Raw genomic sequence first — 41500 nt, 5'->3', positions numbered from 1 at the left:
GACTTGAAGAAGGGGGAGGCCTCGCGGCCTCCCCCTTTTTTGCGTTTTATAGAGAGCTGTAATACAAGAACTCGCCTTCTTTTAGCTTGTCTTACTGTTTGGCTGTATTTTGAGTCCTTCTTTTGTATTTGCGCGATAATAACTCCCATTGGCGTTAGGGAGGACTTGATGTTTACCGTTTTTGTCTTGGGCAATATTGCTTCGGGTAAGTCGACTGCCTGCCGCTATCTCGAATCTCATGGCGCCATGCTCATCGATCTGGACGAACTTGCCAAATCGCTGTATGTGCCAGGCTCCGATATCGTCAATGCCCTCGCGGAAGAATTTGGCTGGGATATTTTGGACGAGGAGGGCGGCGTTCGCCGTAACATACTCGCTTCTCGAGCTTTTGTTTCTCCTGATGCGGTCGCGAGGCTCAATAGCATTGTGCACCCCGTTCTCATTGAGCAGCTGTCACTGAGGATTCTTGATCCGGTTTGCTGCACGGTTTCTTCCCCCCGTTATCCCTTTGCGGTGGTCGAGGTTTCTGCTCCGACTGGTTTTGAGGATGCATTTGGCTTGGCTGATGAAATTCTGGTCATCAGCGCCCCTTTGTCAGTTCGTCGCGAGCGTGCTATTCAGCGTGGCATGGAGCCATCTGATTTCGATGCCCGTTCTGCTTGCCAGCCCGATGAGTCTGCGCTGTGCAATCTCGCTACAACGGTGATTGATAATGCCGCAGGCGATAATTCGCTCTTTGAGCAGCTTGACTCATGGCTTGCATGCCATGGGTTTATAGACACTGCGAATAAGGAGGATGCCGATGCCTAAGACACGTTTCTTTGCGTGGTATCGCCTTATTCCGCTGGCTGCCGTTTTTGCCTTCGGCCTTATCTCATTCGTTTACTCGTGTGCTCCCGCGGCTTTCTTTAAGCCGCTGTATCCCATTGACCACGAGGCGTATGTAAAGCAATCGAGTATTTCGCATAATCTGGATCCGTATCTGGTGTGCGCTGTCATTAAGTCGGAATCGAATTGGGATCCCGAGGCTGAGTCGAATCAGGGTGCTCAGGGATTGATGCAGCTGATGCCTGTGACTGCTCAGGATATGATCACCAAGGGCCTTGTCGACGGTGACGAGTATTCGGTCGACAACCTTAACGATCCGGCTACCAATATCGAGTTTGGCTGCGCATACCTCTCGTATCTTCTGACCTATTTCAATGGGTCGACGGATAGTGCCATTGCCGCCTATAACGCTGGCATGGGCAATGTCGACGGTTGGGCGCAGCAGAGCACGTCGCTTCATAATGCAATCACCTTTCCCGAGACGCAGGCGTATCTGATTCGTGTCAATAATGCCTGGGTTCGCTATAAGACCCTCTATCCCGATCGGTTCGTATAGGACTATGCCTGCCGCCTGCGTATACTGCAGATATATGAGTTAGGAGTATCCATGGCGGAATTTGAAGTAGAACGCGTTGGCGGTGAACTTAAGCGCTTTGGCGTTGAGGGCGCTGAGGTGCCGTTTGAAGTCGTTTCTCCCTATGAGCCTGCAGGTTCTCAGCCTAAGGCCATTGAGTCGCTTGTGCAGGGTGTGAGGGATGGAGATCGCTATCAGGTTTTGCTGGGCGTGACTGGTTCGGGCAAGACCTTCACGATGGCTAAGACTATTGAGGCCCTGGGGAAGCCGACGCTGGTCATGGCTCCCAATAAAACGCTCGCCGCTCAGCTTGCGAGCGAGCTCAAAGAGTTCTTTCCCAACAACGCTGTGGTCTACTTTGTCTCGTACTACGACTACTATCAGCCCGAGGCGTATGTGCCGCAAAGCGATACATATATCGAGAAAGACTCCTCGATTAACGAAGAGGTCGAGATGCTGCGCCATCAGGCGACCGCCTCGTTGCTCTCTCGACGCGATGTAATCGTCGTTGCTTCGGTGTCCTGTATCTACGGTATCGGCTCTCCCGAGGACTATGCGGGGCTGGCGCCGAATGTCGACAAGAAAGTGCCGCTCGAGCGCGATGACTTTATCCATGCACTTATCGACATTCAATATGATCGCAATGACTATGACCTAGCGCGCGGCACGTTCCGCGTGCGCGGCGATGTTGTCGACGTGTATCCGCCTTATGCCGAGCATCCGTTGCGGTTTGAGTTCTTTGGCGACGAGGTTGAGCTTATTGCCGAGATCGATGAGGTTACCGGTGAGATGCTTCGTGAGTACGAGGCCATCCCCGTATGGCCGGCATCGCACTACGTGACCGAGAAGCCGAAGGTCAAGGCGGCTCTGAAATCAATCAGTGAAGAGTGCGAGAAGCGTGTGGCCGAGCTCAAGGCGACCGACAAGTTGCTCGAGGCACAGCGTCTGCAGCAGCGCACCGACTATGATCTCGAGATGCTCGAGACCATGGGTTTTTGTAACGGTATCGAGAACTACTCGCGTCATCTGGACGGTCGAAAACCGGGCGAGCCGCCGTTTACCCTGATCGATTACTTCCCTAAGGACATGCTCTGCATCATCGATGAGAGCCATGTGACGGTGCCGCAGATTCGCGGCATGCACGAAGGTGACCGCTCGCGTAAGGTGACGCTGGTGGAACACGGTTTTCGCCTTCCTTCGGCGCTCGATAACCGTCCGCTTCGCTTCGATGAGTTTGAGGCGAGGATACCCCAGTTTATCTATGTTTCGGCCACGCCGGGCGACTACGAGCTGCGGGTGAGCCAAAACGACGTGGAGCAGATTATTCGTCCGACCGGTCTGCTCGACCCCAAGATCGATGTGCGTCCGGTTCGTGGGCAGATTGACGATCTTGAGGACGAGATTCGCGAGCGCGTTGCCCGCAAGGAGCGCGTGCTGGTGACCACGCTCACCAAGCGCATGGCCGAGGACCTGACCGACCATCTGCTTGATGCCGGCATTAAGGTCAATTACATGCATTCTGATACGGCGACAATGGACCGTGTCGAGATCCTGCGAACGCTGCGCGAGGGCAAGATCGATGTTCTCGTTGGCATCAACCTGCTTCGCGAGGGCTTGGATCTTCCCGAGGTCTCACTGGTGGCAATTCTCGATGCCGATAAGGAAGGCTTCTTGCGCAACCGCCGTTCGCTGATTCAGACGATTGGCCGCGCGGCCCGTAACGCCGATGGCGAAGTCATCATGTACGCGGACGTCGTGACCGATTCGATGAGAGAGGCGATTGAGGAGACGCAGCGTCGACGCGAGATCCAGATGGCCTATAACGAAGAGCATGGCATTGTGCCCAAGACGGTGCGCAAGGCCATCAACGACATCTCAAGTTTTATTGCCGAGGCCGAAAAAACCGTGGGTTCCAAGGGGCGCTCGAAGGGCGACTCTCTTGGCCATGGCGCATTCTATACGCCCGATGAGTCGGGCGAGGGCGGCGTGCCGGAAACGGTGGCACCCGAGCAGACACTTGCGGAGCAGTTGGAAGAACTACCGCATGACGAGCTTGTGCGGATCGTCGAAACCATGGAAGAGGATATGCGCAACGCTTCTGCCGCCATGGACTTTGAGGAGGCGGCGCGCCTGCGTGATGCCGTCGTTCAGATTCGGGCGATGCTCGAGGGTGCGTCTGAGGACGAGACGATCGAGCGCTTACGTTCGCAGGCGCGCAAGGGTTCCACGTTCGCATCGGGCAGAAAACGCCAGGGTGCACGGTTTAAGAAATAGCGAACAGGCCCCGAGTTCCCTGTGGAGCTCGGGGTCTGTATCTTTTGCGCGCTGGAATTCGTGCGCTAGAGGTCTGCGATCAGGGCTTCGGCACAACGGATGCCGTCGGTGGCCGCGCTCATGATGCCGCCGGCATATCCAGCTCCCTCACCACAAGGGTAAAGGCCCGGGGTCGACACGGCATGGCATGCTCGGTCTCGGGTGACGGTGACCGGTGAGCTCGAACGAGTCTCCACGCCGGTAAGAACGGCGTCGGGGCGGTCGTAGCCGCGTAGCTTTTTTCCGAGTAGGGGAAGTCCCAGGCGGAGCGACTCGACGATATGCTGCGGCAGGGCTTCGTCAATTGCCGTCCAGGTCACACCGAGCGGATAGGTGGGCTTTACCTTTCCGGGCGCCTTGCTGGCACGTCCTGCGAGGAAATCTCCGACGAGCTGTGCCGGTGCGTTCCAGTTGGAACCGCCCAGGCGGTAGGCGGCCGCCTCGCAGGCACGCTGGAGCTCGATGCCGGCGAGCGGGTCATCGTTGGGAAGGTCCTTTGGCGTGACGTTAACGAGCAGGGCGGCATTTGCGTTGCGTCCGTCGCGGGCATTGAGACTGGCGCCGTTGACGCACAGGTGGCCCTGCTCGGAAGAGGCGGCGACAACCTGCCCGCCGGGGCACATGCAAAACGAGAACACGCTGCGGCCGTTGGGAAGATGGGCGACGAGCTTGTAAGGGGCTGCTCCGAGGGCAGGATGTCCCGCCGAGGCTCCGTATTGGACTCGGTCGATGTCGCGCTGCGGATGCTCGATGCGAACGCCCATGGCAAAGGTCTTTTGTGCGAGGGCCACGTTGTGGCCCTTAAGGAGCTCAAAAATATCGCGAGCAGAATGCCCGCAGGCGAGGATGAGGTGCTTTGTCTCGATTGGCTCGCAAGCGGCGTCTTGGGACGATTGGACATCAATACCGGTGATGGCGCCAGACGCGTCGATGCGAATGTCGACGAGCCTCGTTCGATAACGGACGACACCTCCGAGCTGCTCGATGCGCTGGGATATAGCGGTGACAACCGTGGGAAGGATGTCGGAGCCAATGTGCGGCTTGGCATCCCATAGAATATCGCGGGGCGCACCCGCCTCGACGAAGGTTTCGAGGATAAGGCGATGGGCGGGATTTTTGGTTCCCGTATTGAGCTTGCCGTCCGAGAAAGTCCCCGCGCCGCCCAGGCCAAACTGGATATTGCTCTCGGGGTCGAGGATGCGCTCCTTTAGAAAGAGGTCGATCGCCCGCGAGCGGCGAAATGCCGGGTCGCCGCGCTCGATGAGCAAGGGCTTAAGACCTGCTTCGGCGAGCGTAAGCGCAGCGAAAAGGCCGGCGCATCCGGCGCCGACAACGACAGGGCGTTCTTGAGGTGCGTCGGAGGCGGGGGAGGGGAATGAAGGCTCATCGTCTTCTATCGCGCGTACGCGCGAGCGGTCACGCTCGGCAACGCTGTCGACCGCTTCTCGCTCGAGGTGGGGACTAGTCAGCTCAACACGAAAGCTCAGGATAAAATGGACGTCTCGTTTTTTGCGAGCGTCGATTGACTTGCGGTGGAGCTCGATGGACTTGATCTCGGAGTCCTTGCAACGTAGGACGCGCTTGGCGACTCGCTTGCCAACAATGAGACAGGCATTTTCATCGTCGGCTTCATCGAGCGACGCGTTGACTTGGGTGATTTCGATCATCGAGGTCTCCTTAGAGGCAAGAAAGAGGCCGTCCGGTATCCCAGACGGCCCGAATGCGTTTTTGATTATAGACTGCGCGGCTACAGGCTGCTTGCAGCGCGAATGCCCGAGATCCAGGCCCACGCAAGGTTAAAGCCTCCGCAATCGGCGTCGATGTCGAGCGCTTCACCGCAGACGTAAAGCGGGGCGTCGACAACGCTGCGCGCGCGTAGGCTGGGTGTTGAGATGCTCTCGACAGATACGCCACCACGCGTGACCTGCGCTGAGCGCTCCTCGGCTGTTCCCTTGACGAGCAACTTAAAGTGCTTGAGGATCGAGACCAGGTGGATGACATCGTTGGAGCCTGGATGGCACTGCTCGAACGCTGTGCAGACGACGCGGGAGAGTTGCGGGGCGAGCATGCCGTCGAGCCAACGGGGATCGCGGGGCGAAAAGCCGCCGAGCAGCTCAACGCGCCGGTTGAGCATATCGAGCAGCTCGTCTTTGGAGAGGTCGGGGAAAACGTCGAGCAGGATCGTATCGCCGCGCTGGATACGACGAGAGAGGTTGAAGACAGCGACGCCCGAGATACCGAAGGTTCGAAACAGCACTTCACCGTCTTCGTGCCAGAGCTCATTATGATTGCGGGCGAGCGTCAAGCGGGCGCGGACGCGCAGGCCATCCAACGTCTTGAGCGCCGCCCGATCGCCAAAGACCGTTGCCGATACGGGGCAGAGGATGGGGCGCAGCGAAGTGAGGGGGAGGCGAAACGTATCGGCGATACCGGTGGGGTTGCCGCCCGTGGCGATAATTACGGCATGTGCCTGCAGGGCCACGTTCTTGCGAGGGACATCAGCGAGCGCTTTCCGAAGCGAGCGGAGCTCCGATTTTCGGTCGTCGTGCTTTTTTGCCTTGAGCGCCCGCGCTGGACGGTCTATTTGGAGTGCCCAGCCTTCGGAAGCTTTGTGCGCCGAGGCAACGTAGGCTCCGCAGATTAAGGTGATACCTAGGCGGTCGCAAACGTTGAGAAGCGCGTCGCGCACCGATTCGGCGCGAAGGGAGCGCGGGTACAGCCGGCCTTCCTCGGAGGTTGTCATGATACCCAGCGAGGAGAAGAAACCCATAAGCTCTTGTTCGGGCTGGGGGCCCATGACGGATGTGACGAATGCTGGGTGGTTATACCGCTGAGGATCGATCGATTCGTTGGAGAGGTTGCAGCGGCCGTTACCGGTCGCAAGGAGCTTAAGGCCGCAGGCGACATCGCGCTCAACGATGCAGACGCTTTTGCCAACGCGTGCGGCCGTAATGGCGGCGGCGAGGCCTGAAGCCCCGCCGCCGATTACCAGGACGTCATAGAAGGCGCTCGCGTTCACTTAGGCCTCGTCGGTCTCGTGCGGGGTAATAGCCTCGACGGCAGAGACTGCCTTGGGCAACATGCCATCGGGCAGCGCGGTCTCGACCTCGCCCTTATCGCAGGCCTCGGCGAGTGCCGGATTAATGGGAAGCTGGCCCAAGATGTCGAGGTTATAGCGCTCTGCGACCTCGGGGAGCTTGCTCTTGCCAAAGACCTCGATCTTCTTGCCGCAGTCGGGGCACTCAATATAGCTCATGTTCTCGACAATGCCCAGAATGGGGACGTTCATCTTCTCGGCCATGTTGACCGCCTTGGCGACGATCATCGAGACCAGATCCTGCGGGCTCGTGACGATGACGATGCCGTCGACCGGCAGCGACTGGAAGACGGTGAGCGCAACGTCGCCTGTTCCCGGAGGCATGTCGACCAGTAGGTAGTCGATGGGGCCCCACGAGGTCTCGCTCCAGAACTGCCTAATGGCGCCTGCGATGACCGGACCGCGCCAAAGGACGGGGTCGGTCTCGTTTTGGAGCAGCAGGTTGGAGCTCATGACCTTGACGCCGTGCTCGGAGATTTCGGGCAGCATAAGGTTGCCAAGGGCATGGACGTGGCGTCCACTCATACCGAACATCTTGGGGATAGAGGGACCGGTGATGTCGGCATCGAGGACGCCGACCTTGTGGCCGTGACGGGCAAGCTCGGTGGCGATGGCACCGGTGACAAATGACTTGCCGACACCGCCCTTGCCGGAAAGCACGGCGATGACGCGCTTGACCTCGGACAGCGTGTTCTCCTCAAATTGCGACGGCGACGTTTGTCCGCCGGCGGCCTGTGCGTGTTCGCAACCCATGTATGACTCCTTTGTATATGCTGGGGCCGGGGCCCCGCGATGTGACACGAGCGTCATTGTACCCTCGTTTGCGAGCGGGAGTCATTTGCGATGCGTTTGGGCCGAGCGTGCTTGCAATACGATGGGCCCAAGCGAATGGGCGGGCTTACTGAACTTTGCTGGCGAACTCGAGGTATTGCATGCGCTGCAGCTTGTCGATCGTCGAGGCGTAGGGGCTGTCTTTCGATTCCAAGTCGTAGCGCAGCCCGTCGGCACCGAGATAGCCGGCGACATTGATGGTGGGCACATCTGACCTTGTCGCAAGCAGGGCCTTTTGGTAATTGGTGAGCGGGGCGCCGATCTTATTAAGGGTAATGGCTGCAATCTCGTTTGCCCCGACGGTGTCGTAGACGTTGAGCTCGGTATTGCCGGCGATCTCATAGTTAGCCCAGACGAGATATGTCGACTGATAGATACGGAAAGCGTGGCTTGCCGTATCTTCCTGAGGGTACAGCTCGTCGTTGAGAGTCGTTGCGGCGCTCGGCTGATGGTCGCCAAAAAAGACAAGAACAACCGGTCTGCCGATGTTGCGGAGCTCGTTGATAAAGTACTCGAGGTCCCGGTCGGATGCGTTGATGCAGGTGAGATAGGTGTTGAGCGCGCTGTTGGCGCCTTCGCTGGCTCCCTCGACCCAATAGTTTGTCAGCTCTTCGGCGGGAACGGTGCCATAGTCGTAGCCGCCGTGATTTTGCATCGTGACGTCAAAGATGAACTGTGGCGCTTCGTCGGTTCTAAGCAGGTCGAGTATCTTGTCGTAGGTGGCGTAGTCGCATACGCCGGCATGGTAATAGGGCGCACCTTCGAAATCGCCGATTGAAAGAAAGTCTCCAAAGCCCAGCTGCTGATAGATTTTATCTCGATGGTAGTTGACGGGGTTTTGCGGGTGCATAGCGGTAGTGGTATACCCAAGCTCTTTAAGGTCCTTTGCCAGGCTGTTTACGCCATTCATCTGATACAGCTGATAGGGGATCTTGCCTAATCCGACAAAGGCCGTTGTCGCTCCGGTCAAAAATTCGAATTCGGAGTTCGCCGTTCCGCCACCGGCGACCGAAGCGAGCATGGTGCCGCGAACAAGTGTGTCGGGAAGCGAGTTGTAGAATGCGGGGCCGGAGTACCCGGCCGCCTGGAGCTGCTCAAAGCACGAAAGGTCGCTAAAACTCTCGTTCATGACGGCAACAATCGTCGGCTTGATTTCATTGAACTGGGCAACGGCCGCCGCGCGCTGTTCGCTCGAGCCATATGTGCTGTCGTAGACGGCGGCGAGCTCCTGCTCGATGCTCTGCGCCTCATCGGGCGTATAGTCTTCGGGCTTCTCAATGGGCAACTCGTTGACCATTTCGGTGAACGAAGTGATAAAACCCTGAGACGCATACGTGGTGATGGGCTGCCAACGGTCAAATCCAAAATCCAGCGCCTGCTCCAAGTCGATGTTGGAAAAGCCTGAGAGCCCCACAACGGTCACTAGCAGAAAAGCACAGAGGTTAGCGGCGATAGCGGGGAAGACATGGGTGGGCGTACGGAGCTTTCGCGGTCGGATGAGCGAAAGAAGCCCCAGGGAAATCTCCAGCAGGGCGAGAGAGGTTACGATTCCGGCGGTAAAGGTAAACTCGTATCCCTCGCTCACTTCCATTGCGGTGCCAAGGGCCAAGATATCGCTTGGCAGGATGGCTTCGCCTTTAAACGTTATGACGAAGTGCTCGGCAATGCCAAGGACGCAACAGACGACGGGCACGAGGACCATGACGCCTCCATGACGCTGTCCCAGCAAATAAAGGGAGAGCAGAACCGTCGCGAGCAACCCGACGGAAAACCCGAATGAGTTGGCGGGAATGCGATAGAACGTTTCGTTGCAGGCAATTTCGATTGAAACGAACGAGAGCGCTGAAACAGCGGCGATGACAAGGATGTTGCGGCAAATACAGGCAACCGTTCCCGTCGCAAGGTCGGTTTGGTCGATAAGTCCCGAAACCAAGGGCTCGACAAGAAGCATGACGGCGGCAGCACCGAGCGCCGAATAAGAAAGGACCCATAGGGAGCTGCCCTCATTTACGAGCGATTGATTCGTAATCCATGCAGCTACCACGCCGAGCGGGATGAGGAGCGTCGCGCACCAAAAGACGCGGGCAATGGGTGGCTTTTCGTTGCGTTTGATTGAAAAATACACGCGCACGACGACGGCGGCCACGATAAGGACGGCGATGAATATGGGCAGATTGGCCATGTCGCTCGAAGTGATTTCAAGGGGGATATCTTCGGTCATGGACGTTCCTCTGGTACAGCAAATTAAGTTCAGTATTAGATTACTGTAACCTTTCCACGGCATTTCGAGAAACAAAGCGCCCGATACGCAAAGCTAAAGGTCTGCGAATCTTGTATTACGAACATCTGTGCGCGTCGAGTGCGCTAAACTCATCGGCAGTATGATTCGATGCAATAGGAGGCAAGGAGCTTCCATGTCTGATTCCTCTATCGTTATTCGCGGCGCTCGTGAGCACAACCTCCGTGATATCGATGTTTCCATTCCGCGTGACCAACTCGTGGTCATTACCGGTCTTTCTGGCTCGGGCAAGAGTTCGCTGGCATTCGACACTATCTATGCCGAGGGCCAGCGTCGATACGTCGAGAGCCTTTCGAGTTATGCGCGCCAGTTCTTGGGCCAGATGGACAAACCCGACTTGGATTCAATCGACGGCCTTTCGCCGGCGGTGTCGATCGACCAAAAGACGACATCTAAAAACCCTCGCTCGACGGTTGGCACCGTAACCGAGATTTATGACTATCTGCGTCTGCTGTTCGCCCGTGTGGGCACTCCGCACTGTCCCGAATGCGGCCGCGTCATTGAGCGCCAGACGACCGACCAGGTCGCCGATAAGGTCCTGGCGGCGGGGGAGGGCCGCCGCGCGTTTGTGCTGGCACCGGTGGTGCGCGGGCGAAAAGGCGAGTACACCAAGCTGTTTGAGGACCTTCGCGCCGAGGGCTTTAGCCGCGTGCGTGTCGACGGCGAGGTTCGCTCGCTTGATGACCCTATCGATTTGGATAAGAAATTCAAGCACGATATCGAGGTCGTGGTCGACCGCATCGTGATTCGCGAGAACTCGCTGGGCCGTATTGCCGAGTCCGTTGAACAGGCGACTGCGCTGGCGCACGGCAATGTGAACGTATACTTGCTGCCCGACCGCGACGCTCCCGAGGGGACCGAAGGCGAGTTGCTGGAGTATTCGCTGGCGTTAGCGTGCCCGGAGCATGGACACTCCATCGATGACCTGCAGCCGCGTGATTTCTCGTTCAACGCGCCCTATGGCGCGTGCCCCGAGTGCGATGGCCTGGGCTTTAAGAAGACGGTCGATGCCGAGGCCCTAATCGAAGACCCCTCGAAGTCGATCGCCGACGGGGTCTTTGGCAGCCTGTTTGGCAACTCTAACTACTATCCGCAGATTTTCGCTGCGGTCTGCAAACACTTTAAGGTGAGCGTCGATACGCCGTGGGAGGATCTGCCTCCGCGGGTGTGTCGTGCGTTTTTAGACGGCATGGGCGACCAGAAGATTTCGGTCGACTATCAAAAGCTCGATGGGCGCCGCAGCCAGTGGGACACCAAGTTCTCGGGTGTGCGCAATATCCTGTACGAGCGCTATACCGAGACGACGAATGAGAACACCAAGGCGCGCTTGGAGAAGTACATCCGCGAGGAGCCGTGCTCGAGCTGCCACGGCGCTCGTTTGCGCCCCGAGATGCTCGCCGTCACCGTGGGCGGCAAGTCCATTTACGAGGTTTGTTGTCTGTCGTGCCGTGAGTCGCTCGAGTTTTTTGAGGGCCTGGAACTCACCGAGCGCCAACAGTTTATCGGCGGACGCATCGTCAAGGAAATCCTGGAGCGCCTGCGTTTTCTGGTCGATGTCGGACTCGACTATCTGACCCTCGATCGTGCCTCGGCGACGCTTTCCGGAGGCGAGGCCCAGCGCATTCGCCTGGCAACGCAGATCGGCGCCGGCCTCATGGGTGTCCTGTACATTTTGGACGAGCCATCGATTGGCCTCCATCAGCGCGATAACGAGCGCCTGATCAAGACGCTTGAGCGCCTACGCGATATCGGCAATACCGTCATCGTCGTCGAGCATGATGAGGATACGATTCGTGCTGCCGACTATGTGATCGACATGGGCCCCGGCGCGGGCGTGAACGGCGGACACGTAGTCGCGGCGGGAACGCCTGCCGATATCATGGCGTGTCCCGAGTCGATGACGGGCGCTTATCTGACCGGCAAACGAATGATCCGGGTTCCCGATGAGCGCCGCAAGCCCGGTCGCGGCTGCCTTAAGATCACGGGCGCCCGCGCCAACAACCTCAAAAACGTTACCGCCAAGATCGAGTTTGGTACGCTTACGGTCGTTACCGGCGTGTCGGGATCGGGTAAGAGCTCCCTGGTTACCGACACTATCGCACCTGCCCTTACGAATGCCATTCACCGTTCGACGCGCCCTGTGGGTCCGTATAAGAAAATCGAGGGCATCGAGTGTATCGATAAGGTTATCGATATCGACCAGTCGCCGATTGGCCGCACGCCGCGTTCCAACCCTGCTACGTACATTGGCCTGTGGGATGATCTTCGCGCGCTGTTTGCGAGTACGCCGGAGTCGAAGGCGCGCGGCTACTCGCCGGGACGTTTCTCCTTTAACGTGAGCGGCGGTCGCTGCGAAGCATGCAAGGGCGACGGACAAATTAAGATCGAGATGCACTTCCTTCCCGATATCTATGTCCCCTGTGAGGTCTGCGGCGGCAAACGCTATAACCGCGAGACGCTTGAGGTCACCTACCGTGGTAAGACCATCTCGGACGTGCTCGACATGAGCGTCACCGAGGCACTGGCCTTCTTTGGGAATATCCCGCAGATTAAGCGCAAGCTCCAGACGCTGTACGATGTAGGCTTGGGCTACGTGAGCCTGGGCCAGCCCGCTACGACGCTCTCGGGCGGCGAGGCGCAGCGTGTGAAGCTCGCCAAGGAGCTTCATCGACGCCAGACGGGCAAGACGTTCTATATTTTGGATGAGCCGACGACCGGCCTTCATTTTGAGGACGTCCGCCAGCTGCTCGATGTGCTGCAGCGCTTGGTCGATGCGGGCAACACGGTGCTGGTGATTGAACACAACCTTGATGTCATCAAGGTTGCCGACCGCCTGATCGATATGGGCCCCGAGGGCGGTAACGGCGGCGGAACCGTCGTGGTTTCGGGCACACCGGAGCAGGTCGCGGACTGTCCGCAAAGTTATACGGGCAAGTTTTTGGCGCCGTTGCTCAGGCGTGACCGGGAGCGTCAGGCTCAACTTGATGCTCAATAAATAGGCGATTCAGTTTATGGGCGCCATCGACTCCTTGTGATTCGATGGCGCTTGCTGTGTCGAAGTGACGTATGCAGCCGAATTGGACATATACTTAATCCTTACGTCCGAATGCGAGGGAAAGGATATGCCATGGCAAAGGCTGTAAAGACGCCAAAAACCAATGCGATGCGCGAGCTGGAAAGCGCCGGCATTTCCTATGTTCTACATACGTACGAAGACGATGGTGATGAGTCGGCGGGCCTGGGGGTCGCGATTTCGGAGCAGCTTGGCGAGGAGCCCGGACAAGGATTTAAGACCTTGGTCTGCGTGACGCCGTCCAACGACCATGTCGTGTGCTGCATCCCTGTTGCCGACGAGCTCGATCTAAAGTCCGCCGCGCGTGCCGCGGGGGAGAAGTCCTTGGCCATGATGCATGTGAAGGATTTGCTTGCGGCGACTGGCTACGTTCGCGGCGGCTGCAGTCCGGTCGGTATGAAAAAACGCTACCGGACGCTCATTGATGAGACATGTGTCCTTTGGGATACCATTTTTATTTCGGGAGGCAAGCGTGGTTATCAGCTTGAGCTTGCACCCGATGATTTAATTGCATTTTGCGGGGCGACGGTCGCCCCGATTACGAGAGAGGACTGAGCGATGCCGCAGGAAGAATTGAAGTGCGGAGCTCATTTTGCAAAAGAATCTGCGCCTCAGACACCCTCATCCGAAGCTTCTTCGTCGCGAGATGGCACTGATGATATGGGCTCGTCGGACTACTCCACGGTTGGTCGTTCCGCCGGGCTTATGACCATCCTGACCATCGTGTCTCGCGTCACCGGCTTTATCCGCACATGGGCAATGGCGGCCGCTATCGGCATGTCGCTGCTCTCGTCCTCCTATCAGGTCGCCAACAACCTGCCCAATATGCTCTACGAACTCGTGATGGGCGGCATGCTCGTGACGGCGTTTTTGCCCGTGTACATGGGCGTGAGGCGTGAGCAGGGTCGCGAGGCCTCGAACGAGTACGTGGGCAACCTGCTCGGTATTCTGCTATTGGTGCTGGGTGGCATTTCGTTGCTGGGGACCGTGTTCGCTCCGGGCTTTATTTGGACGCAATCGTTCCTTTCGGGTGGCGGCGGCAGCATGGATACCGCTGCGTTCATGTTCCGTTTCTTCGCCATCCAGATTCTGTTTTATGGTTTGGGCTCGGTGTTCTCGGGCGTTCTCAACGCACACCGCGACTACTTCTGGTCGACGTTTGCCCCGGTCCTCAACAATGTGATCGTCATTGCGAGCTTTATGGGCTTTGCGCCCGTGTCCGCACAGTTTGGCGAACGTGCCGGCATCATCTTGATTGCGGCCGGTACGACCCTCGGTGTCTTTGTTCAGATGGCTTGTCAGATCCCCGCGCTTGGCAAGCACGGCGTGCATCCCCATATCCATATCGACTTTAAGGACCCCGCACTGCGCCAGACGATTGCGCTCGGTATCCCGACGCTGCTCGCTACGGTGTGCATGTTTGTCTCGACTTCTATCACGAACGCTGCCGCGCTGGTGGTCCAGCCCGAGACCGGTCCTTCCGTCATCGCCTATGCGCGCCTGTGGTACACGCTGCCCTACGCGCTGATTGCCGCCTCGCTTTCGACGGCGCTCTATACCGAGCTCTCTCACGACGCACAGGAGAAGGATTACGACAGCGTTCGCACGGGCATTTCGCGTGGCGTCGCCCAGATGCTGTTCTTCCTGGTTCCGTTCGCGCTGTACCTGATTGTCTTCGCGCGTCCGCTCAACATGATCTACTGCGCTGGCAAGTTCGATGAGTCCGGCGTGGCGCTGGTGTCCGAGTTCCTTGTCTACCTGGCGTTCTCGCTGCCGCTCTACGGCGTGGTCGTGCTGATGCAGAAGAGCTTCTCTGCCTTGCTCGACATGAAGCCCTATAGCCGCTATTGCCTGTATTCCGCCATCGGCCAGGCCGGCTCGGTTCTGCTGTTTGGCGTTGTGCTGGGCTTCGGTATGCCGGCAATCGCGCTTTCGTATGTCGTCGACTACGTGATCTTGGTCGGCTGTTCGCTGTGGTGGCTGCGTCGCCGCCTGCGTGGTCTTCAGGTTAAATCCATCCTGCATGGCGGTTTCTTTGGCCTTTTGCTCGGTGGCCTGGGTGCTGCCGCAGGCGCCGGCGTCATGTGGGCGCTTGAACGCTTTGTCGGGGCACTTGGCGGCTCGATTCTGATTACTCTTGGCTACGTTTGCGTTGCGGGTGTCGTCTCGCTTGCTGTTACCTTTGGCCTTGCCGTCATCCTTAAGATGCCCGAGGTCTCGGCGCTGCTTCGTCGCAAGTAGGTGCGCGTGGCCGGTCACGACAACATTCCAACGCTTGCCGAGCAGGTTTCGCGCGTTCCCACGCAGCCCGGCTGCTACCTTTGGAAAGACGCCAAGGGCGATGTCATCTACGTGGGCAAGGCGAAAAACCTGCGCGCCCGTATGCGTCAGTACGTGACGCTGCAGGACGAGCGCCAGAAGATCCCGCTTATGATGCAGCTGGTGGCGAGCTTTGACTATATCGTGGTGGAGACCGAGCACGAGGCGTTGGTGCTCGAGCGCAATTTGATTGGTCAGTACCATCCGTACTTTAACGTCGACCTCAAGGATGACAAGAGCTACCCCTTTATCGCCATTACAAAGGGCGACCTGTATCCCGCTATCAAATACACGCGTGAGCGTCATAAGCCGGGAACGCGCTATTTTGGACCTTATACCGATAGCCGCGCGGCACGTGAGACGATAGATACGCTGCGCAAGGTTATCCCCATCTGCTCCGCATCCTGTGCGGAGTGGCGTCGTTGTCGCCGTATCGTCGAGTCCCACAAGGGCGAGGAAGACATCGTCAATATGATTTGCGCGCAAAACGGGCGCCCCTGCTTTGACTACCATGTCGGGCGCGGCCCGGGTGCGTGTGTCGGCGCGATTTCCCCGGCAGACTATGCCAAGAACGTCAAGCGCGTCGAGCGCTTTTTGTCGGGCCATCGCAAGGATGTCGTCGATGAGCTGACCTCCGAGATGACGGATGCCGCTGAGGCGCTCGACTTTGAGCGCGCGGCACGCGTCAAACGTCGTTTGGAGGTCATCAGGGGTCTGGACGATCGTCAGCAAGTCGTTTTTCCCTCCAGTGTCGATATAGATGTCATCGGTTTCTATCGCGAGGAGACCATCTCCGCCGCTTGCGTCTTCGTCGTTCGCGAGGGCCGAACAGTTCGCACCTGCGAGTTCATTCTCGACAAGGGTCTTGATGTTGACGAGGAAGAGCTCCAGTCGGGCTTTCTTAAGCGCTATTACGACGAGACGGCTGATATTCCAGCTGAGGTCAACCTTTCCGTCGAGCTTGAGGATGCGGAGGCGCTGGGGGAGTGGCTTGCGGGCAAGCGTGAGCGTTCCTGCCATCTCCATAGGCCGCAGCGTGGCGAAAAGCACCGTCTGCTCGATATGGCATCCAAAAATGCGCGCCATGCTCTCATGCGCTACATGATGCGAACGGGGTACGCTGACGACCGCACCAATCAAGCGCTCCTGGAGCTCGAAAGTGCGTTGGCGCTGCCATCGCCGCCGTTGCGTATCGAGTGCTTCGATATCTCTACACTGCATGGCACCTTTACGGTCGCCTCGATGGTGGTGTTTACCAACGGGCGCGCCGACAAGAGTCAGTATCGTCGTTTTAAAATTCAGGCCGAATTGGACGAGGCAAACGACTTCGTGTCGATGTCCGAGGTTTTGGGACGACGTTATGCTCCCGAGCGTATGGCCGACGAGCGCTTTGGCTCGCGCCCCGATTTGCTCGTTGTCGATGGCGGTAAGCCGCAATTGACCGCTGCGATCAAGCAACTTGAGGCTCTTGGGCTCGATATACCAGTTTGTGGCCTGGCAAAGGCCGATGAGGAGGTTTTCGTGCCTTGGGACGAGACTCCAGTCGTGCTGCCGACCGGGTCTGCGTCGCTCTATCTAATTAAACAGGTGCGCGATGAATCGCACCGTTTTGCCATCACGTTCCATCGCGAATTGCGCGATAAAGCCATGACGGTTTCGGTACTCGATGACGTTCCAGGCGTGGGACCCACCAGAAAACGTGCCCTTATGCGCCATTTTGGCTCGATGAAGCGTTTGCGCGCGGCGAGCGAGCAAGAGATCGCGGAAGTTCGAGGCGTTCCTGCCGATGTCGCCAAAGCGGTTCACGAGGCGCTCGTTGCATGGAATGCCGAGCGCGCCGAGGCGGCGGCAAAGCAATCCGAAAACTGAACACGCCTCTAAACAACTGATATACATGATTGCGTGATTTTCAATCATTTATTTCACGGCGATTACCAGCCGATTTCGGGTTTAATTAACGCTAAAACGTTTGACTAGCCATGGTGAACAACCCTGCTATCCAGCGGGTTGACGAAGACTGATATCTCACCTCGTCGATACATACTGTCTGGCGAATCGTTTGTCAATGAATTCGGTGAACGGTAGTAAATACCGTTCAAGCGTATGTATGTATCGGTCGCCGAGCGCGGCACCTCAGTTGGGTTCGTCGGTAGGTAAGGTATATATCGTCCGCAAGTTGCGCGGGGGCACGTCTAGGCGCTCCCGGGTAAGATTCTCTATTGATAGGAGAAGACATGGCCATCATCAACAAGGGTATGTCCAGGCGTTCGTTCCTCGGCCTCACCGGCAGCGTCGCTGCTGTCGCAGGGCTTGGTCTCACCGGCTGCGGTGGCAGCTCTAGCGACGAGGGTTCCGCTTCCGGTTCCGCCGATTCCGCCAACCGTGGCGGCGGCGTGATCACCGCTGGTTCCGCTTACGCTCCGTCCAGCTTCGACCCCGCCAGCACCGGCTCCGCTGTGGGCCTGGGTGCTAACTGGCACGTCGTCGAGGGCCTCTACGGCATCGATTACCACGACTACAGCACCTTCAACGAGCTCGCCACCGACGATCCCAAGTCTGTGGACGACACCACTTTCGAGGTCACCATCCGCAAGGGCGCCAAGTTCTCCGATGGCACCGAGGTCACCGCTGACGATGTCGTTGCCTCCTACACCGCTTGTGCCGCTTCCGCTACCTATGCTCCGTTCTTCCAGCCCTTCGAGTCCATCGAGGCCAAGGACGCCAGCACCGTGACGGTCAAGACCAAGGTCCCCAACTTCTCCCTGCTCAAGGATCGTCTGGCCATCGTCCGCGTTACCCCGGCCACCCAGACCGAGGAGGATCGCGCCAAGCAGCCGATCGGATCCGGCCCCTGGATGTACGACTCTATCTCCGATACCGAGATCACCCTGGTTCCCAACCCCGAGTACAACGGTGAGTATGCTGCCGAGGATAAGAAGATCCAGTACAGCATCCTGACCGACCCCACCGCTCGCGTTACCGCTCAGCAGGAGGGCTCCACGCTCGTTATGGAGCTTGTTACCGCTGACGCCGTCGACCAGCTCGAGAGCGCCGGCTGCAAGATCGATAACGTTCAGGGTTTCGGCACCCGCTTCATCATGTTCAACGTCGCCAAGGAGCCTTGGAACAACGTCAAGGTCCGTCAGGCTGTCATGTATGCGCTCGACACCGAGAAGATGGTCAGCAACACCTTCGCCGGCCTTGCCACCGCTGCCAGCTGCTACCTGCCCAAGAGCTTCACCAACTATCATGAGGCTTCCACGGTGTACAAGACCGACGCCAAGAAGGCTAAGAAGCTCATTGAGGAGTCTGGCATCACCCCGGGTGCCATCACCCTGCGCACCACCGACAACGAGCAGATCAAGGGCATGGCCGCCCAGGTCAAGAACGACCTCGACGCTCTCGGCTTCGATGTGACCATCCAGACCGATACCTCGCCGGCCACCTACGCTGCCATCGACGGCGGCGAGGCCTACGATATCCTCCTTGCCCCTGGCGATCCTTCCTGCTTCGGCGCCGACCCCGACCTGCTGCTCAACTGGTGGTACGGCGACAACGTCTGGATGCAGACCCGTTGCCCGTGGAAGGAGTCCGCTGAGTGGCAGAAGCTCCACGGTCTCATGGACGAGGCTCTTGCCGCCGAGGGCGACGAGCAGCAGAAGAAGTGGAACGAGTGCTTCGACATCATTGCCGACAACGCTGTTCTGTACCCCGTTGTCCACGTCAAGACCGTCTCCGCTTCCTGGGACGATCCGTCCACTGCGCCCAACGGCGAGGCCCTCGATGGCTTCAAGGGCATCGGCACGACGAGCATGTCCTTCAGGGGCGTTGCGACCGTCAAGGCGTAAGACTCGCTTGAGTCTGTATGCAGGATGTCGGTCGTTGGGACCGTATCCTCATAGTTGAAACAAAGACCCGGGCGACCTCGATGTCGCTCGGGTCTTGTAATGAGTATCCGTACTCATATACCAGTTGGTCCTACCGACAAAAGAAAGGGGAGAGAACGTGAACAACTTGCTACGTTTGATTGGAAGGCGTCTTGTGGCGCTGCCGATCATGGCATTGGGCGTCACCGTCCTGGTGTTCTTCCTTATGTCGTTCTCCAAGACCGACCCCGCCTACACGGCGTTGGGTGACGGTGCCTCGCCCGAGGCGGTTGCCGAGTACCATGAGAAGTATGGTCTGGACGACCCCTGGCCCGTGCGCTACGTGCGCTATATGGGCGATTTGATCCATGGCGACATGGGCACCTATGGTGCTGCTCGCAACTCCGTTGCCAAGCGCATCTCCACGGCCCTGCCCGTCACGATGCAGCTGACCTTCATCGGCCTTGCCATCGGTGCGGTCGTTTCGTTTTTGCTCGGCGTCATCGCGGCACTGTATCGCGACAAATGGCCGGACCAAGTGATCCGCGTCTTTTCCATCGCCGGCTTGGCAACCCCGTCGTTCTGGCTTGCCGTTCTGTTGATCCTGCTGTTCTCTTCCTACCTTAAGGTGCTCCCGGCATCGGGTGCTCTGCCTCACTTCACCACGAATCCGGCTGGTTATCTGGGCCGCATGATTATGCCCGCCATCGCCTTGGCATTTCCGCTGACGGGCCAGATGACTCGTATCGTGCGTACCGCCATGGTCGAGGAGCTCGACAAGGACTATGTCCGTATGGCTCGCGGTGCCGGCGTTCCCGAGAAGGTCGTCGTCGGTATCAACGTTCTTCGCAATGCGCTGATCACCCCGGTCACCACCCTCGGTCTTAAGATCGGTTACCTCATGGGCGGCGCCGTCGTCATCGAGGTTATCTTCAACCTCCCCGGCATGGGCACCGCGATTCTGCAGGGCGTTCAGGGCAACGAGGCGAACCTGGTTCAGGGCGTCGTTATCGTCGTTGCTCTTGCCTTCATCATCATCAACATCGTGGTTGACATGCTCTACCTGCTCATCAATCCGCGCATCAGGACGGTGTAGATTATGGTAAAGATTCGAGAGAAGCAAACCGAGCAGCTCGAGAAGGCTGCCTCCAAGGGGCTCAAGCTCGGTGGCTGGAAGAAGATGACGCTGTCTTCTAAGATTGCCGCCGTCGTGCTGGTGCTGGTCGCCCTGACTGCGATTCTGGCGCCCCTTCTTGCCCCCTATAGCCCGGTCGAGATCTTTACGGCTCGCCAGGCTCCCGGCAACGGATTTATCTTCGGTACCGACGATAAGGGTCGCGATATTCTGTCGCGTATGCTCTACGGTGGTCGTTACTCGCTGATTATCGGCTTTGGCGCCACTGCCATGGCTCTGGTCTGCGGCTCGGTCGTGGGCGCCCTTGCGGCGGTTTCGCGCAAGGCCGTTTCCGAGACGATCATGCGTATCCTGGACATCATCATGTCCATCCCGGGCATCGCCCTCGCGGCCGTCTTCGTCTCCATCCTGGGCAACTCCGTGCCGTCGATCATCTTCGCCATCGGCTTTATGTACACTCCGCAGATTGCCCGTATCGTGCGCGCCAACATCGTGTCCGAGTACGGCGAGGACTATGTCCGCGCGGTCATCGTTTCCGGCGCCAAGGCTCCGTGGATTTTGATCAAGCATGTTCTGCGTAACTGCATCGCCCCGATCATGGTCTTCACCGTTACCCTGGTCGCCGACGCCATCATCTTCGAGGCCTCGCTGACCTTCATCGGCGCTGGTATCCAGGAGCCCACCGCTACCTGGGGCAACATCCTCGCCGACGCCCGCGGCGGCGTGCTCGCCGGCCGTTGGTGGCAGGCGCTGTTCCCGGGCCTGGCCATCATGATCACCTGCCTGGCGCTCAACATCCTCTCCGAGGGCATTACCGACGCCATGGCCGCTGCTCCCTCCGCCGCCCTGGATCCGACCGATTCCTCCAAGCGTCGCGAGGCCGACCTGCTGGTCTCCGACCCCGTTCGCGCCTACAAGGAGCAGGCCCAGTCCCTCTCCGCTCGTCTTGGCGCCCTGCGCGATGTCGAGCTCAAGCGTGACGATCGCCATGTGCCCGACGAGTCTGTCGAACCGATTCTCTCGGTCCGTGACTTCTGCATTCAGTTTGAGCATCACGGTGATATTAACGTCGTCGACCATGTCAACTTTGACGTCCGTCCTGGTCAGACCATGGGCCTGGTGGGCGAGTCCGGTTGCGGTAAGTCCATCACCACGCTGGCCATCATGGGCCTGACCGATGAGGACGAGCACCTTTCCGGCGAGGTCCTCTGGGAGGGCCGTGACCTGCTCAAGATGAGTAAGAAGGAGTGGTTCGGCCTGCGCGGTACCGATATCGCTATGGTCTATCAGGACGCCCTGTCCTCGCTCAACCCCTCCATGCTCATCTCTGCCCAGATGAAGCAGCTCACTAAGCGCGGCGGAACCCGCAGCGCCGAGGAGCTTCTGGAGCTCGTCGGCCTCGATCCCAAGCGCACGCTCGAGAGCTATCCGCACGAGCTTTCCGGCGGCCAGCGTCAGCGTGTCCTGATCGCTATGGCCCTTACCCGCGACCCCAAGCTGGTCATCTGCGACGAGCCCACGACCGCTCTGGACGTTACCGTCCAGAAGCAGGTCATCAAGCTGCTCAACGATCTTCAGGCCAAACTCGGCTTTGCCATGATCTTCGTTTCGCACGACCTGGCGCTGGTCGCCGAGGTCGCCCACAACATCACGGTTATGTACGCTGGCCAGGTTATCGAGCAGGCGCCCACCAAGGAGCTGCTCACCAACCCGATTCACGAGTACACCCGCGGTCTTCTGGGTTCCGTTCTGTCCATCGAGAGCGGTTCGGGCCGCCTGCACCAGGTGCCTGGCGCCGTTCCGAGCCCGCGCGATTTCCCCAAGGGCGATCGCTTCGCGCCCCGCTCGAGCCATCCGCGTATTGGCCTGGACACCCGTCCGGTCTTCAAGCGCGTGCCCGGCACCGAGCACTTCTATTCCGAGCTCCCCGACGAGGTGCTCAAGGCAAATGGTTTGACCCCTCACGCGGAGGTGATGTAGATGAGCGAGACCGCAGTCAACGGCGTCGAGCCGATCATCTTCCTTGATGACGTCCACGTCACCTTTAGGACCCGTACCGGCTCGATTCTGCACCCCAACCTGGTTCACGCCGTCCAGGGTGTAACGATTAAGCTCATGCCCGGTCAGACGATCGGCATCGTCGGCGAGTCCGGTTGCGGTAAGTCCACCACCGCTAACGTCATGTGCGGCCTGCAGGCCCCCACGAGCGGCAAGGTCTACTTTAAGGGCAAGGACGTTACCAAGCGTACCGCCGAGGACCGTCGCCACATGGGTCGCGTCATCTCGGTCGTGTTCCAGAACCCGGCCACGGCGCTCAACCCCCGCATGGTCGTTCGCGAGCAGCTGCTCGACCCCATGCGCGTCCACAACCTGGGTACCGAGGCCGAGCAGGAGGAGCGCGTCAAGGAACTCTTGGAGCTCACCGGTCTGCCCAGCTCCGCTGCCGAGGTTCTTCCCGGCCAGCTTTCGGGCGGCCAGCGCCAGCGCGTCGCAATTGCCCGTGCCCTGTCGCTGAACCCCGATGCCATCATCGCCGACGAGCCCACCTCGGCTCTGGACGTTTCAGTCCGCGCGCAGATTCTGAACCTGCTGACCGACCTTAAGAAGGAGCTCGGCCTGGCCATGGTGTTCATCAGCCATGACATCCAGACGGTCCGCTATATCTCTGACGACATCATCGTTATGAATGGCGGCAAGATCGTCGAGCAGGGCGAGGCCAAGCAGGTCTTCCAGCACCCCCAGGACCCCTACACCAAGATGCTGCTCGGCGCTGCGCCGTCGTTGCTGCACCCCAAGCTCGGCGAGTAGGCTCGCTTTCCCTCCCGTGCGCCCGGTTCCCTTGCCGGGCGCACCTCCGTTGCGATTTCGAAAGGTTGGGTTCACGAGCCATGCCAAGTGCTCAGGAGCTACAACATCAATTTGGTGAATATCGAGGCGCCATGCCCCGTCCATCAGATTTCGATCTCTTTTGGAAGGATCGCATGGCCGAGGCCGACGCCGTCGGGCTTGACTATGCGATCGAGGCGGCATCGGTCACCGATGCCGCGACCTGCCAGCTTTTCGACCTCTGGTATAACGGCATGTGTGGCGCTCGCCTGCATGCCAAGTACCTTAAACCCGTCTCGGACGAGCCCGTGCCATTGGTACTTCAGTTCCATGGGTATCCGGGTGCAAGCCGCAGCTGGTTTGAGCAGGCGTCGTTTGCGGGCATGGGCATGGCACTCATCGCCCTCGACTGCCCCGGCCAAGGAGGTCCCTCCGAGGACATTGGTGGATTTGAGGGCACAACGGTTGCCGGTCATATCGTCGCCGGTATCGACGGCGACCCGGCCAACCTCTACTATGTCCGCTTGCACCAAGATATTCGCATCCTGTGCCGCATCGTTCGCGAGCTCGAGGGCATCGATCTTGCGCGTGTGTTTGTGAACGGCGCGTCGCAGGGCGGCGGTTTGGGCATTGCGACCTGTGCGCTTAACAGCGAGCTTATCAATCGTGCCGCCGTCCTCTATCCCTTCCTGTCAGATTTCCGCCTGGTCTGGGATTTGGATGCCGACGACATTGCCTACGAGGGCCTGCGCTATTGGTCTCGCTGGTTTGACGAGGACTCGACTCGTATTGACGAAGCCTATGCCAAGCTGGCGTACTTCGATTCCAAGAACTTTGCCCCTATGGTCAAATGCCCCGTGCTGTTTGGCACCGGCACAGCCGATATCGTCTGTCCGCCAGCGACGCAGTTTGCGGTCTATAACAACCTGACCTGCGAAAAGCGTCATGAGTTCTTTGAAGGCTTTGGCCACGAGGAGATTCAGGATTTTGACGATCTGATCATTCCGTTTTTCTGCAAGGGAGGGGAGGCTCATGTCTAAGTGCGAGAGCAATGTCGGCGAGCTGATTGTCTCCGACCTTGTGGGGATTCCCGGAACGGTCTCGTCAAGGCTCGCTGATTTCCGGGATTGGCGCGGTGATGCTTCTGCGGATGTTTCCGAATTAGAGATAGCCGCTTCGGACCTTGAGGTTTGCGGGCCGAGTATTACGGCGATCGATTTCGCCAATCCGTATGCCCGCTACTCCGAGGTTTCCTTTGAGCTTGGTGGCGATGTGGTCCACGCACGTTTGATCGAGCCTGCCGGTCGCGCCCGAGCATCCGAGCTTGTGCCGCTATGTCTGATGTTTCACGACATCGACCGACCCGTGCGGGGATGGCATCACATGACGAGGTTTGCGGCCATGGGATATGCCGTGCTTGCGCTGGACGACGATGTTGCTGGTGCGGACGACCTGCGGCGGGGGATTTCTTCGCCCGCTTTTGTCGAGCGCGTCCGTTGGGGTTGCGCGCTGGCGAAGGTGGCGCGCAATCTTGATGGCATGGACCTCGACCGCATCTTTGCATGGGGCGAGGGTCTTGGCGGCGGAGTCGCACTGGCGGTTTCTGCTCTGGACGAGCGGGGCCTCGCCTGCACGGCGGTTGCCAATCCGCTTCCTGGCGGCCTCGAGGCGCTGTCGTCTCGGGTGCGCGGATCGGTGCTCATGGGCACATCGCTTATGGATACCGTGAGCGATTCCAAGGATCAGTTTGCCGTATTCAACGGTCTTGAGTGTGACCGGAGGCATATCATCTATGCAAAATACGCTCACGAGCGCATCAATGCGTTCGAAAACGAAGTCATCGACTTTTTTAACCAAACGTTCTACCCGTGTTCTTTGGCCTAGACGGCCTGGACACTGTCAACAAGAGTGGGTGGCATAGGGCCGCCCGCCAGACAACTAAGGAGATTCTTGTGGCAACTCAGAAATTCACCGGCGTTATCCCTCCCGTCGTTGTTCCCGATACCGAAGACCACCAGCTCGACGTTGCCTCCTTTGAGCGCAGCATCAACCGCATGATCGATGCCGGCGTCGATGGCCTGTTCTTCCTGGGCTCTTCGGGCGAGGTCGTTTTCTCCACCGATGAGCGTCGTCGCCAGATCATCGCCGAGGCCGTTCGTATCGTCGACCACCGCGTGCCCGTCCTGGTCGGCATCATCGATACCGAGACCGAGCGCATGATCGAGCACGGTAAGGTCGCTCAGGAGCTGGGCGCCGATGCGCTTGTCGCCACCTGCCCGTTCTATGCCCTGCAGGGCATGACCGAGGTCGAGGAGCACTTCCGCATCCTGCACGAGGAGCTCGACCTGCCCATCTTTGCCTATGACATTCCCGTCTGCGTTCACACCAAGCTCCCCTGGAAGCTCCTTGCCAAGCTCGGCGCCGAGGGCGTCCTTGCTGGCGTCAAGGATTCCTCGGGTGATGACATCTCGTTCCGCTATCTCGTTCAGGAGAACGAGAAGAACGGCCATCCGATGAGCATCCTCACCGGTCACGAGGTTGTTGTCGACGGCGCTTACCTCGGTGGCGCCGACGGTTCTGTCCCGGGCCTTGCCAACGTTGAGCCCGAGGGCTACGTGCGCCAGTGGAAGGCCGCTCAGGCCGGCGACTGGGCTACCGTCAAGGCCGAGCAGGATCGCCTCAATGAGATTTCGCACATCTGGGACGTCACCTCGGGCGTCCAGGGCTATGCCGGTGGCGTCGGCGCCTTCAAGACCGCTATGAACCTCATGGGCATCTTCGACAGCCCGACCATGCCGCGCCCGGTGAAGGCCATGACCGGCGAGAACGTCGAGGCGATTAGGAAGGTCCTTCAGGACAACGGTCTCCTGTAAAGCTTCCCAGGCACCCGACCTCGCCGTTCAACCGTGTGGCCATGACCCATTAGGTCAATGGCCACACGGTTTCTCGGCGATCTCGGACACCTGGAAAACCTTTACTGCGCTGTGACGGCTAGCCTGACGGCGCATTTCCTGTAGTTGTTTTTATCTCCGAAGGAGAGCGACATGGAGAACAAGTACGTCTGCTCTGTCGATATCGGCGGAACTAAGATTGCGACTGCCATCATGGAGTACCCGGCTGATGGTAGTGTGCCCCATCCCGTTTTTGAGGCCGAGGTTCCCACGGAGGCCCAAGAGGGCGGCGAGGCCGTCTTCCAGCGTATTGAGGCGTCCATCAAGGCTGCTCTCGAGGCGAATCCCGATGTCGAGGTCCTTGGCGTCGGTATCGGTGCCGCCGGCGTCGTCGATCCCAAGACGGGCGCCATCGCGTATGCCAATGAGATCATGCCCGGCTGGTCCGGCGTTCAGTTGGGGCCGCGTCTGCGTGAGGATCTCGGTCTTCCCGTTGCCGTTGTAGGCGACGTGCAGGCTCATGCTCTGGGCGAGGCCCACTGGGGCGTCGGCAAGGGCAAGTTCTCCGTCTTGTGTCTTGGCATCGGTACGGGCATTGGCGGCGCATATGTCGAGAACGGCCGCGTGATGCAGGGCTTCCATGGTGCTGCTGGCCATATGGGCCACATCGAGTGCTCGGCTGCCGCCGGCATTCCCTGCGCCTGCGGGCGTTCCGGCCATCTGGAGTCGGTTGCTTCGGGCACTTCCATTGGTCGTATGTACGATGAGCGCTTTGGCCGCGTCGACCCCAGCCGTCCTTCGGTCGGTCGCGATGTGAACGACCTGTGCCGTGCAGGCGACGCAAAGGCGACCGAGGTCATCCATGATGCCGGCTTTGCGTTGGGTGCCAGCTTGGGCTCGCTCGCTAACATCCTGGACCCTGAGGTCATCGTGCTTTCGGGCGGCGTGATTCACCAAGGTCCCGATTGGCGTTCGCAGACGTGGAAGGATTCGGTGCACGAGGGCTATGCCAGCCAGGCGCTCGATCCGCTTCAGGACACGCCGATCCTCATCGGTTCTCTGGAGGGCGATGCTCCGCTCATCGGTGCCGCTGAGCATCTTCTTGCCTCGTTGAAGTAAACGTATCTGCTGTAGGAGCCTCCCGAGACAACACGCCTCGGGAGGCTGTTCTGAGAAAGGTTGCAGCCTTATGACCGTCGATCCTTTGATTCAATCCCTGAAGGGCAAGCTCGTCGTGAGCGTTCAGGCGTATATGGGCGAGCCGCTTCGTACGCCCGAGACCATGGCTCAAATGTCTCGCGCTTGCGAGCTTGGCGGCGCCGCCGCCATTCGCTGTCAGGGCCTTGCCGACATTGCCGCCATTAAGGGTCGCTGTGAGGTTCCTGTTATCGGCCTGTGGAAGGATGGGCACGAGGGCGTTTACATCACGCCGACGCTGCGTCACGCTCGCGCCTGCGTTGCCGCGGGTGCCGATATCGTGGCGATCGATGCCACCGATCGTCCGCGTCCCGATGGCAAGACCGTCGAGGACACCTTCCGTCCGCTGCACGAGGAGGGTGTGCTCCTGATGGCGGATTGTGCCACCATCGAGGACATTCGCCGTGCGGTTGATATGGGCTTCGACCTTGTATCCACCACGCTTTCTCATGGTGTCGCCGCCATCGACTGCACCATGGCCGATGGCCCCGATCTTCCGCTTCTGCGTCAGGCGACCGAGGAATTCCCCGGTCTTCCCATCATCTGCGAGGGCCGTGTGCACACGCCCGAGGAGGCTCGCGCCGCGATTGATGCTGGCGCTTGGGCCGTTGTCGTCGGCACTGCCATCACGCATCCCACGAGTATTACGAGTTGGTTCAAAGCCGCGCTTGAGGCGTAAGACGGACCTCGTATCCGCTTGGGGCGGTATACTCAATAAAGGCAATTGATCGCGCGGGATCCGCTGGCCGGGTCCCGCGCTTGTTTTAGGAGGCACACATGCAAAAGGGAGATGCCATGGATGCGGCGGAGCGCTCGGAGCGCATCCCCGATATCGTCATCATCACCGGAATGTCTGGATCGGGCCGAACGCAGGCCATGCATGTATTCGAGGACATGGGCTATTTTTGCATTGATAACCTGCCTCCGCGTCTGATCGCCCAGCTTGCCGAACTCGTCGGCATCAATACGGGCGTGGGCAGGCATCTTGCCGTCACCTGCGACCTGCGCAGCCAGGGCTTGTTCGATGAGCTGCTCGATGCCGTTGCCGCACTCGAGGAGCGCGAGATGAGCTGTGACATCGTGTTTCTCGAGGCCTCTGACGAGGTGCTGATCCGTCGTTATAGTGAAAACCGCCGCCGCCATCCCATTGCCAAGCCGGGGGAGACTACGGCCGATGCGATTCAGCGCGAGCGCCTGCAGCTGCAGGGCGTTCGCGACCGAGCTGACATGATTATCGATACGAGCCGCTTGCGCACCTCTGCTCTGCGCAACAAATTGCGCATGGCGTTCTCCGAGTTGTCCGACCAGCAGCTCATGGACGTTCACGTGTTCTCGTTTGGCTTTAAGCACGGTATGCCCGTCGAGGCGGACATTATGATCGACGTTCGCTTCCTGCCCAATCCGTTCTACGATCCCGAGATGCGCACGATGACCGGTCTCGATAAGAAAGTCTCTGACTTTGTTCTGGACCATCCCAAGACCCAGGAGTTCTGGAAGGCCTGGACGCAGCTGCTCGATACGGTCATGCCCGGCTATATCGCGGAGGGCAAGCCACAGCTTTCTATTGCCATCGGTTGCACGGGCGGTCAACACCGCAGCGTTGCCATCGCCGAGGCCACAGCACGTTATTTGGAAGGCGCCCAGTATCACGTGAGCATTTCTCATCGCGACCTGTCGCGCGCCAACACGAAAGCATAGGCCTGCATGTCGTTTACCGCCGAGGTGCGTGACGAGCTCGCGCGCTGCGAACCCGAATGTGAATACTGCGATTTGTCGACGCTTGCCGCCCTGACGCGTGTGAGCGGTACACTTTCGCTGGCCGGCTCCGGGCGGTATCGTTTGACGGTCGCGACCGAGACGGGTGCCGTCGCGCGCACGATGATCACACTGACGCATCGCATCCTTAAGCTCAAAACGGAATTCACCGTTCGTAAATCGGTCTTGCATAAGGTCCGTAACTATCTCATTACCCTGCCCGATCAACCCGACCTGGACAAGGCTCTGGTGCTGCTGGGCATCCTCGACCGCAGGGGAGGGCTCGTCGCTGGTGTTCCCCGGCACATCGTTGCCCGTCCCTGCTGCAGGCTTGCCTACATCCGCGGCGCGCTCATTGCGGGTGGTTTCGTGGCCGATCCCCGCGGCGACTTTCATTTGGAGATCGCGGTGCAGGGCGAGCAGTATGCCCGGGGACTTTGCGATCTATTGGAGCAGATTGGGGTCCATGCGCGCGTTAACGCGCGGCGCGGGTCCTTTGCCGTCTACATTAAGAGCGCCGAGGAGATCGAGCAGCTTCTAAAGCTGGTCGGCGCCAAGCGCAGCGTTGCCGAGATCGAGGAAGCGCGCGCGGTCAAATTGGTTAAGAACGACGTAAACCGTCGCGTGAATGCCGAGCTGGCCAATCAGACCAGAAGTGCGGGTGCCGCCCAGCATCAGCTTGCGTTGATCGATGAGCTCGAACAGCGGGGTTTACGCGACACGCTTCCGGACGCCTTAGCAGTCTTTTGCGACCTGCGCGAGCGCTATCCCGATCTGTCACTGCGCGATCTGGGGGAGATGGCTGACCCTCCCTTGTCGAAGTCGGCCCTCTACCATCGAGTTTTGAGGCTTGAAAAGCTCATTGAAGCAAACAGGTAGTTGAGCGAAACTGCTTATATAGGGATTGAACTGCTATTTTATTCTTTAAAACGTTTTAACGTAAATTTGATTTTCAATTTCGACTATTCTCGTGAAATTCAAGTCCAAAAAAAGGTATATTAGGCGAGTGGTTAGTTTGTGGGCCTCAACGGCGGGCGCTGTAGCTTGCGGGGGCCTTACGAAAGGAGACACAATGGCAGTAAAGGTTGCTATTAACGGCTTCGGTCGCATCGGTCGTCTGGCTTTCCGTCAGATGTTCGGTCATGAGGGCTCCGAGATTGTCGCTATCAACGACCTCACCTCTCCCGATATGCTCGCTTACCTGCTGAAGTACGACTCCACGCAGGGCAACTACGCTCGCGATCACGAGGTCGTTGCTGGCGAGGATTCCATCACCGTTGACGGCAAGGAGATCAAGATCTACAAGGAGGCCGACGCCAACAACCTGCCTTGGGGCGACCTCGACGTCGACGTCGTTCTCGAGTGCACCGGCTTCTACACCAGCAAGGCTAAGGCTCAGGCCCACATCAACGCTGGCGCCAAGAAGGTCGTCATCTCCGCTCCGGCGGGCAGCGATCTGCCCACCATCGTGTACAACGTCAACCACGAGACGCTGACCGCTGAGGACAACATCATCTCCGCCGCTTCCTGCACCACCAACTGCCTCGCCCCGATGGCCAAGGGTCTGAACGACTTCGCTCCCATCGTGTCCGGCATCATGACCACCATTCACGCCTGGACTGGCGACCAGATGCCGCTCGACGGCCCGCAGCGCAAGGGCAACAAGCGTCGTAGCCGCGCCTGCGCCGTCAACATCGTCCCCAACACCACTGGTGCTGCCAAGGCTATCGGCCTGGTTCTCCCCGAGCTCAACGGTAAGCTCATCGGTGCCGCCCAGCGCGTCCCGACGCCGACCGGCTCCATCACCAACCTCTACGCTGTCGTTGACAAGAAGGTCACCGTCGACGAGGTCAACGCCGCTATGAAGGCCTACGCTTCCACCATCTCCGAGACCTTCGGTTACAACGAGGACGACATCGTCTCCACCGACATCATCGGCGAGACCCACGGCTCCATCTTCGACGCCACTCAGACCATGTGCTCTGACCTCGGCAACGGCCAGACCCTCGTTCAGGTCACCTCTTGGTACGACAACGAGAACTCCTACACCTCTCAGATGGTCCGCACCATCAAGTACTTCGAGAAGTTCGTTGCTTAATTTAGCTTTTAGCGAATAGCTCGTTGAGCGTCTAAAGAAGGGCGCGGCCTCATAGGGCTTACACCCTAGGGTCGCGCCCTTTTTATAGGAAATCGTCTGCCGTAATGGGAGGCAGACACGTACGAAAGGTAGAAGCAAACATGGCCTTTACCAAGAAGACCGTCCGCGACATCGATGTCGACGGCAAGCGCGTTCTCGTCCGCGTTGACTTCAACGTGCCTATCAAGGATGGCGTCGTTGGCGACACCACCCGCATCAAGGCTGCCCTGCCCACCATCAACTACCTCGTTGAGCACAACGCTCGCGTCATCCTCATGAGCCACCTCGGCCGTCCCGATGGCACCGGCTTCCAGCCCGAGCTCTCCCTTGAGCCTGTCGCCAAGAAGCTCGCTGAGCTCTCTGGTCTCGATGTTGCCTTTGTCGCCGACACCTACGGCGAGAAGGCTGCTGAGGCTGTTGCCGCCGTCGAGCCGGGCAAGGTCCTCGTTCTCGAGAACGTCCGTTTTGACAAGCGTGAGAAGAAGAACGATCCCGAGATCGCCAAGAAGCTCGCTTCCTATGGTGACGTCTTCGTTCTCGATGCTTTCGGTACCGCTCACCGCGCCCAGGGTTCCGTCGTGGGTCCCGCCGCTTACCTGCCTGCCGTCGCCGGCTTCCTGCTCGAGAAGGAGGTCGACACGCTGACTGGCATCTTCGCCGAGCCCGAGCGCCCCTTCGTCGCTATCGTCGGCGGTTCCAAGGTTTCCTCCAAGATCGGCGTTCTCGATCACCTCATCGACTCCGCTGATACCCTGATCATCGGTGGCGGCATGGCCTACACCTTCTTCCTGGCTCAGGGCCTGACCGTCGGTCAGTCCCTCAAGGAAGAGGACTGGGTCGAGCGCGCTGGCGAGATGCTCAAGAAGGCCGAGGAGAAGGGCGTCAAGATCCTGCTCCCCATCGACAACCGCGTTGCCGATCACTTTGGCGAGGACGCTGTCCCCGAGGTTGTCGCTTCCGACGCTATCCCCGACGATCGTGAGGGCATGGACATCGGCCCCAAGACCGAGGAGCTTTACGCCGAGGCCGTCAAGGGTGCCAAGACCGTGTTCTGGAACGGCCCCATGGGTGTCTTCGAGTTCGACAACTTCGCTCACGGCACCCAGGCTATCGCCGAGGCCGTCGCCGAGGCCGACTGCACCTCGATCATCGGCGGTGGCGACTCTGTCGCGGCTGTCAACAAGTTCAACCTGGCCGACAAGATGAGCTGGATCTCCACCGGTGGTGGCGCTTCCATGGAGCTCGTCGAGGGTAAGGCCCTGCCCGGAGTGGAGGCGCTTCTCGATGCCTAGTCGCACCCTTCTTATCGCTGGTAACTGGAAGATGAACAACGACGTCGCTGAGGCCGCCAAGCTCGCCGACGAGCTGGCTCAGGCTCTGCCCGAGGTTCCGGCTGGCGTCGAGGTGCTCGTCTGCCCTCCGACCATTGACATCACCACGGTTCATGACCGCATTCAGGCTGCCCCCATCGCCCTCGGTGCACAGAACGTGTACTGGGAGGCCAAGGGTGCCTTCACCGGTGAGTCCTCTTGCGACATGCTCAAGTCCGCTGGCTGCACCTACTGCATCATCGGCCACTCCGAGCGTCGCGACTACTTCCACGAGACCGACGAGGACCAGAACAAGAAGGCCAAGGCCCTCGTTGCCGCCGGTCTTGTTCCCGTCTTCTGCTGCGGCGAGTCCCTCGAGGTCCGCGAGGCTGGCACCTATGTCGAGCACGTCGTGAACCAGGTCAAGGCTGGCCTTGCTGGACTTGAGATCACCTGCCCCAAGCAGGTCGTCGTCGCCTACGAGCCCATCTGGGCCATCGGCACCGGAAAGACCGCTACCGCTGAGGACGCCCAGGAGGTCTGCGGCGCTATCCGTGAGACCCTCAAGGAGATGTTTGGCGAGGAGCTCGCCGACGGTATCCGCGTCCTGTACGGTGGTTCCGCTAAGCCCGGCAACATTGCCGAGCTCGTCGCCAAGCCCGACGTTGACGGCGCCCTCGTGGGCGGCGCTTCGCTCAAGGCTGCCGACTTCGCCTCTATGGTCGTCAAGGCAGGCGAGTAGGACATATGGCACAGCGTCATCTTCCTGCACTCCTGATCATCATGGATGGCTGCGGCCTTGCTCCGGCCGATGGCGAGAACGCCGTCGCCGCTGCCAAGACGCCCTTCCTTGATAGCCTGTACGAGAAGTATCCTCACACCACGCTCGGTGCTTCGGGCGAGGACGTGGGCCTTCCCGACGGTCAGATGGGCAACTCCGAGGTAGGCCACCTCAACATCGGTGCCGGCCGCATCGTGTTCCAGGAGCTTTCGCGCATCAACAATGCCATCAAGGACGGCTCCATCGCCAAGAACGAGGTCTTCGTCAAGGCTATGGACGACGTCAAGGCTGACGGCAAGACTCTCCACCTCATGGGCCTTATGAGCCCTGGCGGTGTTCATTCTCACATGAACCACGTCGAGGCTCTGGTCAAGATGGCTGCCCAGCATGGCGTCAAGACCGTTCGCGTCCACGCCTTCATGGATGGCCGCGACGTTGACCCGCAGTCCGGTGCCGGCTACATGAGCGAGTTCTGCGCCTTCCTGGCTAAGATCTCCGAGGAGACCGGTTGCGACGCTCGCGTTGCCACCGTTTCGGGCCGCTATTGGGCCATGGACCGCGACAACCGTTGGGAGCGCATCCAGCGCGCCTACGACGTCATGGTTAACGCGTCCGATGCCGATACCGACCCCGTTGCCGGTATCAAGGCCTACTACGAGAAGGATCCGCGCGGCGACGAGTTCGTCGAGCCTTTCGCGGCCCACAACGAGGGCATCCACGAGGGCGACGCGGCCATCTTCTTCAACTTCCGTCCCGACCGCGCTCGTCAGATGACCCGCGTGTTCACGGACAAGGAGTTCGATGGCTTTGAGCGCGAGCAGATTAAGCTCTCGCACTTCGTGACGATGACCGAGTACGATCCGACGTTTGACGTCGAGGTCGCCTTCCCCAAGACGTTCCCCGAGAACGTCCTGGCCGACGTTATCGCCGCCAATGGCCTGAAGCAGCTGCACACCGCCGAGACCGAGAAGTACGCCCACGTGACGTTCTTCCTCAACGGCGGCATCGAGGAGCCCAAGGAGGGCGAGGAGCGCGTGCTCGTCGCTTCCCCCAAGGTCGCTACCTACGATCTGCAGCCCGAGATGAGCGCTCCCGAGGTTACCGAGAAGCTTGTTGCCGCTATCAACGAGGATCGCGCTGATTTCTACATCGTGAACTTCGCAAACTGCGACATGGTTGGTCACACCGGTGTCTTCGACGCTGCCGTTAAGGCCGTCGAGGCTGTTGACGATGCCCTGTCCAAGGTTGTCCCGGCGATTCTCGCCAAGGGCGGCTTTGCGCTGATTACCGCCGATCACGGCAACGCCGATCACATGTTTGACGTTGCTTCCGACGGTTCCAAGCATCCGTTTACGGCTCACACCACCAACCGTGTGCCGTTCATCATCGTTGATGAGAAGGCGCAGCTCACCGGTATCGAGGACGGCCGTCTTTCCGATATCGCTCCGACCATGCTCACCATGGCTGGCATTGAGCCTTCCGCCGAGATGACGGGTCGCGTACTCGCCACCGAGGCCTAATAGAAAACAAATACCGTTTTCTAGTAAGGGGGTTGTCCGCAACCGGACAACCCCCTTTTTGGTATTTCTGCCATTTCTACCCCGTCCCCAAATGGCAGGTGGGGGAGTGCTGGGGGTTGTGGTACAGTACTGGAGTTTGAATTGTTCTATTAAGGAGCTTATCTATGGGTCCGTTTCAGATTCTTCTGTTTGTCGTTTGGGCTGTCTCTGCCGTGGCGTTGACGATTCTCGTCCTGATGCATTCCGGTAAGGGCACCGGCGTTTCGGATATGATCGCTAGCTCGCTGTATAACTCCAGCTCTGCCACGGGCGTCATGGAGCAGAACCTCGATCGCCTGACCGTCATCATGGCTGTCGTATTTGCCGTGTGTGTCGTTCTGTGCATGTTCTTCTTCCCGCAGGGCATCGTCGGCTACTAAGCATCGGCGTATATACGTTTGTAAAGGGTCCCGCACGTGCGGGACCCTTTTTGTTTACAGACTTGTAACAGAGTCAAAATATCCCCACATACTTCGCCCAACTAAAGAAATTCTCGACCGTTAACCGGAATTAGCGCCATATTGTGCATAAAATGCGCTACTGTATTGCGAAACGTTGGTCCGCACTGCATAACCAGCCATAACGGCGGACCGCGTTTGAATGGTTCGAAAGGGCTGTCTCGACGTTGCCCGGCCGAATTCACTTTGTCCTATCTCATAAGGAGGATGGCATGGCTGATTCTATGTTCCACCAGCCCGTTATGGGTCGTCGCGCCTTTGTCGGCGGTACCCTTGCTGCGAGCTCCATGGCTTTTCTTGCCGCATGCGGCAAGAAGGGCGGCGACGCTTCCGGTTCTGAGTCCGGTTCGACGCTGAACTTCTACATCAACAACCCGGTCTGCATCGACCCCTACAACGTCCAGGAGGATCAGGGCACTCAGGTCGAGTACCAGCTCTTCGACGCTCTGACGGAGTACGATAACGAGAAGGGCGAGATCGTTCCGCTGGCTTGCGAGTCCTTTGAGGCTAACGACGACGCCACCGAGTTCACCTTCAAGATCAAGAAGGCTAAGTTCCACAACGGTGACGACGTTACCTCCAAGTCCTTCAAGCTCGGCTGGGAGCGCCTGGTCAACACTAAGTCAGCCATCGCTACCGAGTATGGTCCTTCCGAGGTCTCCTACCACCTTTCCATGGTCGAGGGCTATGACGATCTGCTTGCCGGTAATGCTACCGAGCTGTCCGGCGTTACCTGCCCGGATGACGAGACCCTCGTCGTCAAGCTGACTTCCGCCTACGCCGACTTCCCGTTCGTCGCCTCTCACCCGGCTCTGTCCCCGGTTCCCGAGTGCGCCGAGTCCGATGTCAAGAGCTTCTACCTTGCCCCGGTCGGTAACGGCCCGTTCATGATGGACGGCAAGTGGGAGGATGGTCAGGAGATCAACCTCAAGAAGTTTGACGATTACTATGGCGACAAGGCCAAGATCGACGCCATCCACTTCCAGGTCATCAAGGACGTGGAGACCGCTTACAAGGAGTTCCAGGCCGGCAACCTCGATGTCTGCGACGTTCCCGTTGCTCAGATCGACGCCGCCAAGAAGGACCGCGGCGAGTCCAAGGATGGCTACACCATGGGTGATGGCGAGCGCATGCTGCTCGGCTCCGAGCCTTCCACGTACTATCTGACGTGCAACACCACGGCCGAGCCGTTCAACAACGCTGACCTGCGCAGGGGTATCTCCCTGGCTATCAACCGTGAGGCCATCTGCAAGACCATCTTCAAGGGCACCCGTACCCCCGCTGACGGCATCGTTCCTCCGGGAATCGCCGGCTACAAGGAGGGCGCATGGGAGTTCTGCGCCTATGACGTCGACAAGGCTAACGAGTACCTCGACAAGGTCGCTCCCGCTGGCGCTAACGGCGATCGTGGCATCAATGTGACCCTGTCCTACAACCAGGACGGTGGCCACAAGGAGATCATGGAGTCCATCATCGGCGACCTCGCCAAGGTGGGCGTCACCGCCGTCTCCGATACTCCCGAGTGGTCTGCCCTGCTTGAGCAGTATCAGAACTTCAACTATCAGTTCGGCCGTCTGGGCTGGATCGCCGATTACCCGATCATGGACAACTTCCTGTACCCGCTGTTCCACTCCGACTCCCTCGGTGGCGACAACCGCTCTGGTTACAACAACTCCGAGTTCGATGCCAAGGTCGATGAGGCCCGTGCCACGGTTGACGACGACGAGCGCATCGCCAAGATGCAGGAGGCTGACGCTATGGTCGCCGCTGACTGCCCGGTTATCCCGGTGATGTTCTACACGCACACCATCGTCGGCTCCGATCGCGTCAAGTACCTCTATGTCGATCCGCAGAAGCACGCCGATCTGGGTACCGCTGAGCTCGCCTAAGAGTTTTGCAGCTTCCATGAGGGTCAAGTATTTACGTAGACCTCATGGGAAACATACAGTTCTCCCTAACCTGGGGTAAACTGGCTGATGGTAATTTTGGGATGCCGGTCTGGCGATCGGCATCCCATTTAGGTTAATCCCTAGATAGGGGAGTGGTATGGGTAAGTACATCGTTAAACGTGTGCTTCAGTTCATCCCGGTATTTTTGGGCGTTACGTTGATTCTGTTCGCCCTCCAGAATATTGTGCCGGGAGACCCGATCAAGCTGATCGGTGGAGACAAGGCTCTGTCCCCCGAGGTAGAGCTTCAACTTCGCGTGCGCTATCACCTGGTCCAGGCGGACGAGGACGGCAACGCGATCCTTGACGAGAACGGCGATCCCGTTCCAACGTCGCTTGTGGACCAATACTTGAATTACATGAATGGTCTGCTTCATGGCGATCTGGGCAATTCGTATCAGCGCAAGCTGCCGGTTGCGGAAATCTTTGCCCAGAAGTATCCGTATACGGTTAAACTCGCCGCGTGCGCCATTGTGCTCGAGGCAATCATGGGTATCGGTGCGGGTATCATTTCGGCGGTAAAGCGCTATTCCTTCTGGGATATTTTGGTAACGCTCACCACGTCGATCCTCGTTGCTGTTCCTGCCTTCTGGCTCGGCATGCTGCTGCAGCTGTTCTTTGGCGTCATCCTTAAGGATGCCACCGGCGGCGCTTTCTCCATGCCGATTTCGGGTGCCGGCGGCTCCAGCTCTCAGTATCAGGATTGGATGCACTATGTGCTTCCGACCATCACGCTGGCTTCGGTTTCGACCGCCTATGCTGCCCGCATCATGCGCTCGCAGCTACTCGACGTCATGAATCAGGATTACATCCGCACGGCAAAGGCCAAGGGTCTCTCCAATCGCGCGATCATCGTCAAGCATGCGCTTAAGAATGCACTCATCCCCGTTGTTACCTATATTGGTGTCGACTTCGGCGGCATGCTTTCGGGCGCCATCCTGACCGAGACGGTCTTTAACTGGCCCGGTATCGGCTCTGAGGTCTACCGCGCCATTAGCATGCGCGACTGGCCCATCGTTATGGGCGGCGTTACGCTCATCGTTGTCGTCGTTATGGTGATCAACCTTCTCGTCGACATTAGCTATGCATTCCTCGACCCGCGTATCCGCCTCGGCGGTCCGTCGGATAAGGCCTAAGGGAGGTACGTCTCATGCAGGAAACTGATTCTCAGTCTCAGGAGCAGGCTACCGCCACCAAGGCCGCATCTGCTCCCGCCAAGTCCCGCACGCTGTGGGGCGACGCTTTCAAGCGTCTTCGCAAGAATAAGCTCGCCGTTATCGGTATCTGCTGGATTATCATCGTCGTTTTGGTTGCCTTGACCGCAGACCTGTGGGCTAAGCCCTGGCTCGGGTCGCCGACGGCTTCTGACTCGACGACCATGGCCGAGACTTCGCTGCTGGCTCCGTGTGCCGAGCACCCGTTTGGTACCGACGCCCTTGGCCGCGACATTCTCGTCCGAGTTATCTACGGCGCGCGCGTTTCGCTTTCCGTCGGTATTATGGCCACCGCCATCTCCACGGTGATCGGTCTGATCATGGGCGCCCTGGCCGGTTTCTATGGCGGCATCTGGGATACGATCATCATGCGCTTCGCGGATATCTTCCTGGCGTTCCCGTACGTGCTGTTCGTTGTCGCCATGATCGCCGTTATCGGCCGTGGTCTTCAAAATGTTTTCATCGCCATCGGTATTCTCGGCTGGCCCTCGATTGCCCGTGTCTTCCGATCTGCAATCTTGACGGTCAAGGAAAACGACTATGTTGACGCCGCTCGCGCTATGGGTGCATCCGATGCCCGTATCGTTATGCGCCACATCTTCCCGAACTCCGTTGCTTCCATCGTGGTCTATGCGACCATGAACATCGGTGGCGCTATTCTGACCGAGTCCGCTCTGTCCTTCCTCGGTATGGGCGTTATTCCGCCTACGCCTTCGTGGGGCTCTATGATTCAGGACGGTCAGCAGTATCTTCTGACTGCTCCCTGGATGATGATCATGCCCGGTCTGGCAATTCTCTCGACGGTGCTCGCCTTCACCCTGCTGGGTGACGGTCTGCGCGACGCCCTCGACGTCAAGATGAAGGACGCATAAGGATGAAGAAGAACAAGAACTATGTGGACCTGAAGGACCAGCCGGTTCCCGAGGGCCAGCATCTGCTCGAGGTCGATGACCTTAAGATGTATTTCCATACCGAGGATGGCGTCGTCCGCGCTGTCGACGGTGTGTCCTACACACTCGATCGCGGCGAGACTCTGGGTGTCGTCGGCGAGTCCGGCTCCGGTAAGTCCGTGACCGCCATGACTATCATGGGCCTCATCTCGATGCCTCCGGGAAAGATTGAGGGCGGTGACGTTCGCTATCGCGGCCGTTCCATCCTCCACATGACCGAGGAAGAGATGCAGCACATTCGCGGTAACGATATCGCGATGATCTTCCAGGATCCTATGACCTCCTTGAACCCGGTCTATAAGATTGGTAAGCAGGTGGGCGAGGGCCTTCGTCTGCACCGTGGTTACTCCAAGCAGGAGGCGCTCAAGCGCGCCACTGAGCTTTTGGACCTCGTTGGCATTCCCGAGCCCGAGAAGCGCGTCAATGAGTATCCGCACCAGTTCTCTGGTGGTATGCGTCAGCGCGTTATGATTGCCATGGCCCTTGCCTGCGATCCCGATATTCTGATTGCCGACGAGCCCACGACTGCCCTGGACGTTACCATCCAGGCTCAGATTATTGAGCTTATGCAGGAAATGCAGGAGAAGAACGGCAACGCCATCATCATGATTACCCATGACCTGGGTGTTGTTGCCGATATGGCCGACAAGATTATGGTTATGTACGCCGGCCGTCCCGTCGAGTTCGGTACTGCTGAGGAAATCTTCTACGAGAGCCGCCACCCCTACACCTGGGGCCTGATCCGCTCCATCCCGGAGCAGGCCATCGATGAGAAGAAGCCGCTTACGCCGATTCACGGCAACCCGCCTTCGCTCATGAACCTGCCCGAGGGCTGCGTGTTCTCGCCTCGTTGCCCCTATGCAACCGATAAGTGCCGCAAGCAGCGCCCCGAGCGCGTTGTCACCGAGTCCGGCCACTATTCTGCGTGCCATTATTCCGGTGACCCCGAGTTCCTCAAGAACGCTCCCGAGACGTCTCGTACGCGCAAGGATTCCAAGAAGGGAGGCGAGGCGTAAATGGCAGACAATAACGAGCGCACTCCGCTGCTGAAGGTCGAGCACCTCTCTAAGGAGTTCCCCGCTGAGTCCGGCATGTTCGCCAAGCGTTTTTCCAAGCGCGTCGTCTCTGCTGTAAACGACATCTCTTTTGAGATTTATCCGGGCGAGACCTTTGGTCTGGTTGGTGAGTCTGGTTGCGGTAAGTCCACGACGGGCCGCACGATTATGCGCTTGACCAAGCCGACTGCCGGTAAGGTGTTCTTCCAGGGCAAAGATGTTGCCGAGATGAGCAAGCATGAGATCAAGGACATGCGTCGCGAGATGCAGTTTATCTTCCAGGATCCCTATGCTTCGCTGAATCCTCGTATGACCATCGGCGAGATTGTCTCCGAGCCCATGACCATTCACGGCGTGGGCACCAAAGAGGAGCGCATTGAGCGTGTCCGCGAGCTTCTCGACGTCGTTGGACTGAACCCCGAGCACATCAACCGCTATCCGCATGAGTTCTCGGGCGGCCAGCGCCAGCGTGTCGGCATTGCCCGCGCCTTTGCGCTCAAGCCCAAGCTGATTATCTGCGATGAGCCCGTCTCTGCGCTTGACGTATCCATTCAGGCCCAGGTTCTGAACCTTCTTAAGGAGCTCCAGGACAAGTTCGGTACGGCTTATCTCTTCATTGCTCACGACCTCTCTGTCGTGCAGCACATTTCTGATCGCGTTGCCGTTATGTATCTGGGCAAGATGGTCGAGGTTTCGGACTGGAAGACGCTCTACAGTGAGCCGCACCACCCGTACACGCAGTCGCTGCTGTCTGCCGTGCCGGTGCCCGATCCAGATATCCAGAAGACCCGCAAACGCATCATCCTCGCTGGCGACCCGCCGTCGCCGCTGGATCCGCCGACCGGCTGCCGTTTCCACACGCGCTGCCCGATCGCGCAGGGCATCTGCTCCGAGAAGCTTCCTGAGTTTAAGGAAGTTGCACCGGGTCACTGCTGCGCCTGCCACTTCGCCGAGCCGTTCCCGATCAAGGAATCGCACATCGACCTGTAGTCGGTTGTTTTCGTCCGGGCCCGCCCTGGTGTTATTTTTCAGAACATTCCGCACTGATATTTTCTGTATTGAAGACGTCGATGATGCACCCGTA

At 59.0% G+C, this 41500-nt stretch carries 32 protein-coding genes; 28 read left to right on the top strand and 4 right to left on the bottom strand.

What is annotated here, in order from left to right; genetic code table 11:
* Positions 1-168: 168 nt before the first annotated feature.
* The 3 genes from coaE to uvrB are packed head-to-tail and all read left to right on the top strand — an operon-like array spanning position 169 to position 3676.
* Positions 169-810 carry a dephospho-CoA kinase gene (gene coaE, locus DXC79_RS09005; RefSeq protein ID WP_117635947.1) on the top strand — a complete coding sequence of 214 codons (642 nt, stop codon included), beginning with the start codon at positions 169-171 and terminating at the stop codon, positions 808-810.
* The gene (locus tag DXC79_RS09000) at positions 803-1384 is read left to right on the top strand and encodes a lytic transglycosylase domain-containing protein (protein WP_117635946.1); all 582 of its coding nucleotides are present in this window, start codon (positions 803-805) and stop codon (positions 1382-1384) included. The genes coaE and DXC79_RS09000 overlap by 8 nt, the downstream gene beginning before the upstream one ends.
* Before the next feature lie 51 nt (positions 1385-1435).
* Positions 1436-3676, top strand: coding sequence for an excinuclease ABC subunit UvrB (uvrB, locus tag DXC79_RS08995; RefSeq protein ID WP_117635945.1), 2241 nt, complete (start codon positions 1436-1438; stop codon positions 3674-3676).
* A gap of 65 nt (positions 3677-3741) precedes the next feature.
* On the opposite strand, the gene DXC79_RS08990 is transcribed toward uvrB, so the two are convergent.
* The 4 genes from DXC79_RS08990 to DXC79_RS08975 form a co-directional block, all read right to left on the bottom strand.
* Positions 3742-5382 (bottom strand): NAD(P)/FAD-dependent oxidoreductase, encoded by a 1641-nt coding sequence (locus DXC79_RS08990; protein ID WP_117635944.1) that lies wholly within the window; start codon positions 5380-5382, stop codon positions 3742-3744.
* Between the two features lie 80 nt (positions 5383-5462).
* Complete coding sequence (locus DXC79_RS08985) at positions 5463-6734, bottom strand: NAD(P)/FAD-dependent oxidoreductase (protein WP_117635943.1); 1272 nt, start codon at positions 6732-6734, stop codon at positions 5463-5465.
* Positions 6735-7565: an Mrp/NBP35 family ATP-binding protein gene (locus DXC79_RS08980; RefSeq protein WP_022094864.1), complete on the bottom strand. Its 831-nt coding sequence runs from the start codon at positions 7563-7565 to the stop codon at positions 6735-6737.
* A gap of 145 nt (positions 7566-7710) precedes the next feature.
* Positions 7711-9864 carry an LTA synthase family protein gene (locus tag DXC79_RS08975; protein WP_158551008.1) on the bottom strand — a complete coding sequence of 718 codons (2154 nt, stop codon included), beginning with the start codon at positions 9862-9864 and terminating at the stop codon, positions 7711-7713.
* A 193-nt stretch (positions 9865-10057) separates the two neighbouring features.
* Here DXC79_RS08975 and uvrA point away from each other — a divergent pair, with 193 nt between their 5' ends.
* The 25 genes from uvrA (at position 10058) to DXC79_RS08850 (ending at position 41406) form a co-directional block, all read left to right on the top strand.
* Positions 10058-12937 (top strand): excinuclease ABC subunit UvrA, encoded by a 2880-nt coding sequence (uvrA, locus tag DXC79_RS08970; RefSeq protein WP_117635941.1) that lies wholly within the window; start codon positions 10058-10060, stop codon positions 12935-12937.
* A gap of 132 nt (positions 12938-13069) precedes the next feature.
* The gene (ybaK, locus tag DXC79_RS08965) at positions 13070-13570 is read left to right on the top strand and encodes a Cys-tRNA(Pro) deacylase (protein ID WP_089573609.1); all 501 of its coding nucleotides are present in this window, start codon (positions 13070-13072) and stop codon (positions 13568-13570) included.
* Between the two features lie 105 nt (positions 13571-13675).
* Positions 13676-15256, top strand: coding sequence for a murein biosynthesis integral membrane protein MurJ (gene murJ, locus DXC79_RS08960; RefSeq protein ID WP_117635940.1), 1581 nt, complete (start codon positions 13676-13678; stop codon positions 15254-15256).
* Between the two features lie 6 nt (positions 15257-15262).
* Positions 15263-17203, top strand: coding sequence for an excinuclease ABC subunit UvrC (uvrC, locus tag DXC79_RS08955; RefSeq protein WP_370445763.1), 1941 nt, complete (start codon positions 15263-15265; stop codon positions 17201-17203).
* A gap of 365 nt (positions 17204-17568) precedes the next feature.
* Positions 17569-19182 carry an ABC transporter substrate-binding protein gene (locus DXC79_RS08950; protein WP_117635938.1) on the top strand — a complete coding sequence of 538 codons (1614 nt, stop codon included), beginning with the start codon at positions 17569-17571 and terminating at the stop codon, positions 19180-19182.
* 157 nt (positions 19183-19339) lie between these two features.
* Complete coding sequence (locus DXC79_RS08945; protein WP_055251823.1) at positions 19340-20296, top strand: ABC transporter permease; 957 nt, start codon at positions 19340-19342, stop codon at positions 20294-20296.
* Positions 20297-20299: 3 nt separating this feature from the next.
* On the top strand, positions 20300-22315 hold the full coding sequence (locus DXC79_RS08940) for a dipeptide/oligopeptide/nickel ABC transporter permease/ATP-binding protein (protein WP_099431432.1): 2016 nt from the start codon (positions 20300-20302) through the stop codon (positions 22313-22315).
* On the top strand, positions 22316-23143 hold the full coding sequence (locus tag DXC79_RS08935; RefSeq protein WP_117635937.1) for an ABC transporter ATP-binding protein: 828 nt from the start codon (positions 22316-22318) through the stop codon (positions 23141-23143). It begins immediately after the preceding gene.
* 80 nt (positions 23144-23223) lie between these two features.
* The gene (locus DXC79_RS08930) at positions 23224-24201 is read left to right on the top strand and encodes an acetylxylan esterase (RefSeq protein ID WP_117635936.1); all 978 of its coding nucleotides are present in this window, start codon (positions 23224-23226) and stop codon (positions 24199-24201) included.
* The gene (locus DXC79_RS08925) at positions 24194-25045 is read left to right on the top strand and encodes an acetylxylan esterase (protein WP_117635935.1); all 852 of its coding nucleotides are present in this window, start codon (positions 24194-24196) and stop codon (positions 25043-25045) included. The genes DXC79_RS08930 and DXC79_RS08925 overlap by 8 nt, the downstream gene beginning before the upstream one ends.
* Before the next feature lie 68 nt (positions 25046-25113).
* On the top strand, positions 25114-26034 hold the full coding sequence (locus DXC79_RS08920; protein WP_089573615.1) for a dihydrodipicolinate synthase family protein: 921 nt from the start codon (positions 25114-25116) through the stop codon (positions 26032-26034).
* Positions 26035-26205: 171 nt separating this feature from the next.
* Positions 26206-27171 carry an ROK family protein gene (locus DXC79_RS08915; RefSeq protein WP_022094876.1) on the top strand — a complete coding sequence of 322 codons (966 nt, stop codon included), beginning with the start codon at positions 26206-26208 and terminating at the stop codon, positions 27169-27171.
* Between the two features lie 70 nt (positions 27172-27241).
* Positions 27242-27928, top strand: a complete 687-nt coding sequence (locus DXC79_RS08910) for an N-acetylmannosamine-6-phosphate 2-epimerase (RefSeq protein ID WP_022094877.1) — start codon at positions 27242-27244, stop codon at positions 27926-27928.
* A gap of 98 nt (positions 27929-28026) precedes the next feature.
* Positions 28027-28947, top strand: coding sequence for an RNase adapter RapZ (gene rapZ, locus DXC79_RS08905; protein ID WP_022094878.1), 921 nt, complete (start codon positions 28027-28029; stop codon positions 28945-28947).
* A 6-nt stretch (positions 28948-28953) separates the two neighbouring features.
* Positions 28954-29883, top strand: coding sequence for a DNA-binding protein WhiA (gene whiA / locus DXC79_RS08900; RefSeq protein WP_035138886.1), 930 nt, complete (start codon positions 28954-28956; stop codon positions 29881-29883).
* Positions 29884-30076: 193 nt separating this feature from the next.
* Positions 30077-31102, top strand: a complete 1026-nt coding sequence (gene gap, locus DXC79_RS08895) for a type I glyceraldehyde-3-phosphate dehydrogenase (RefSeq protein ID WP_099431436.1) — start codon at positions 30077-30079, stop codon at positions 31100-31102.
* Positions 31103-31242: 140 nt separating this feature from the next.
* The gene (gene pgk / locus DXC79_RS08890; RefSeq protein ID WP_117564871.1) at positions 31243-32433 is read left to right on the top strand and encodes a phosphoglycerate kinase; all 1191 of its coding nucleotides are present in this window, start codon (positions 31243-31245) and stop codon (positions 32431-32433) included.
* Positions 32426-33193 (top strand): triose-phosphate isomerase, encoded by a 768-nt coding sequence (gene tpiA, locus DXC79_RS08885; RefSeq protein ID WP_117635934.1) that lies wholly within the window; start codon positions 32426-32428, stop codon positions 33191-33193. Before pgk ends, tpiA begins: the two co-directional genes overlap by 8 nt.
* Positions 33194-33198: 5 nt before the next feature.
* Positions 33199-34752: a 2,3-bisphosphoglycerate-independent phosphoglycerate mutase gene (gpmI, locus tag DXC79_RS08880; protein WP_117635933.1), complete on the top strand. Its 1554-nt coding sequence runs from the start codon at positions 33199-33201 to the stop codon at positions 34750-34752.
* 164 nt (positions 34753-34916) lie between these two features.
* A complete protein-coding gene (gene secG / locus DXC79_RS08875; protein WP_006236144.1) occupies positions 34917-35171 on the top strand; it encodes a preprotein translocase subunit SecG in 255 nt (84 codons plus the stop codon).
* A gap of 290 nt (positions 35172-35461) precedes the next feature.
* The gene (locus tag DXC79_RS08870) at positions 35462-37138 is read left to right on the top strand and encodes an ABC transporter substrate-binding protein (RefSeq protein WP_117635932.1); all 1677 of its coding nucleotides are present in this window, start codon (positions 35462-35464) and stop codon (positions 37136-37138) included.
* A 157-nt stretch (positions 37139-37295) separates the two neighbouring features.
* Positions 37296-38333 carry an ABC transporter permease gene (locus DXC79_RS08865; RefSeq protein WP_117635931.1) on the top strand — a complete coding sequence of 346 codons (1038 nt, stop codon included), beginning with the start codon at positions 37296-37298 and terminating at the stop codon, positions 38331-38333.
* A gap of 14 nt (positions 38334-38347) precedes the next feature.
* Positions 38348-39283, top strand: a complete 936-nt coding sequence (locus tag DXC79_RS08860) for an ABC transporter permease (RefSeq protein ID WP_117635930.1) — start codon at positions 38348-38350, stop codon at positions 39281-39283.
* Between the two features lie 2 nt (positions 39284-39285).
* The gene (locus tag DXC79_RS08855) at positions 39286-40377 is read left to right on the top strand and encodes an ABC transporter ATP-binding protein (protein WP_117635929.1); all 1092 of its coding nucleotides are present in this window, start codon (positions 39286-39288) and stop codon (positions 40375-40377) included.
* On the top strand, positions 40378-41406 hold the full coding sequence (locus tag DXC79_RS08850; RefSeq protein ID WP_006236139.1) for an ABC transporter ATP-binding protein: 1029 nt from the start codon (positions 40378-40380) through the stop codon (positions 41404-41406).
* The last annotated feature ends 94 nt before the right edge of the window (positions 41407-41500 follow it).

Origin of the sequence: Collinsella sp. TF08-11AT (assembly GCF_003437035.1) — a bacterium.
Lineage (GTDB): Bacteria > Actinomycetota > Coriobacteriia > Coriobacteriales > Coriobacteriaceae > Collinsella.
This window is presented reverse-complemented; position numbering and strand designations above follow the sequence as displayed.

Bases quoted from the DNA above. Each gene is read 5' to 3' on its own strand.
- tpiA (WP_117635934.1), top strand. From the start codon at position 32,426: ATGCCTAGTCGCACCCTTCTTATCGCTGGTAACTGGAAGATGAACAAC.
- DXC79_RS08925 (WP_117635935.1), top strand. From the start codon at position 24,194: ATGTCTAAGTGCGAGAGCAATGTCGGCGAGCTGATTGTCTCCGACCTT.
- uvrB (WP_117635945.1), top strand. From the start codon at position 1,436: ATGGCGGAATTTGAAGTAGAACGCGTTGGCGGTGAACTTAAGCGCTTT.
- uvrA (WP_117635941.1), top strand. From the start codon at position 10,058: ATGTCTGATTCCTCTATCGTTATTCGCGGCGCTCGTGAGCACAACCTC.
- DXC79_RS08855 (WP_117635929.1), top strand. From the start codon at position 39,286: ATGAAGAAGAACAAGAACTATGTGGACCTGAAGGACCAGCCGGTTCCC.
- whiA (WP_035138886.1), top strand. From the start codon at position 28,954: ATGTCGTTTACCGCCGAGGTGCGTGACGAGCTCGCGCGCTGCGAACCC.
- pgk (WP_117564871.1), top strand. From the start codon at position 31,243: ATGGCCTTTACCAAGAAGACCGTCCGCGACATCGATGTCGACGGCAAG.
- coaE (WP_117635947.1), top strand. From the start codon at position 169: ATGTTTACCGTTTTTGTCTTGGGCAATATTGCTTCGGGTAAGTCGACT.
- DXC79_RS08910 (WP_022094877.1), top strand. From the start codon at position 27,242: ATGACCGTCGATCCTTTGATTCAATCCCTGAAGGGCAAGCTCGTCGTG.
- murJ (WP_117635940.1), top strand. From the start codon at position 13,676: ATGGGCTCGTCGGACTACTCCACGGTTGGTCGTTCCGCCGGGCTTATG.
- DXC79_RS08990 (WP_117635944.1), bottom strand. From the start codon at position 5,382: ATGATCGAAATCACCCAAGTCAACGCGTCGCTCGATGAAGCCGACGAT.
- DXC79_RS08870 (WP_117635932.1), top strand. From the start codon at position 35,462: ATGGCTGATTCTATGTTCCACCAGCCCGTTATGGGTCGTCGCGCCTTT.
- ybaK (WP_089573609.1), top strand. From the start codon at position 13,070: ATGGCAAAGGCTGTAAAGACGCCAAAAACCAATGCGATGCGCGAGCTG.
- DXC79_RS09000 (WP_117635946.1), top strand. From the start codon at position 803: ATGCCTAAGACACGTTTCTTTGCGTGGTATCGCCTTATTCCGCTGGCT.
- DXC79_RS08980 (WP_022094864.1), bottom strand. From the start codon at position 7,565: ATGGGTTGCGAACACGCACAGGCCGCCGGCGGACAAACGTCGCCGTCG.
- rapZ (WP_022094878.1), top strand. From the start codon at position 28,027: ATGCAAAAGGGAGATGCCATGGATGCGGCGGAGCGCTCGGAGCGCATC.
- DXC79_RS08915 (WP_022094876.1), top strand. From the start codon at position 26,206: ATGGAGAACAAGTACGTCTGCTCTGTCGATATCGGCGGAACTAAGATT.
- DXC79_RS08860 (WP_117635930.1), top strand. From the start codon at position 38,348: ATGCAGGAAACTGATTCTCAGTCTCAGGAGCAGGCTACCGCCACCAAG.
- DXC79_RS08940 (WP_099431432.1), top strand. From the start codon at position 20,300: ATGGTAAAGATTCGAGAGAAGCAAACCGAGCAGCTCGAGAAGGCTGCC.
- gpmI (WP_117635933.1), top strand. From the start codon at position 33,199: ATGGCACAGCGTCATCTTCCTGCACTCCTGATCATCATGGATGGCTGC.
- DXC79_RS08850 (WP_006236139.1), top strand. From the start codon at position 40,378: ATGGCAGACAATAACGAGCGCACTCCGCTGCTGAAGGTCGAGCACCTC.
- DXC79_RS08975 (WP_158551008.1), bottom strand. From the start codon at position 9,864: ATGACCGAAGATATCCCCCTTGAAATCACTTCGAGCGACATGGCCAAT.
- DXC79_RS08950 (WP_117635938.1), top strand. From the start codon at position 17,569: ATGGCCATCATCAACAAGGGTATGTCCAGGCGTTCGTTCCTCGGCCTC.
- gap (WP_099431436.1), top strand. From the start codon at position 30,077: ATGGCAGTAAAGGTTGCTATTAACGGCTTCGGTCGCATCGGTCGTCTG.
- DXC79_RS08865 (WP_117635931.1), top strand. From the start codon at position 37,296: ATGGGTAAGTACATCGTTAAACGTGTGCTTCAGTTCATCCCGGTATTT.
- DXC79_RS08935 (WP_117635937.1), top strand. From the start codon at position 22,316: ATGAGCGAGACCGCAGTCAACGGCGTCGAGCCGATCATCTTCCTTGAT.
- DXC79_RS08930 (WP_117635936.1), top strand. From the start codon at position 23,224: ATGCCAAGTGCTCAGGAGCTACAACATCAATTTGGTGAATATCGAGGC.
- secG (WP_006236144.1), top strand. From the start codon at position 34,917: ATGGGTCCGTTTCAGATTCTTCTGTTTGTCGTTTGGGCTGTCTCTGCC.